The 56,153-nt window shown below is 63.5% G+C and carries 53 protein-coding genes and 2 tRNA genes (1 of these 55 running past the window's edge); 24 read left to right on the forward strand and 31 right to left on the reverse strand.

Features of this window, described 5'->3' with window-relative positions; translation table 11 throughout:
* Positions 1–80, forward strand: the final stretch of a protein-coding gene (locus KEC45_RS13130) for a glycerol kinase (RefSeq protein WP_062178482.1). Its footprint begins 1,393 nt before the window's first position; 80 of the gene's 1,473 nt are visible here — the last part of the coding sequence; the start codon falls outside the window, past its left edge; the stop codon is at positions 78–80.
* 27 nt (positions 81–107) lie between these two features.
* Here the strand turns inward: KEC45_RS13130 and rpmE are convergent, their stop codons facing one another.
* The 12 genes from rpmE to rpsB all read right to left on the reverse strand — a co-directional run bounded on the left by rpmE (position 108) and on the right by rpsB (position 11,488).
* Positions 108–335: a 50S ribosomal protein L31 gene (gene rpmE, locus KEC45_RS13135; RefSeq protein ID WP_062178479.1), complete on the reverse strand. Its 228-nt coding sequence runs from the start codon at positions 333–335 to the stop codon at positions 108–110.
* A 114-nt stretch (positions 336–449) separates the two neighbouring features.
* On the reverse strand, positions 450–929 hold the full coding sequence (gene fabZ, locus KEC45_RS13140; RefSeq protein ID WP_062178476.1) for a 3-hydroxyacyl-ACP dehydratase FabZ: 480 nt from the start codon (positions 927–929) through the stop codon (positions 450–452).
* A gap of 5 nt (positions 930–934) precedes the next feature.
* Complete coding sequence (locus KEC45_RS13145) at positions 935–1,630, reverse strand: OmpH family outer membrane protein (RefSeq protein ID WP_062178473.1); 696 nt, start codon at positions 1,628–1,630, stop codon at positions 935–937.
* On the reverse strand, positions 1,630–4,302 hold the full coding sequence (gene bamA, locus KEC45_RS13150; protein WP_252172037.1) for an outer membrane protein assembly factor BamA: 2,673 nt from the start codon (positions 4,300–4,302) through the stop codon (positions 1,630–1,632). The genes KEC45_RS13145 and bamA overlap by 1 nt, the downstream gene beginning before the upstream one ends.
* A gap of 73 nt (positions 4,303–4,375) precedes the next feature.
* On the reverse strand, positions 4,376–5,509 hold the full coding sequence (gene rseP / locus KEC45_RS13155) for an RIP metalloprotease RseP (protein ID WP_062178468.1): 1,134 nt from the start codon (positions 5,507–5,509) through the stop codon (positions 4,376–4,378).
* Positions 5,502–6,662 (reverse strand): 1-deoxy-D-xylulose-5-phosphate reductoisomerase, encoded by a 1,161-nt coding sequence (locus KEC45_RS13160; protein WP_062183601.1) that lies wholly within the window; start codon positions 6,660–6,662, stop codon positions 5,502–5,504. The genes rseP and KEC45_RS13160 overlap by 8 nt, the downstream gene beginning before the upstream one ends.
* Positions 6,663–6,666: 4 nt before the next feature.
* Positions 6,667–7,344, reverse strand: a complete 678-nt coding sequence (locus KEC45_RS13165; protein WP_062178467.1) for a phosphatidate cytidylyltransferase — start codon at positions 7,342–7,344, stop codon at positions 6,667–6,669.
* Between the two features lie 3 nt (positions 7,345–7,347).
* A complete protein-coding gene (gene uppS / locus KEC45_RS13170; RefSeq protein ID WP_062178464.1) occupies positions 7,348–7,992 on the reverse strand; it encodes a polyprenyl diphosphate synthase in 645 nt (214 codons plus the stop codon).
* 164 nt (positions 7,993–8,156) lie between these two features.
* Positions 8,157–8,711, reverse strand: a complete 555-nt coding sequence (gene frr / locus KEC45_RS13175; protein ID WP_062178461.1) for a ribosome recycling factor — start codon at positions 8,709–8,711, stop codon at positions 8,157–8,159.
* Between the two features lie 51 nt (positions 8,712–8,762).
* Positions 8,763–9,485, reverse strand: coding sequence for a UMP kinase (gene pyrH, locus KEC45_RS13180; RefSeq protein ID WP_062178459.1), 723 nt, complete (start codon positions 9,483–9,485; stop codon positions 8,763–8,765).
* 112 nt (positions 9,486–9,597) lie between these two features.
* The gene (tsf, locus tag KEC45_RS13185) at positions 9,598–10,524 is read right to left on the reverse strand and encodes a translation elongation factor Ts (protein WP_062178456.1); all 927 of its coding nucleotides are present in this window, start codon (positions 10,522–10,524) and stop codon (positions 9,598–9,600) included.
* Positions 10,525–10,654: 130 nt separating this feature from the next.
* Complete coding sequence (gene rpsB, locus KEC45_RS13190; RefSeq protein ID WP_062178453.1) at positions 10,655–11,488, reverse strand: 30S ribosomal protein S2; 834 nt, start codon at positions 11,486–11,488, stop codon at positions 10,655–10,657.
* Between the two features lie 313 nt (positions 11,489–11,801).
* Between rpsB and KEC45_RS13195 the strand changes: the two genes are divergently transcribed.
* Positions 11,802–12,062: a hypothetical protein gene (locus KEC45_RS13195; RefSeq protein WP_062178451.1), complete on the forward strand. Its 261-nt coding sequence runs from the start codon at positions 11,802–11,804 to the stop codon at positions 12,060–12,062.
* On the opposite strand, the gene KEC45_RS13200 is transcribed toward KEC45_RS13195, so the two are convergent.
* Both KEC45_RS13200 and KEC45_RS13205 read right to left on the reverse strand, forming a co-directional pair.
* Positions 12,046–12,798 carry a phosphatidylcholine/phosphatidylserine synthase gene (locus KEC45_RS13200; RefSeq protein WP_238586581.1) on the reverse strand — a complete coding sequence of 251 codons (753 nt, stop codon included), beginning with the start codon at positions 12,796–12,798 and terminating at the stop codon, positions 12,046–12,048. The genes KEC45_RS13195 and KEC45_RS13200 overlap by 17 nt on opposite strands.
* Positions 12,799–12,819: 21 nt before the next feature.
* On the reverse strand, positions 12,820–13,554 hold the full coding sequence (locus tag KEC45_RS13205; RefSeq protein ID WP_062178447.1) for a phosphatidylserine decarboxylase: 735 nt from the start codon (positions 13,552–13,554) through the stop codon (positions 12,820–12,822).
* A 176-nt stretch (positions 13,555–13,730) separates the two neighbouring features.
* Between KEC45_RS13205 and KEC45_RS13210 the strand changes: the two genes are divergently transcribed.
* On the forward strand, positions 13,731–14,945 hold the full coding sequence (locus tag KEC45_RS13210) for an NADP-dependent isocitrate dehydrogenase (RefSeq protein ID WP_062178444.1): 1,215 nt from the start codon (positions 13,731–13,733) through the stop codon (positions 14,943–14,945).
* A gap of 66 nt (positions 14,946–15,011) precedes the next feature.
* Entirely contained in the window at positions 15,012–16,796 is a 1,785-nt protein-coding gene (locus tag KEC45_RS13215) for a cation:proton antiporter (protein ID WP_062178440.1), read from the forward strand.
* Here KEC45_RS13215 and KEC45_RS13220 read toward each other — a convergent pair.
* The gene (locus KEC45_RS13220) at positions 16,793–19,720 is read right to left on the reverse strand and encodes a pitrilysin family protein (protein ID WP_083435689.1); all 2,928 of its coding nucleotides are present in this window, start codon (positions 19,718–19,720) and stop codon (positions 16,793–16,795) included. The genes KEC45_RS13215 and KEC45_RS13220 overlap by 4 nt on opposite strands.
* 87 nt (positions 19,721–19,807) lie before the next feature.
* Between KEC45_RS13220 and KEC45_RS13225 the strand changes: the two genes are divergently transcribed.
* Positions 19,808–20,659: a carbon-nitrogen hydrolase family protein gene (locus tag KEC45_RS13225; RefSeq protein ID WP_062178438.1), complete on the forward strand. Its 852-nt coding sequence runs from the start codon at positions 19,808–19,810 to the stop codon at positions 20,657–20,659.
* A 221-nt stretch (positions 20,660–20,880) separates the two neighbouring features.
* On the opposite strand, the gene KEC45_RS13230 is transcribed toward KEC45_RS13225, so the two are convergent.
* Both KEC45_RS13230 and KEC45_RS13235 read right to left on the reverse strand, forming a co-directional pair.
* Positions 20,881–21,108, reverse strand: coding sequence for a hypothetical protein (locus KEC45_RS13230; RefSeq protein ID WP_192646607.1), 228 nt, complete (start codon positions 21,106–21,108; stop codon positions 20,881–20,883).
* 175 nt (positions 21,109–21,283) lie between these two features.
* Positions 21,284–22,078: an NUDIX domain-containing protein gene (locus KEC45_RS13235; RefSeq protein WP_062178431.1), complete on the reverse strand. Its 795-nt coding sequence runs from the start codon at positions 22,076–22,078 to the stop codon at positions 21,284–21,286.
* A 110-nt stretch (positions 22,079–22,188) separates the two neighbouring features.
* Between KEC45_RS13235 and KEC45_RS13240 the strand changes: the two genes are divergently transcribed.
* Positions 22,189–22,815 (forward strand): DUF4126 domain-containing protein, encoded by a 627-nt coding sequence (locus KEC45_RS13240; protein ID WP_062178428.1) that lies wholly within the window; start codon positions 22,189–22,191, stop codon positions 22,813–22,815.
* Positions 22,816–22,887: 72 nt separating this feature from the next.
* Positions 22,888–25,674, forward strand: a complete 2,787-nt coding sequence (locus KEC45_RS13245; RefSeq protein ID WP_202966783.1) for an autotransporter outer membrane beta-barrel domain-containing protein — start codon at positions 22,888–22,890, stop codon at positions 25,672–25,674.
* Between the two features lie 3 nt (positions 25,675–25,677).
* Here KEC45_RS13245 and KEC45_RS13250 read toward each other — a convergent pair whose 3' ends face one another.
* The 4 genes from KEC45_RS13250 to KEC45_RS13265 all read right to left on the reverse strand — a co-directional run bounded on the left by KEC45_RS13250 (position 25,678) and on the right by KEC45_RS13265 (position 29,164).
* Entirely contained in the window at positions 25,678–26,901 is a 1,224-nt protein-coding gene (locus tag KEC45_RS13250) for an NAD(P)/FAD-dependent oxidoreductase (protein ID WP_062178422.1), read from the reverse strand.
* 100 nt (positions 26,902–27,001) lie between these two features.
* A complete protein-coding gene (locus KEC45_RS13255) occupies positions 27,002–27,712 on the reverse strand; it encodes a glutamine amidotransferase (RefSeq protein WP_252172038.1) in 711 nt (236 codons plus the stop codon).
* Between the two features lie 145 nt (positions 27,713–27,857).
* Positions 27,858–28,112, reverse strand: coding sequence for a hypothetical protein (locus KEC45_RS13260; protein ID WP_062178419.1), 255 nt, complete (start codon positions 28,110–28,112; stop codon positions 27,858–27,860).
* Entirely contained in the window at positions 28,112–29,164 is a 1,053-nt protein-coding gene (locus tag KEC45_RS13265; protein WP_062178416.1) for a Glu/Leu/Phe/Val dehydrogenase dimerization domain-containing protein, read from the reverse strand. The genes KEC45_RS13260 and KEC45_RS13265 overlap by 1 nt, the downstream gene beginning before the upstream one ends.
* 126 nt (positions 29,165–29,290) lie before the next feature.
* On the opposite strand from KEC45_RS13265, the gene KEC45_RS13270 reads away from it, so the two are divergent.
* The 7 genes from KEC45_RS13270 (at position 29,291) to KEC45_RS13300 (ending at position 33,107) form a co-directional block, all read left to right on the forward strand.
* Positions 29,291–29,761, forward strand: a complete 471-nt coding sequence (locus tag KEC45_RS13270) for an Lrp/AsnC family transcriptional regulator (RefSeq protein ID WP_062178413.1) — start codon at positions 29,291–29,293, stop codon at positions 29,759–29,761.
* A 102-nt stretch (positions 29,762–29,863) separates the two neighbouring features.
* A tRNA-Thr gene (locus KEC45_RS13275) sits at positions 29,864–29,939 on the forward strand.
* 262 nt (positions 29,940–30,201) lie between these two features.
* A complete protein-coding gene (locus tag KEC45_RS13280; RefSeq protein WP_252171097.1) occupies positions 30,202–30,615 on the forward strand; it encodes a hypothetical protein in 414 nt (137 codons plus the stop codon).
* Positions 30,564–30,779 (forward strand): tyrosine-type recombinase/integrase, encoded by a 216-nt coding sequence (locus tag KEC45_RS13285; RefSeq protein ID WP_252172039.1) that lies wholly within the window; start codon positions 30,564–30,566, stop codon positions 30,777–30,779. The genes KEC45_RS13280 and KEC45_RS13285 overlap by 52 nt, the downstream gene beginning before the upstream one ends.
* Before the next feature lie 433 nt (positions 30,780–31,212).
* Entirely contained in the window at positions 31,213–31,560 is a 348-nt protein-coding gene (locus tag KEC45_RS13290; protein WP_252171099.1) for a hypothetical protein, read from the forward strand.
* On the forward strand, positions 31,553–32,308 hold the full coding sequence (locus KEC45_RS13295; protein WP_252171101.1) for a class I SAM-dependent methyltransferase: 756 nt from the start codon (positions 31,553–31,555) through the stop codon (positions 32,306–32,308). The genes KEC45_RS13290 and KEC45_RS13295 overlap by 8 nt, the downstream gene beginning before the upstream one ends.
* 70 nt (positions 32,309–32,378) lie before the next feature.
* The gene (locus KEC45_RS13300) at positions 32,379–33,107 is read left to right on the forward strand and encodes an NYN domain-containing protein (RefSeq protein WP_252171102.1); all 729 of its coding nucleotides are present in this window, start codon (positions 32,379–32,381) and stop codon (positions 33,105–33,107) included.
* 407 nt (positions 33,108–33,514) lie between these two features.
* Here the strand turns inward: KEC45_RS13300 and KEC45_RS13305 are convergent, their stop codons facing one another.
* The 9 genes from KEC45_RS13305 to KEC45_RS13345 form a co-directional block, all read right to left on the reverse strand.
* The gene (locus KEC45_RS13305; RefSeq protein ID WP_252171103.1) at positions 33,515–34,333 is read right to left on the reverse strand and encodes a TorF family putative porin; all 819 of its coding nucleotides are present in this window, start codon (positions 34,331–34,333) and stop codon (positions 33,515–33,517) included.
* 131 nt (positions 34,334–34,464) lie between these two features.
* The gene (locus KEC45_RS13310; protein WP_062178365.1) at positions 34,465–34,773 is read right to left on the reverse strand and encodes a hypothetical protein; all 309 of its coding nucleotides are present in this window, start codon (positions 34,771–34,773) and stop codon (positions 34,465–34,467) included.
* 133 nt (positions 34,774–34,906) lie between these two features.
* The gene (locus KEC45_RS13315; RefSeq protein ID WP_193749111.1) at positions 34,907–35,068 is read right to left on the reverse strand and encodes a hypothetical protein; all 162 of its coding nucleotides are present in this window, start codon (positions 35,066–35,068) and stop codon (positions 34,907–34,909) included.
* A 92-nt stretch (positions 35,069–35,160) separates the two neighbouring features.
* Positions 35,161–35,874 (reverse strand): response regulator, encoded by a 714-nt coding sequence (locus KEC45_RS13320; RefSeq protein ID WP_062178362.1) that lies wholly within the window; start codon positions 35,872–35,874, stop codon positions 35,161–35,163.
* The gene (locus KEC45_RS13325) at positions 35,871–38,540 is read right to left on the reverse strand and encodes a sensor histidine kinase KdpD (RefSeq protein ID WP_062178359.1); all 2,670 of its coding nucleotides are present in this window, start codon (positions 38,538–38,540) and stop codon (positions 35,871–35,873) included. The genes KEC45_RS13320 and KEC45_RS13325 overlap by 4 nt, the downstream gene beginning before the upstream one ends.
* Positions 38,537–39,127 (reverse strand): potassium-transporting ATPase subunit KdpC, encoded by a 591-nt coding sequence (gene kdpC, locus KEC45_RS13330; RefSeq protein WP_062178356.1) that lies wholly within the window; start codon positions 39,125–39,127, stop codon positions 38,537–38,539. Before kdpC ends, KEC45_RS13325 begins: the two co-directional genes overlap by 4 nt.
* Positions 39,128–39,137: 10 nt before the next feature.
* Complete coding sequence (gene kdpB / locus KEC45_RS13335; RefSeq protein ID WP_252171105.1) at positions 39,138–41,174, reverse strand: potassium-transporting ATPase subunit KdpB; 2,037 nt, start codon at positions 41,172–41,174, stop codon at positions 39,138–39,140.
* 11 nt (positions 41,175–41,185) lie between these two features.
* Positions 41,186–42,889, reverse strand: coding sequence for a potassium-transporting ATPase subunit KdpA (kdpA, locus tag KEC45_RS13340; protein ID WP_062178349.1), 1,704 nt, complete (start codon positions 42,887–42,889; stop codon positions 41,186–41,188).
* A gap of 12 nt (positions 42,890–42,901) precedes the next feature.
* Positions 42,902–42,991, reverse strand: a complete 90-nt coding sequence (locus KEC45_RS13345) for a potassium-transporting ATPase subunit F (RefSeq protein ID WP_054588683.1) — start codon at positions 42,989–42,991, stop codon at positions 42,902–42,904.
* Positions 42,992–43,434: 443 nt separating this feature from the next.
* Here KEC45_RS13345 and KEC45_RS13350 point away from each other — a divergent pair, with 443 nt between their 5' ends.
* Genes KEC45_RS13350 through lysA form a run of 4 tightly spaced genes read left to right on the forward strand, consistent with a single transcriptional unit; the run spans position 43,435 to position 45,792 of the window.
* The gene (locus KEC45_RS13350) at positions 43,435–43,701 is read left to right on the forward strand and encodes a hypothetical protein (RefSeq protein ID WP_062178346.1); all 267 of its coding nucleotides are present in this window, start codon (positions 43,435–43,437) and stop codon (positions 43,699–43,701) included.
* An 11-nt stretch (positions 43,702–43,712) separates the two neighbouring features.
* Entirely contained in the window at positions 43,713–44,228 is a 516-nt protein-coding gene (locus KEC45_RS13355) for an SAM-dependent methyltransferase (protein ID WP_152682301.1), read from the forward strand.
* The gene (locus tag KEC45_RS13360; RefSeq protein WP_062178340.1) at positions 44,225–44,488 is read left to right on the forward strand and encodes a hypothetical protein; all 264 of its coding nucleotides are present in this window, start codon (positions 44,225–44,227) and stop codon (positions 44,486–44,488) included. The genes KEC45_RS13355 and KEC45_RS13360 overlap by 4 nt, the downstream gene beginning before the upstream one ends.
* Positions 44,489–44,511: 23 nt before the next feature.
* Positions 44,512–45,792 (forward strand): diaminopimelate decarboxylase, encoded by a 1,281-nt coding sequence (gene lysA / locus KEC45_RS13365; protein ID WP_062178337.1) that lies wholly within the window; start codon positions 44,512–44,514, stop codon positions 45,790–45,792.
* 229 nt (positions 45,793–46,021) lie between these two features.
* On the opposite strand, the gene KEC45_RS13370 is transcribed toward lysA, so the two are convergent.
* Positions 46,022–46,108, reverse strand: a tRNA-Leu gene (locus KEC45_RS13370).
* Between the two features lie 201 nt (positions 46,109–46,309).
* Here KEC45_RS13370 and KEC45_RS13375 point away from each other — a divergent pair.
* From KEC45_RS13375 to KEC45_RS13400, 6 genes are all read left to right on the forward strand, one after another.
* Positions 46,310–47,248 (forward strand): complex I NDUFA9 subunit family protein, encoded by a 939-nt coding sequence (locus KEC45_RS13375; RefSeq protein WP_062178334.1) that lies wholly within the window; start codon positions 46,310–46,312, stop codon positions 47,246–47,248.
* Complete coding sequence (locus KEC45_RS13380) at positions 47,248–48,048, forward strand: undecaprenyl-diphosphate phosphatase (RefSeq protein WP_062178331.1); 801 nt, start codon at positions 47,248–47,250, stop codon at positions 48,046–48,048. Before KEC45_RS13375 ends, KEC45_RS13380 begins: the two co-directional genes overlap by 1 nt.
* Positions 48,049–48,207: 159 nt before the next feature.
* A complete protein-coding gene (locus KEC45_RS13385) occupies positions 48,208–49,650 on the forward strand; it encodes an NAD(P)-dependent oxidoreductase (protein WP_062178328.1) in 1,443 nt (480 codons plus the stop codon).
* Positions 49,647–50,858, forward strand: coding sequence for a DUF2059 domain-containing protein (locus tag KEC45_RS13390; protein WP_238586577.1), 1,212 nt, complete (start codon positions 49,647–49,649; stop codon positions 50,856–50,858). The genes KEC45_RS13385 and KEC45_RS13390 overlap by 4 nt, the downstream gene beginning before the upstream one ends.
* Before the next feature lie 18 nt (positions 50,859–50,876).
* Positions 50,877–55,409, forward strand: a complete 4,533-nt coding sequence (gltB, locus tag KEC45_RS13395; protein ID WP_062178325.1) for a glutamate synthase large subunit — start codon at positions 50,877–50,879, stop codon at positions 55,407–55,409.
* A 201-nt stretch (positions 55,410–55,610) separates the two neighbouring features.
* Complete coding sequence (locus tag KEC45_RS13400; protein WP_062178323.1) at positions 55,611–56,036, forward strand: hypothetical protein; 426 nt, start codon at positions 55,611–55,613, stop codon at positions 56,034–56,036.
* Positions 56,037–56,153 lie beyond the last annotated feature (117 nt).

Raw genomic sequence — 56,153 nt, forward strand, 5'->3', positions numbered from 1 at the left:
TTACACCGGCGATCGAGGCCCAGAAACGCAAAACGCGCCTTGCCGGCTGGCAAAGCGCGCTTGCAAAAGTCCTGGGCTGACCCCCGCAATCGCGGAGGTTCGCACCATCAACGCTTGAGCGACAGACCGCCGAAACGCTTGTTGAACTTCGCGACCTGACCACCCGCATCGAGCAGACGTCCGGTGCCGCCGGTCCACGCCGGGTGCGCGGTGGGGTCGATTTCGAGCGTCATCGTGTCGCCCTCTTTGCCCCAGGTCGAGCGCGTCTGATATTCGGTGCCATCGGTCATCTTGACCGTGATCATGTGATAGTCGGGATGCGTATCTTTTTTCATGTCTCAAGCTCCTGTGCCGCTGGTTTCCGACCAGCCGCGTGAGTCGTTGCTTCCCCGTCCGGGGCCGCGAAGCGGCGTCCCCTAACGGCGAAAGCCTAAATTTGCAAGGGTTGGTTAGTTGCTCGGCGGATCGGCGATCATTGCGGTGAATTGGCATTCCGCAGCGAGTGCGCCGTTCAGCATCGCGTTGCCCTCGAACTTGCAGATATTCCGCTTTGCCTGGAGGATGGTGACGTGCAGGTCGAGCAGAACGCCGGGTTCCACGGGCTTGCGGAACTTCACCCCGTCGATACCCATGAAATAGACCAGCTTGCCCGAACCGCCAAGGCCGAGAGACTCAACCGCAAGGATGCCGCCCGCCTGCGCCAGCGCCTCGACGATGAGGACGCCGGGCATGATCGGCCGGCCGGGGAAATGGCCCTGGAAAAAGGGCTCGTTCATCGTCACCGCCTTGACCGCGTGGATCGAGGTGTCCTTCACCATCGATTCCACCCGGTCGACGAGCAGCATCGGATAACGATGCGGCAGCAGCGTCAGGATCCGGCGGATATCCACCGGACCCATTGCGCCGTCCGAAATTTCCCCGTCAGCCATCGATCTTAGCGGGTCGTCGGAGCGGTGCCCGTCGGCGCCGGAGCCGGCGTCGCGGGACGCGTGCCCTGGGCGGCGCGTGCCTGATCCATCAACTGCTGGTTGCGCTGCTGAACCAGCTGGCCGGGCTGATAGCCGGCCGGAACCGCAGTCGACACGGTCGGCAGGATGCGGTTGAGTTCGGCAACCACAGCGTCGGTGATGTCGACATTGTTTTCGCGCGCAATCACCGCTTCGGGATTGATCAGCAGGTCGACCTTTTTCGCGGTCATCGCCGCCTTGATCGCTTCGTTCATGCGAACGCTGATCTGATCCTCGACATAAGAAATGGCGAGGTCGACGGGCGCGCCGATCTGGCTGAGTTCAGTCTGCGCGGCCTGACGCTTGTCCTGAATGGCCTTACCTGCCGCCTGCGCCGCGGCCTGGTTAACCGGGGTTTTCTTCGCCTCTTCGTTATATTTGGCGATCAGGACGTTGATTTCAGCCTGCAGCGTCTGGCTGCGCGACTGCTGCTGGTCGATCTGCGCCTTGTACGTCGTTTCGATCTGCGTCGAGGCAGCCTGGAAAGCGTTCGAACGCGCGGCGGCGATGCGGACGTCGGCGACGGCGACGCCCTTTGCCTGCGCGATGGCGGGGGCCGACAGGATGGGCGAAACCGACAGCGTGGCCATCGCCAGCGCCGACGCGACAAGAATTTTCTTCATTAGAATTGGGTTCCTACATTGAATGAGAAGCGTTTGGTATCATCGCCCTCTTCTTTGCGAAGGGCGTAAGCGAAATCGATCCGGAACGGACCAAACGGAGAATTCCAGTTGACGCCGGCACCGATCGACACGCGCGGCATCCAAGTGTCGCCGAAGAAGCGTTCCTCGAACGGCGCGAGGTTAGACGTGAAGCCGTTCGCGGTGGCGCAAGTCGTATACTGACCCGACGGCGTACCGTCGCCATTCGGAGTATTGGTCGCGAAAACCTGCTGGCCGGTGTCGGGGTTACGGCACAGATTTTTTGTGAGCCCGTCGGCGGAGTCGAAGAAGTTTGCCAGCGTCGTCAACGCTGGCTTGCGTACGCTGAACACCGAACCGACATCGAGGAAGATCGACGGCCGCAGCCCCAGTTCCTTCGCGCCGGTCCCCAGCGGAATATCGAGTTCGAGCCGGCCCTGATAATAAGCGCGCCCACCGAGCGCGTCGTCGATCTGCCCCCGATCGCCATTGGCGTCCGTGACGACAATGGGGTTGGCAGGATCGCTATTGTTGACCGAATAACGAATGACGCGCGGACCGACGCCGCGAATGTCGAAGCCGCGCATCTGCGGTTCGCCGAGGAAGAAGCGATCGGTCAGGCGGACCTTGTCGCTCGTCGGCGTCGGACGGCTACCGAACGGATAGATATAGCCGCCTTCAGCCGAGAGATTGAGAATGAAGCGGCTGCCGAGATTGAAGTGCTTCGAACCCGAGAGGCGGGTGCGGACATATTTTACGCTGCCGCCGAGGCCCGCGAAATCCTGGCTGAGCGACAGCGACTGGCCGCGCGTCGGGCGCAGGCGGTTATCGCGGTCGTCATAGGCAAGCGTGTAGCCAAGCAGCGACGTCGTGCGGTTGCCGATCGCATCGCAAAGATAGCGGCCGGCCACGAGCGGATCGCACTCGTTGCCGAAATAATAGATCCCTTTGTCGAGCGTCACATCGTCGAAGTTGATGCTGTACCGCGCGAAGAATGACATGAACTCGGTCAGCGGCACGCCGGCGTTGATCTGCGCCCCGGTCGTAACCTGCTGGAAGGTCGTCCGGCGGTCATTGTTGATGAAGTTGAACGAGTTCAAATCGCGGCGATAGATGCTGCCACCCACCGAGATGTTGCGGTCGAACAGATAGGGCTCGGTGAAACCGAGTTCGATCGACTTTGAATAGCTCGAATAGTTGACCGACGCCTGGAGCTGCTGGCCGAGGCCGCGGAAGTTGCGCTGGCGGATCGACGCCTGGAGCAGGAAATTCTCGATCGACGAGAAACCGGCCGACAGCGACAGTTCGCCCGTCGGCTTTTCCTCGACATTGGTTTCGAGAATGATGCGGTCGGGCGTGGTGCCTTCCTTGCGCTCGATTTCCAGATTTTCCTGGAAATAGCCAAGGCTGTTGATGCGGCTTTCGGTGCGTTTGATGCCGAAGCTGTTGAACGCGTCGCCTTCGTTCAGACGGAATTCGCGGCGCACGACCTTGTCGTGGGTCAGCGTGTTGCCGTTGACGTCGATACGCTCGACGTAGGTACGCGGGCTTTCAGCGACGTTGAAAGTGATCGCCATCGTCCGCGTTTCGGGATCGCGGCGGAATTCGGGATTGATATCGGCAAAGGCATAGCCGAACAGGCCTGCGGTTTCGCTGAGGCTTTCGACCGTGTCCTCGACCAGCTTTGCATCATACCAGTCGCCGGTGTGCATCGGCAGCAGCTTTTTCAGCATTTCGGGCTGGAAGTCGCGGATTTCGCTCTTCACATCGACGTCGCTGAATTTGTAGCGCTCGCCTTCCTCGACCACATAGGTGATGATGAAGTCCTGCTTGTTGCTCGTCAGCTCCGCAACCGCCGAAATCACGCGGAAATCAGCGTAACCGTTGGAAAGGTAAAAGAGGCGCAGCTTTTGCTGGTCATAGGCCAGGCGATCGGGGTCGTAGCTGGTGTTCGACGACAGGATCGTCATCAGGCTCGACTGCTTCGTCGCCATCTCGCCCTTAAGCTCACCATCGCTGAACTTCTCGTTGCCGATGATGTTGATCTGGCGGACCTTCGATTTCGGTCCTTCGTTGATTTCGAAGACGACATCGACGCGGTTCTGGTCGAGCGAGACCATCTTGGGCTCGACCGTCGCGGCAAAGCGGCCCTGACGCTTGTAGAGTTCGATGATGCGCGCGACGTCCGCGCGGACTTTCGAACGCGTGAATATCTGGCGCGGCGCGAGCTTGATCTCGGGGCGGATCTTGTCTTCCTTCAGGCGCTTGTTGCCTTCAAGGATGACGCGGTTGATGACCGGATTTTCGGTAACCTGAATCTGCAGCGCGCCGGCGTTGTCGGTGATCTGGAAATCCTTGAACAACTCGGTCGCGGCAAGGTCCTTCAGCGCCTGGTCGAGCACCGAGCGGTCATATTGCTGACCGACGCGCAAACGCAGGTACGACAGGATCGTCTGCGCCTCGAGCCGCTGATTACCGACGACCGTGATCGACTTGACCGTCGTCGCAGCCGGAGCTGCTTCGGGTGCCGGAGCCGGTACGGTCGGCGGCGCGACTTCCTGCGCCATCACCGGCGTCGCCAGCATCGTACCTGCCATGAGGAGGGCCGACAGCTGTGTCCGCGCCGAGAGTTTGTGTGAAGCCACGCTGTTCATCCCGAAAAAATAACTCAAAAGCGACAAACCCGCCTGACCGCGGGTTCGCGCGCCACTCCCTGCCCCAGACTCGCTAGCCAATCAAGCGCGCGATCCCGTCCCACAAGCCCAATGAGCCCAAATCATTGAAAGTCACGACCAGCATCAGCGTAACGACCGCCGCAAAGCCGAATCGAAACGCCCATTCCTGGACCTGCGGCGGCGCTGGGCGCCGGCGGACCGCTTCATAGGCGAAGAAGAGCAAATGACCACCATCAAGCATGGGCAATGGCAAGAGATTGATGAACCCCAGATTGATGGAAATCAGGGCGATGAAGAATATCAGCGACGCGAGACCGAGCGTCGCAGCCTGCCCGGAAATCTCGGCAATCTTGACCGGTCCGTTCATGTCCTTGATCGACCGGCGCCCGGTCAGGAACTGGCCGAGCACCTCGCCCGTCTGCCGGACGATCTGCCAGGTCTGATGGAGCCCGACCGCGGGCGCCTCGATCAGCGAAACCGGCTGCAATTCCTGCGCGGGAGGCGCGAGGCCGAGGATCGCGCGCTCATATTCCTTGCCGAACGGGTCCTTATCCTTGACCAGTCGCGGGGTCAGTTCGACCGAACGCTCGCTTCCGCTACGCAGAATACGCACCTGCAACGCCTCGCCGGGGCGATGCGCAACCGCCATCGGGATGTCGCCAAAGGTCTCGATCGAACGGCCCTCGATCGACACGATCCGGTCGCCGATGCGCAGTCCCGCGGCATCCGCCGCCGATCCCGCCTCGATCCCGCCCGCGACGGGCGGGGTCACCGGCTTGCCGCCCATCCACGCGAACCCCGCGAGGATCAGGATCGCAAAGAGGAAATTGGTCACCGGGCCCGCCGCAACGATCAGCGAGCGCTTCCACACCGGCTGCGCGGGGAACGTGTGCGACTTTTCCTCGGTGGGTAAGGATTGCCAGTTCGCGTCGGGCTGGCTGACCGCGTCGCGGTCGCCCGCGAACTGGACATAGCCGCCGAGCGGCAGCCAGCCGATTTTCCATTCGGTGCCGCGCTTGTCGGTCCAGCCAAGAATCTTGCGTCCGAAACCGATCGAAAAGGCATCCGCCTTCACCCCACACCAGCGGCCGACAATATAATGCCCATATTCGTGCACGAACACGAGCGGCCCGAGTACGAGCAGGAAAGCGAGAACCGTGAAGGCGAAACCCGGGGTCTCAAGCATGTTCTAATTGGTCCACAAATTGTTGGGCAGCCGCCCGGGATGCCGCATCGACGCTGAATATGTCCTGAAGCGACGTGGGCACGGCGGGCGCTTCGGCGTCGATCACGCGGCGCACTGTGTCGACGATTGCGGGGAAGGAAATGCGTCCCGCGAGGAAAGCGGCGACCGCCACCTCGTTGGCGGCGTTGAGCTGTGCCGGACGTGCCCCGCCCTCCGCAATCGCGGCGCGGCAGAGCGCGGTCGCGGGAAAGCGAACTTCGTCGGGCGCCTCGAAATCGAGCCGTGCGATACTCGCAAGGTCCAGCGGCGCACATGGGGTAGCCATGCGTTGCGGCCAGGCAAGCGCGCTGCTGATCGGGATCCGCATGTCGGGCGAGCCGAGCTGCGCGAGCGTGGAGCAGTCGATATATTCGACGAGGCTGTGGATTACCGATTGGGGGTGGACGAGTATCTCGATCCGATCGAGCCCCACCGGGAACAGATGATGCGCCTCGATCAGTTCCAGGCCCTTGTTCATCATGGTGGCCGAATCGACGCTGATCTTGGCGCCCATCGACCAATTGGGGTGCGCAACGGCCTGTGCCGGGGTCACGCGCGCCATGTCTTCGGCACTCATCGTCCGAAAGGGGCCACCGCTTGCGGTCAGGATGATACGCCGCACCTGATCGATGCGCCCGCCCGCAAGGCACTGGAAGATCGCATTATGCTCGCTGTCGACGGGCAGGATCGTTGCGCCCGACTTGCGTGCCGCCGCAGTCATCAATTCGCCCGACGAAACGAGCGCTTCCTTGTTGGCAAGCGCGACATCGGTTCCGGCTTCAAGCGCGGCCATGGTCGGCGCGAGCCCGGCAGTTCCCACAATCGCGGCCATTACGAGGTCGGTCGGGCGCTGCGCCGCTTCAACGAGCGCTTCGGCGCCAGCAGCGATTTCGATGCCCGTACCGGCGAGTGCATCGCGGAGTTCGCCATAACGGTCTTCGTCGGCGATCACCGCGATGTCGGGGCGGAACTCCTTTGCAAGCTTGGCCAGTTCCGCGACGTCGCTATGGGCTGTCAGCACCCCCATCTGCCAAGCCTCGCCATCGCGCCGCACAAGATCGAGGGTCGATTGCCCGACCGATCCCGTCGCGCCGAACAGCGAAAGGCGGCGCATCATATCAGGCCGCCGCCCGCACGGCGATCTGGCCCGCGAAAGCGAGCAGTCCGAGCAGAAGCGCAACCGGCAGCACGCCATCGACGCGGTCGAAGAGGCCGCCATGCCCGGGGATCAGCCTACCCGAATCCTTGACGCCCGCGCGGCGCTTCATCCAGCTTTCGCCAAGGTCGCCGAGTTGCGCGAGCAGTCCCATGAACAGGCCGATCCACAGCGGAACGCCGATGATGCCAGCACGGTCGCCGATCGTTGCGCTGGCAATGAGCGCCGCGACCATGCCGCCGATCAGCCCCGACCAGGTCTTCGACGGGCTGATTTTCGGCGCTAGGCGTGCGCCGCCAAAGGAGCGACCGGCGAAATAGGCGCCGATATCGGTTGCCCACACCATGCCGAACACCCAGAGCGCGGCCGTCATGCCGAGCGCATCGCGAATGAACCATAGTCCCGCCATGGCGCCGAGGACGAGGAGAGGACCGAGGATATTGAATCCGATCCTGGCACCCCCGCCAAGCGTCATCGCCTTTACGAGTTGGAACCATTCGACGAGGACGAGCGCGCCGCCGACGAGCAGCAGCAAGCCGAATGCGAGGCCGCCGAACCAGAGCGCGGCGCCCGCGATCACGAACAGGACGAGCGCCGATCCGATCCGTACCCAAAGATCCGATTTAACCGCTGCCGCCATGCCCTAAAGTCCCCCGTAACGGCGGTCGCGCCGCGCAAATTGGTCGAGCGCTGCCTTGAGATCGGCCGGTTTGAAGTCCGGCCACAAGGTATCGGTGAAATAGAGTTCTGCATAGGCCGACTGCCAGAGCAGGAAATTCGAGAGCCGCACCTCGCCCGACGTTCGGATGAGCAGGTCGAGCGGCGGCATGTCGGCTGTATCGAGATGCGCGGCAATCGCTTCCTCGGTGATCGCGCCTTCCGCGGCGGCGGCCGTGGCGGCGCGGACCAGTTCGTCCTGTGCGCCATAGTTGAGCGCAACGGCGAGCGTCGTGCGCTTGTTGCCCGCCGTGCGTTCGAGCGCATTCTCGATCAGTTTGACGACATCGGGCGCAAGCGCGCGCCAGTTGCCGATCACCTTCAGCTTCACGTCGTTCGCGGCGAATTCGTCGAGGTCGGACAGGATGAAGCGCTTCATCAGCCCCATCAGGTCGCTGACCTCTTCCTCGGGCCGCTTCCAGTTCTCCGACGAGAAGGCGTACAGCGTCATCGCCTCGATGCCGAGGTCGCCCGCCGCGCGGACGATCGTGCGCACCGCCTCGACCCCGGCCTTGTGCCCGGCGACGCGCGGCAGAAAGCGCTTCTTGGCCCAGCGGCCATTGCCGTCCATGATGATAGCGACATGGCGTGCGCCGTGATCGGGAACAGTCACAGGCAGAACCTAAAAGCCCGCTCGCCCTGAGCTTGTCGAAGGACCGTTCTTTCTTTCAGAAGAAAAGGACGGGGCTTCGACAGGCTCAGCCCGAACAGAAGAGAGGTAAGCGCGGATAAGCACTAGCCCAGGATTTCCTTTTCCTTGGCGGTCGCGGCAGCGTCGATTTCGGCGATCGTCGCGTCGGTCAGCTTCTGGACCTCGGTCTCCGAACGCTTGCGATCGTCCTCGCTGATTTCCTTCTTATTCTCGTCGGCTTTCAGATTGTCCATGCCATCGCGGCGAACGTTGCGGACCGCGACGCGCGCCTTTTCGGCGTATTGGCCCGCGAGCTTGGACAGTTCCTTGCGGCGTTCCTGCGTCATTTCGGGGATCGGCAGGCGCAGCACCTGACCGTCGACGATCGGATTGAGGCCAAGCCCCGCCGAGCGGATCGCTTTGTCGACCGGGCCGACGTTCGACTTGTCCCACACCTGCACCGACAACATGCGCGGTTCGGGCGCGCTGACCGAGGCGACCTGGTTCAGCGGCATGTGGCTGCCATAGACCTCGACCGTCACCGGATCGAGCAGCGCGGTGTGCGCGCGGCCGGTACGCAGGCCCGAAAGGTCGCTCTTCAGCGATTCGACCGCGCCGTGCATGCGGCGTTCGAGGTCGGCCTTGTCATATTTCGCCATCTGTCTTTCCTCTCTTGATTTGGTCAGGCCGCGTCGCCGGGCGTAATTTCGTTAATCGGCATCGCCGACGACGGTCGAAACACCCTCGCCCGCCAGCACGCGTGCCAGATTGCCTGGCTCGCGAATATTGAACACCACGATCGGGATATGATTGTCGCGGCAGAGCGCCACCGCGCTCGCGTCCATCACCTTCAGATTGTCGGCGAGTACGCGGTCATAGCTCAGCGTGTCGTATCGGACCGCGCTCGCATCCTTCTTGGGATCGGCGTTGTAAACGCCGTCGACGCTGGTGCCCTTGAGCAGCGCATCGCACTTCATTTCGGCGGCACGGAGCGCGGCACCGCTGTCGGTCGTAAAATAGGGAGCGCCGACGCCGGCGGCGAAAATCACTACGCGGCCCTTTTCCATATGACGCTCGGCGCGGCGGCGGATCACCGGCTCGCACACCTTGTCCATCTCGATCGCCGACTGGACGCGCGTTTCGACGCCGAGCTGCTCGAGCGCATTCTGCATCGCGAGCGCATTCATCACGGTCGCCAGCATGCCCATATAGTCGGCCTGCGCGCGGTCCATGCCCTTCGCGGCGCCCGCCATGCCGCGGAAGATATTGCCGCCGCCGATGACGAGGCAGATTTCGAGGCCGCGATCCTTGGCTTCCTTAACCTCGGCCGCCATGCTCGCGACGGTTTCGGGGTCGATGCCGAAGGGACTGGAGCCCATCAGCGCCTCGCCCGACAATTTCAGCAGGATGCGTTTCATGCCGGGCAATGCCATGGGGGAACCTCTTGCAAACTCAATATATGCGAATGGCGCGCACCCTAGAGCGGGCACGCGCCATTGCCAAGCGGACTACCGCGACGAACGCAGCAATCCGGATCTTCTTTTATCAGACGCCAGCGACGGCCGCGACTTCCGCCGCGAAATCGCTTTCTTCCTTCTCGATGCCTTCACCGAGCTGGAAGCGGACGAAGCTCTTGAGCGTGATCGTCGCGCCGACATCCTTGCCGGCTGCGGCAACGACTTCGGCGACCGGCGTCTTGCCGTCCATCACGAAGAGCTGCGACAGGAGCGCGTTTTCCTTGCGGAACTTCGCGATCGCACCGTCGACCATCTTCGACACGATTTCGGCGGGCTTGCCCGACTGAGCAGCCTTTTCTTCGGCGATCGCGCGTTCGCGGGCAACCATGTCGGCGTCAAGATCATCGCCGTTCAGCGCCAGCGGGTTCGCAGCAGCGACGTGCATCGCGAGCTGCTTGCCGAGCGGTTCGAGAACGTCGGCGCCAGCGGTCGATTCGAGCGCGACGAGCACGCCGATCTTGCCCATGCCGGGCGCGGCGGCGTTGTGGACATAGCCCGTGACGACGCCCGAGTTCACCGAGACGATCACCGAACGGCGCAGCGACTGGTTTTCACCGATCGTCGCGATGTTGCTGGTCAGCTTTTCCGCGACCGTGCCGCCCGACGGGTAAGCAGCAGCGCCGAGCGCTTCGATGTCCGAGATGTTGCCGGCGAGCGCGACCTGCGTCACGTCGCGGACGAATTCCTGGAACTGCTCGTTCTTGCCGACGAAGTCGGTTTCGCTGTTCACTTCGACCATCGCACCGCGGGTGCCGTCGGTGGCGACGCCAACGAGGCCTTCGGCGGCAACGCGGCCAGCCTTTTTGGCGGCGGCGGCGAGGCCCTTTGTACGGAGCCAGTCGATCGACGCTTCGATGTCACCGTTGTTTTCGGCGAGCGCCTTTTTGCAGTCCATCATGCCTGCGCCCGTGCGGTCGCGCAGTTCCTTGACGAGAGCGGCCGTAATTTCAGCCATGGGATAATCCTTTCAAAAGGGGCGAGCCCATCTGGCCCGCGAGACGCCCGCGCGCATGGCGGGGCGATAAGTCAAAGGGATGACAGGGACAGCGTGGGCGTTACCCGCACTGTCCCGTCATACCCGAGCGTTATGCGTCGCTCTGACGTTCGGTTTCGGCAGCAGCTTCGGCCGGGACCTGTTCGTCCTCGGTCACCGGAGCGGCGGCTTCTTCGGCCAGAACGGGCTCAGCGGTCGGCTCGACAGCGGCGCCAAGATCTTCGCCGCGGTTTGCACGGGCCTGCTGACCACCACGCGTCGCTGCCTGGGCAACGGCATCGCAATAGAGGCGGATGGCGCGCGCGGCGTCATCGTTCGCGGGAACCGGGAACGCGATGCCGTCGGGCGAGACGTTCGAATCGAGGATCGCGACGACGGGGATGCCAAGAACGTTGGCTTCCTTGATCGCCAGCTCTTCCTTGTTCGCGTCGATCACGAACATCACGTCGGGAATGCCGCCCATGTCGCGGATGCCGCCCAGGCTCAGTTCGAGCTTGTCGCGTTCGCGCGTCTTGTTGAGCACTTCCTTCTTGGTGAGGCCCGAGGTGTCGCCCGAAAGCTGCTCTTCGAGCGTCTTGAGGCGCTTGATCGAACCCGAGATCGTCTTCCAGTTGGTGAGCATGCCGCCCAGCCAGCGGTGGTTGACGAAGTGCTGACCCGAAGCGCGGGCCGCATCGGCGATCGCACCCTGCGCCTGGCGCTTGGTGCCGACGAACAGCACCTTGCCGCCAGCGGCCGAGGTCGAGGCGATGAAGTCGAGGGCGCGCGCGAAGAGCGGCACGGTCTGCGACAGGTCAAGAATGTGGATGCCGTTGCGCGCGCCGAAGATGTACGGCTTCATGCGCGGATTCCAACGGTGGGTCTGGTGGCCGAAGTGGGCGCCAGCTTCGATAAGATTCTGCATCGTGACGACAGGTGCCGCCATAGTCTTTCTCCTTCCGGTTGGTCCTCTGGAAAGCAAGAACCGAAGATCCGCAAGCGGACGATCCGGCACCGGTTTATGTGCGCCTTCCATGTGGAATGGGCGGGCCGTTAGCCGCCTTGGCCGTCAAAAGCAAGGGGCGCGCGCCCCTTTTCGCGTTCAACCGATGGCACACGCCGGACTCGGTTCGGCGACAAAGCGACTCCGTTCGTCGCAAAATGCTTGAGAACAAAACGAGAACATGGAACGAAAAGCCCCACGAAACCGTCGCTGGTTAACAAAAGGTTTCGCACATAGAAGCCGAAAGGACAAGATCATGGTTCAGGTCGCAGCCGCTCTCCTCTTCGCCCTCGCCGCCGGCCTCGGCGTGACGGTGATCCTGGCCATGCTCAAGAATAACGAGAATGCGATTCTCTCGGCGCTGATCGGCGAAGGCGCCTTCCCTGCCGAAATGGCACCGCAGTCGGGTCCGCTACCGCAAAAGATCACGCTGCGCCGCTCGCCGGCGCGCCGCGATGCTCCGCGTCCGGTACGCGCAGCCACCCGCATGCAGCCGGCGCTCAGCCGCGCCGCTTGACCTTCGCATAGCTTGCGATGCCGAAAGGCAGCATCGTCAGATAAAGCGCGCAAACCGCAAGCAATGTGTGCCAGGGCGCCGTGACAAGCGCTGCGCCGAGCAGGCCGACGCCAGCCAGCGCGAACAGGCGCCACGATCGGCGAAGCCGGATCGATGACCAGCTATAGGTCGGAATCGCCGAAATCATCAGCATCGCGATGGCAAGCGCCCAGGGCATCACGACATACCATTCACGGAACAGGTCGTTGCCCGTCACCAACCACAGATAGACGGGGACGAACGACAGCCCCGCCCCAGCGGGCGCCGGGATGCCGGTCATGAAGCCCGCCGATTTGTGCGGCTGGAAATCGGCATCCATACGCGAATTGAAGCGCGCGAGACGCAGCGCGCAGCAAACCGCGAGCGCCAGCGCGGCGGTCCAGCCGAATTTGGGAGCATTGGCAAGCGACCAGAGGAACAGGATCATCGCCGGGGCAACACCGAACGCGATCACGTCGGACAGCGAATCGAGTTCGGCGCCGAACTTGCTTTGCGCACGGAGCAGCCGCGCGATGCGCCCGTCCATGCCGTCGAGCACGCCGGCAACGATGATCATCGTCACCGCCGCAGTCCATTCGCCTCCGATCGCAAAGCGTACCCCGGTAAGCCCCGAACAGAGCGCAAGGATCGTGATCGCATTGGGCGCGAAGGCGCGCAGACTGAGCCCGGCGATACGACGCCCCGCGGCGTCAGGCACGATATGATCCTCGTCCGCCACTTATTGCCCGATGCCGTCGATCGTCGCGGCGGTGCCGATGCGCGCGACGACGGTCTCGCCGGCAAGCGTGCGCTGACCGAGCAGCACCTGCGGCGTCGTCCCCGCGGGCAGATAAACGTCGACGCGGCTGCCAAAACGGATCAGGCCAACGCGCTGCCCCGTCGTCAGTTCGTTGCCCATCGTCACGAACGGCATGATGCGCCGCGCGACGAGGCCCGCGATCTGGGTAAAGCCGATGCGCACGCCGTCGGCGCGTTCGACGACGAAATGCTGGCGTTCATTCTCTTCGCTCGCCTTGTCAAGGTCGGCGTTCACGAACTTGCCCGGAATATAGACGAGCTTCCGTAGCGTTCCGGCTACGGGCGTTCGGTTGATGTGGACGTCGAAGACGCTCATGAAAATCGACACGCGCAGCATCGGCGCGGCGCCGAGGCCGTCGGGCCCGGAAATTTCGGGCGGTGGCGGGACTTCGGCAATCTGGGTGACGAGCCCGTCGGCGGGCGCGATGATCACATCGCTGCCGACCGGGGTGACGCGCACCGGATCGCGGAAGAAGGCGCCGACCCAGATCGTCACGCCGAGCATCAGCCAGCCGAGGATTTCCCACCCGAGCAGCCAGAAGCAAAGCGTCACGATTCCAGCGATTAACAGGAACTTGCGCCCTTCGGGATGGACCGAGGGCCAGTGCCATTTGATACCGCCGCCGGGGCGGTTCGAGGATATGATATTCGACATGCCCAGTCTTCTAGGGTCCCACTTCTATACTGACAATGGATAAGGCACGGGCTTTGTTGCCGGCTAGGGTCAGGACCCCAGGTACGACGCAGGTCGCGACGGGGCGGTTGATCAATCGCGCCGCTTTGCCTAAGGCCCGCAGCAACTCCGACTCCCCAAGGAAAAAGGCTGAAAGCATGGGCAAGATCAAGGTAGCCAACCCGGTCGTCGAACTCGACGGCGACGAAATGACCCGGATCATCTGGCAGTGGATCCGCGAGCGACTGATCCTCCCCTATCTCGACGTCGACCTTCATTATTACGACCTCGGCATCGAGGAACGCGACCGCACCGACGACAAGATCACCGTCGAAGCCGCGAACGCGATCAAGAAATATGGCGTCGGCGTGAAGTGCGCGACGATCACCCCCGACGAAGCACGTGTCGAGGAATTCGGCCTCAAGAAGATGTGGAAGTCGCCGAACGGCACGATCCGCAACATCCTGGGCGGCGTGGTGTTCCGCGAACCGATCGTGATGAAGAATGTTCCCCGCCTCGTCCCGGGCTGGACCGACCCGATCGTCGTCGGCCGCCACGCTTTCGGCGACCAGTATAAGGCAACCGATTTCCGCGTTCCCGGCCCCGGCAAGCTCCGCCTGGTTTTCGAAGGCGAAGACGGCACGCTGATCGACGAGGAAGTGTTCCAATTCCCTTCGTCGGGCGTCGCGATGGGGATGTACAATCTCGACGATTCGATCCGCGACTTCGCGCGCGCCAGCCTGAATTATGGCCTAGCCCGCCAGTGGCCGGTGTATCTGTCGACGAAGAACACGATCCTGAAAGCCTATGATGGCCGCTTCAAGGACCTGTTCGAAGAAGTGTTCCAGGCCGAATTCAAGGCGAAGTTCGACGAACTGGGCATCGTGTACGAACACCGCCTGATCGACGACATGGTCGCATCGGCGCTCAAGTGGAGCGGCAAGTTCGTCTGGGCCTGCAAGAATTACGACGGCGACGTCCAGTCGGACACCGTCGCGCAGGGCTTCGGCTCGCTCGGCCTGATGACCAGCGTGCTGATGACCCCCGACGGCCAGACCGTGGAATCGGAAGCTGCGCACGGCACCGTCACCCGCCACTATCGCATGCACCAGCAGGGCAAGGCGACGTCGACCAACCCGATCGCGTCGATCTTTGCGTGGACCGGCGGGCTCAAGCACCGCGGTAAGCTGGACGACAATGCCGCGCTCGTGAAGTTCGCCGACGACCTCGAAAAGGTCTGCGTCGCAACCGTCGAAAGCGGCAAGATGACCAAGGACCTCGCGCTGCTGATCGGTCCCGACCAGAACTGGTTGACCACCGAAGGTTTCTTCGAGGCGATCGTGGAAAACCTCGAAGCCAAAATGGGCAGCTGATAACAACCAAAAAGGTTGGGTTAGACGTCTAGCCAATCGGGGCCGGCCTGCATAAGGTCGGCCCTTATGGTATCGGAAACAGAAACCTCTGCCATCGGCAACGCGCTGGTGGTCCTCGGCGCCGCGGGCATCGTGATCCCGGCCTTCGCGCGCTTTCGATTGCCGCCCGTCATCGGTTTCATTCTGGTCGGGTTGCTCGTCGGGCCGTCGGGGCTCGGCGCGCTCGCCGCCGATTATCCCTGGCTCAAGCACATCACGATCGCTTCGACCGAAGATATCGCGCTGTTCGGCGAGTTCGGGATCATCCTGCTTCTCTTCTCGATCGGGCTCGAACTATCGTTCCGGCGCCTCTGGCAATTGCGCAAGCTTGTGTTCGGGATTGGCGCGGCAGAGCTGTTGCTGGCGGGCGGGATCCTTGGCACCGCGTTGCTCTTCGCCGGCAATCTTTCGGTCGCCGCCGCTTATGGGCTCGGCATCGCGCTGGCATTGTCATCGACGGCGCTGGTGTTACCGATAGCGGGCACCAAATCCGCCGTCGGCCGCGCGTCCTTTTCGATGCTGCTGTTCGAGGATCTGGCGCTCGTCCCGATCATCTTTGTCCTCGCCGCCCTGTCGCCGGCCGCGTCGGGCGACAGCGCCGAGCTTTTGCTGACCACGCTCTGGCAAGGGGCGCTCGTCGTGGCAGCGCTCGCGATCGGCGGCTGGTTCCTGCTGCCGAAAATCTTCGCACAAGCTGCGCGCGCCAAGGATCCCGAGTTGTTCCTTGCGGCCAGCCTGCTCGTCGTCATCGTCGCCGCACTGGCGACCGCCGCGGTCGGCCTGTCCCCGATCGTCGGCGCGCTGCTCGCGGGCCTGATGATCGCCGAGACCGAATATCATGGCGAAGTCGAGGCGATCACCGCGCCGTTCAAGGGGCTCGCGCTCGGGGTGTTCCTGATCAGCGTGGGCATGGGGCTCAACCTCAAGACGATCGCCGAGCAATGGTCCGCGCTGGCGATTGCGGTCGTCGGCGTCGTCCTCGTCAAGGCGTTCGTGACCGCCGCGTTGCTGCGTTTTTCGGGCGCCGCGCGGCGCGGGACCGCCGCCGAGGTCGGGCTGCTCATGGCCAGCCCGTCGGAAACAACCCTGATCGTGCTGACGACGGCATTGCAGGCACAGCTCATCAGCCGCAGTACTGCCGAATTCTGGCAGCTCGTCACCGCGATCGGGCTGACGATCACACCGTTGCTCGCGCGCATCGGCCATGACATCGCGCGGCGGATCGAAATGCGCACCGGCGACGCGCAGGCCGAGGAAACGCCCGAAGGCCGCACCGTCATCGTCGGTTTCGGCCGCGTCGGCCATACCGTCGCCGAGTTGCTGCGCGAACATGGCCGGCCCTATGTGGCGGTCGATGCGGATATCGATACTGTCGCAGCCGCGCGGCGCGACGGCTTCAGCGTCCGCTTCGCCGACGTTGCGCGGCCGGGTAGCCTCGACAAGCTGGACATCGAACATGCGCAGGCGATCGTGCTGACGATGGACGATCCGGTCCAGCAGCTACGTATGACGCGCCAGCTTCGCCAGAAATACCCCGACCTGCCCATCATCAGCCGCGCGCGCGACGCGGACCATGCCGGCGCGCTCTATCAGGCGGGGGCGAGCGATGCCGTGCCCGAAACGCTCGAAAGCTCGCTGCAACTTGCCGAAGCGGTGCTGATCGACCTCGGCGTCGCGATGGGGCCGGTGATCGCGTCGATCCATGACGTCCGCGCCAAGATGCGCCACGACATCATGGCGAAAGGCAAGCTGGAGCAGGAGCCGCGTATCCGACGGACACGGCGGCCGCCTGCAGGCGGCGAAACCGCCTAGCGCCCGCCCGCCGCCGGTGCCGCGCCGAGCGCTGCCGCATCGGCCAGCGTCATCCCCTTCGGCAGGATCGCCAGCGACCATTGGCGCGCAGGGTTCAGATATTGCTGGGCCAGCCGCTGCACGTCGGCTGCGGAAACCGCCGAAATATCGTCCTGCATCGACAGCGCGGCCGCAGTAACACGCGGGTCGCGCGTCGCGCCTTCGAGCAGGAACATCCAATAGACATTGCCCGTCGATGCGCGCGCCACCTGTTCGCGGATCGGCCCGGCATTGCGCGAAAGTTCGTCGGCGGTGACCGGTTTGGCCACGAGATCGGCAGCGATATCCTTTGCGATGCCATAGAAGCGATCGAGGTCCTTCGGCGCGAGCAGGCTGCCGACGAGCAGATAGCCCCCGGTATCGAAGCCCGTCGGCCAATGGCTGTCGACCACGGGGCCGTAGCTTGCCCCCTGTTCGGCGCGGAGGCGGTCGAAGAGGCGGTCGTTGAAAATCGCCGCCAGCACTTCGAGCCCGCGCGCATCGCGCGGATTGGCAAGGCCGCCGCTGGTCGGCCATGCTGTCATCGCCGCTGCCTGCCCCTGTTCGCCGCGATGATAGGCAACCTCGGGAACGGCGACATGTTTGGCGAAGTCGACGCGCTGCCCAGCAGGCGGCGCCAGCGTCTGACGCGGCGCCAGCGCGCCGAGCGTTTCAGCGAGGATCTTCTTGTAATCGACGGTTTCGAGGTCGCCGAAAATCTGTATCTCGATCGGTCCGCTGGCGAGCCGCGGTTCCCAAAAGGCGCGGAAGGCCGCTGGGGTCAGCGCCTCGATCTGCGCTTTGTCGGGCGCCGCCCAGCGCGCATCATTGTTCGTCAGCCAGCCCCGCAAATTTCGGTCGAGCACCGCGTTGGGCGTCGCGTCGTTGAGGTCATAGCCGGTGAGGAAGCCGATGCGCAGCCGTTCGATCGGCTGCGGATCCCAACGTGGCTGCGCCAGCTTACCGGCGATCAGCCGCATCTGGTCGGCAAGGTCGGCGGGATTGCTTTCAGCCGACAGTTCGAACGCATCGTCGTCGATCGCAAAGTTCATCTGGATCTGTCGGCCATTGGTCAACTGGTCGATCTCGTTCTGACCCCAGGGGCCGATCCCGCTTGCGACCAGCGCATAATCGCCGGTCCAGAGGAGGTTGGGTGCGTCGGCAGCGACGCTGCGGTTGCCGGTACCAAAGCGCACATTGACGCGAACCTTGCCCGGTTCGACCTTGTTATTCGACACCAAAGCCGTCACGCCATTGGCGAATTCGAGCCGTTCGGCGCGCAGACCGAGAAGGCTGCTGGTCGACGAGATCGCGCCCGCAGGACCGAATGAGGGAAGCTGCTTAAAATCGGCCTTCACGGTCGCCAACCGGTCGTCGCGCGCGGTGACGGGCGCCTTCAGCGCCGCAAGGACAGCGGCATCGCCGCCCGCCGCGGTTGGCGTGGTCAGTACGACGCGGGTGACCGGCGCGGCAAAAATCGCCTTGCTGATATCGAGCATCACCTTCGGCGTTGCCGAGGCGCGGATCGCCTTGAACATGTCGACCTGTCCCTGCGGGCTGGTCACCGTTTCGTTGATATCGACCGCGCGCACCATGTCGTCGGCAAGCCGCGCGCCGGGCTCGTTGCGCGCATTCTCCAGCTCCTTGACCAGAAACGCCTGAATCTCGTTTGCTTCGCGGTCGATATCGGCCTGCGAGGGCGGATTCTTCACGGCGTCGGCGATGACCCCACGCACATCGGCAAGCGCGGCCTTCCAGTCGCTGAGCGGGACGATCGAGGCCATCGTTACATCGGCGCTGCGGCTGACATATTGCTGCTCGACCGTCGCGACCAGATAACTGCCGCCGCTGCGCGCCCGGTTTTCAAGCCGCCGGTTGACGAGCGCCTGCGCGATAAATTCGAGATAGAGCCGCCGCGTATTTTCGACCGTATCGACGCGTTTTTTCCAGGGGCGCACCATCGCCAGCGTGAGCGCGAGCGGCTGGTTGGCCTCGACGATCTCGCGGGCTGCGGGCTCCTTTGGATCGGGTTTGCCGAAATCGGGGGCGGCGGGGTTCGGACCGTCGGCTTTCCAATCGCCGTAATATTTCGCGACTAATCCCGCGAGGACCGCCGGATCGGCATCCCCGACGATGACCACGACCGCCCGGTCGGGGCGATACCAGCGATTGTGGAAGGCGGCGACCGAGGTCGCGCTCGCCTTGCCCAGCGAAGCCGTCGTGCCGATGGGCGAGCGGTCGCCGAGCAATTGCCCCGCGAACAGATGCGCGTTGGTGGCGTCGGCGATCCGTTTTTGCGGCCCATCCGATTCGCGTAGTTCGGACATTACGACGCCGCGCTCGGCAGCGACGGCGAGTTCGGAGATGCGCGGCTCACGCACCATGCCCGATAGCAATTTCATGCTTTCGTCGAGATTGGCCGGCGTTACGCTAGGCAAGTCAAGCTGATACACCGTCTGCGTCGGCGTCGTCTGAGCGTTCGAATCGCTACCGAAGGTGACGCCGAACCGCTGCCAGATACGCTTGGCTTCACCGTCGGGAATATGCTCCGATCCGCGGAAGGTCAGATGCTCGAGCAGATGCGCATAGCCGCGTTCGTCCTCGGTTTCGAACATCGAGCCGACGTCCATGCGGACACGGATCGAGACCTGCCCGGGCGGGACTCCATTGTTGCGCACCGCATAGCGTACGCCGTTGGGAAGCATGCCGAACTGCCAGGCAGTATCGCGCGGTATGTCGCTGCCGACATAGAGCCAGTCGCTGTTCTTCGCCTGATTTTGCGCGGCCGTCGTCGAAGCGCTACCCTGCGCGCCCGCAGCGAGCGGCGTCAGAAGCAGTGCGGCGGCACCGGCGAGAAGGAGAGAACGGGCGAAACGAAGCGGCTGGCGCGCGGGAGAATAAGACATTGGCCCATCTTATCGCCTTCGAACCTTGCTGGCCACTGAACTGTCACCTGGCTTGTCCTGAGACTGCGACACGCCTAGCCAGACAGGATGAACGAACAAGCTGCCCCGCTCGCCGCGCTGATCCAGATGACAAGCGGCATCGACCCCGACGACAATCTCGCGGTGATCGATCGCGCAATGGGCGAAGCCGCGGCGCGGGGCGCGGCGATGGCCTTTCTGCCCGAAATGTCGCTGCTGCTCGACCGCGACCGTGCGCGGTCAGGCGTGCATATAGCGCGCGAGGCCGACAGCCCCTGGCCCGCCGCCTTGCAGGCAATGGCGCAAAGGCACGCGATATGGCTGCATACGGGATCGATTCCCCTGCTCGCCGACATGGACGAACGACGCGTCAACCGCAGCCATGTCATCGCCGCCGACGGCAGCATCCGCGCGCGCTACGACAAAATTCACATGTTCGATGTCACGCTGCCTTCGGGCGAGAACTGGCAAGAATCGGCAGCCTATGAAGGCGGCAGCACCGTCGTCGTCGTTGAAACCCCGCTCGGACAGTTGGGACTCAGCGTCTGTTACGACCTGCGGTTCCCCGAACTTTATCGCGCGCTTGTCGACCGTGGCGCCACCATTATCGTGATCCCCGCCGCCTTTACCGTATCGACCGGCGAGGCACATTGGCATGTACTTATGCGTGCAAGAGCGATCGAAACCGCCTGCCACGTGCTGGCGGCGGCCCAGAACGGCTCGCATGCCGACGGGCGGGAGACTTTTGGTCACAGCATCGCTGTCGACCCATGGGGTGCCGTCCTCGCCGACGCGGGGACCGGAATCAGCGACAAGGGCTATACGCTGACCTTGGCGCCAGTGGACCCAAATGCCGGCATCAGGGCCCGGCAGGCCATACCGCTTGCGCGGTCACGGGCAAATCGGAACATCAGCCTCTGATCGCCATGCCGTGATCGGCATAACCCGATTGGCGGGGCCTGATTGGCGGGGCCTGATTGGTATCGCCAACGACCCGACGACTTCGGCAAAAATCCGACCCGAACGAACATCCGACCCGAACGAACATCCGACCCGAACGAACATCCGACCCGAACGAACAAAGGGCCCCGAGCGAAGCTCGGAGCCCTTTGCGAAACTCTGGCTAGCCAGATCAGCCGATATTACGGGCTGGTCGGCGAATCGTCGTCGTTGTCCGACGCGATGATGATGCCACCAACGACGGCAACGAGAGCGAGGACTGCGATGATCCAGCTCGTGCTGCCTTCGAGTTCGCTCTGACCGTCAACGGCCGAAGCTGCGCGTGCTGCGGGAGCAGCCGACGCGGCAACCGGTGCCGCAATCATCGAGGTAGCTGCGAGAGAGATCGCGGCTTTCTTAAGCAGGTTCATCTTATTCTCCGTCCACTGGATTACTCTTGTCGAATCACACCGGAGAGAGTTCCCCGATCTGCTTCTGCAGGGCCCTCTTAGGCACCGCACTCTGCAATTGCAACGACGTTTTGCCCTACCCCAGCAAATGTTAGTAAATAATAAATATGGAAAAAGTTGTTGCGAACTACCCGATTTACCCGCGCCGCACGCGGTCGAAGGATTCGCTCGTGACGGGATAGCCAAGATGGTCCGGAATGCAGAGGAGGGTGCGCCCGTCGCGTTCCTCGATCCATGGCGTGATAAGTTCCACCGGAAACTGGCAGGAATGCGCCGAAAATCCGGAAAAATCCCTAGCCAGAGCGAGCCGTTCAAGATTGCGGCGGGTCGGGAAGATCACTGACACGTCGCCGCGATCGGCCATCGCCAGCGTATCCTTCGCGCTCGCCCAGAAGATATGACTATGCTCGGCCTCTTCGACCGTCAGTTCATGATTGTGTTGCGGCGCTGCAACAGCGAAGAAGCGAGTGTCGAAGGTCCGCGCCTCTTTGAAATTGGGGCACCACCGCGCAAAAGGCACAAAGGATTCCAATGCGATTCGGTCACCCCGAGCCGCCAATATGTCCGAAAGCAGCGTTCCGGCGAGCAGCGCCTGCCTCACCTCCGCCACATCCTCCTCGGCCAGCCCCGGCCAACCGACCGCAAGCCCCGTTTCCTCCAGCGTCTCGCGCAGCGCCGCGACCCGCGCTGCACCGTCGGCCTCGTCGAGGCCCAGCCCATAGAGACGCGCTACCCGATAATCGTCGGGGTCGACGCGGCCGCCGGGGAACACGACCGCTCCGGCCGCAAAGGCCATCGTGGTCGACCGCTTTACCATCAATATCTCGTCGGGACCCCCGCCTTCAGCCGGCCGCATGATGACCAGCGTCGCCGCCGGAATGGCGCCATCGGGCAAGGTTTCAGGCAGCGGGTTCGGGGGCGTATCGATCATGCAGCAAGCGATAACCGCGCCGAACCCCCTTGTCATCCCGGCATTGCGGGCACGCGCCGACGGGTGCAAGATGACGCACGACCAGCGGATCCGGGACGGGGAGCAGGACATTGGGCATCGTCGAGATTTTGGGCGTCGCGGGGAGTCTGAGCCTCCTTGCCGGCTGGCGGCTCTACCTCACCATATTGGCGACCGGGATCGCGATGCATTTCGGCTGGCTGCCGCTACCCGAGCATCTCGCCGCCTTACAGGTGCTCGCCAATCCGTGGGTCCTCGGCGTCGCCGCGATCGGCACCATCGCCGAATTCCTCGCCGACAAGATCGCGTGGGTCGATTCCGTCTGGGATACGATCCACAGCATCATCCGCCCACTTGGCGGTGCGCTTCTCGCGCTGGCGCTCGTCGATTCATCGGATCCCGCATGGCAAGTCGTTGCCTTCCTGCTCGGCGGCGGCGGTGCCTTGTTGAGCCACGGGGCAAAGGCGACGACGCGCGCTGTCGTAAACGTGAGCCCCGAACCGTTCAGCAACGCCGCGGTTTCGACCGGCGAAGATGTCGCAACGGGCGGCCTGCTGGCGCTCGCGATTGCCTATCCGCCGCTAGCCATCGTTATCGCCATCCTGCTCGCGGTGGCCGCTGTCATCGTCATCATCGCGCTGCGCCGACTGCTGCGTAACATCAAGGCAACGCTCAAGCGCGCATTGGGCGACGATCCGTCGATTACTTTCGATGCTTAACAATTTGGCAACATTCACTTTATAGTTTTCCGGGAAAGGGGGCTGTCGACCTGAAAGGGATGTTCTGTGCCCTTGAAAATTACCTCGAATCCCGTTCTTTTGTCGTCGGTCGCGTTCCTCGCGCTCGGACAAGCCGCCCCCGCCCGTGCCCAGTGCGTGTTCACACCTACCGCAGGCAACGACAGCCATATCTGTAGCAGCGGGACGTCGCCCGGCGGGCTGACCGATACCGGCGGAAACAACCAACTCACTCTCCCGGCCGCGGGGACCGGTACGGTCGCCGGCAATATCGTCTTTGGCGGCGGGGCCGATGCGATCGAGATAGCCTCGGGCCGCATCGAAGGCGCAGTCGATCAGGGCAATGGAGACGACCGTTTCCGGATCAGCGGCGGGACGGTCACCGGACAGGTCCAGCAAGGCGAAGGCATCGACGATTTCGTCATGACGGGCGGCGAGATCAACACGCTCAACCAGGGCGGGTCGATGGACACATTCCTGATGACCGGCGGGCGCATCGTCGACGCGTTCGACGATGGGGATACGGCGCGAATGACAGGAGGCCGAATCGGGCGCGTCAACATGAAGCTCGCCGACAATCTGTTCGACATGTCCGGCGGGATTATCGACCGCAATCTGGTCGCGGGTTTCGGGAATGACACGATCATCCTGTCGGGCGGAACGATCGGCGGTAATATCAGCGTGTCGGGCGGGACGGACAACGTGACGATCACCGGCGGATCGGTCGGCGGCGACGTGCTGTTGAGCGTCGGCGCCGACCGCTTCGTCTGGGATGGCGGCGGCGTGGTCCACGGGACGATCGACCTCGGCGGCGACAATGATAGCGCACTGCTCGCCGACCTGACAGCCGGGCATCTAGGCCGGTCGCCGCGGATCACCGGCGGCGAAGGCAGCGACACGCTCGTCTTCGACAATGTCACTACGGGCGGGATCGCACGTTTCGACGGTTGGGAAGTCATCCGCGCGACCGACGACAGCGAACTGACCTTCGACGGGTTTCTGACTCTCGGCGATGCAGGGACGGGCACGGGCCGTTTAGAGATCGACGCATCGAGCACGATTTTCGGCGGCGGCCTTCGCGGCGGCGTTGCTCCCTTCACCGCGGGCCAACACGCGACCCTCGTCAACGCGGGGCGGATCGACCTAACGAACGGCGGCAATGCGCCGGGAGACAGCTTCACCGTCCGCGGCGATTATGTCGGCGATCATGGACTGCTGCTCATCGACACCGCGCTCGGAAGCGATAGCTCGGTCTCCGACAAGCTGGTGATCGACGGCGGCAATGCGTCCGGAACCACTGGCGTCACGGTGCTTAACGTGGGCGGCAGTGGCGCCGCGACGATGCAGAACGGCATTCTGGTCGTTGAGGCGATCAACGGTGCGACGACCGCGAGCGGCGCCTTTGCACTCAATCGCCGCGTTGCGGTCGGCGCTTATGAATATTTCCTGTTCCGCGGCGGCACCACCGCCGGAACGGGTCAGAATTGGTATCTACGATCGACCTTACCGCCCCCGCCGGCGCCAGCAGCACCGCCGCCGCCCGAACCTGCGCCCGCGCCTCCGGTGCTGACCCCGCCGCCGCCCGTCCCGGCCCCCGAGCCAGCGCCGCCCGAACCGCCGGCACCGCCACCGCCCCCGGTACCCGACCCTCCCCCGCCGCCGCCCGAAGCGACGCCGGGCAACCCCGATCCGGTCGATCCCGCGCCGCCGGTGATCGGCACCGACCCACCGCCGGCACCCACGCCCGAACCACCCCATGCGCCCGAGCCAGCGGCGCCGGCGCCGCCCCCTGAGCCGCCGACCGAACCGGCCCCGCTTCCCCCGCCCACCCCCGATCCGGCGGCCGAACCACCGACGCCGGGGGCGACGCCTGCCGTTGCCGAGGCCGGCGATGTCATACCGCTGTTCCGGCCCGAGGTTGCCGCCTTTGTTGCGGCCGTTCCCGTCGCGCATCATCTGGTGTCGGCAACACTCGGCACCTTCCATGAACGCCGCGGCGAGCAGGCGTTGCTGCGCGGCGGCGGGGTGCTACCCGCGACATGGGGCCGCGTCTTTGCCGAGAACAGCAAGCTAAAATGGGCTGGTGACGTCGCGCCTTCGCTCGACGGCGACCTCTCAGGCTTCCAGATCGGGCAGGATTTTGCAGGCTGGGGCGAGGATGGCGGAACGAACATCCGCCTCGGCGCTTTCGTCGGCCGCTCATCAACCGACGGCACCGTCCGTGGCGATGCGCTTGGCTGGAACGACCTCACCGTCGGCCAGATCGACGTCAAAGCCACCAGCCTGGCCGGCTACGCGACACTGGTCGGCGAAAGCGGCTGGTATCTCGATTTGGTGGCGATGCACAGTTGGTTCGATGGCAAAGCAGCCGCCAGTTCCGGCATGGCCATCGACGTCGATGGCCGCGGCTGGACCGCATCGCTCGAAGCCGGATATCCGATCGCTCTCTCGGCCCACTGGACGATCGAGCCGCAGGCGCAGATTCTGTGGCAGCAGATCAAGCTGGACGATCGCGCCGACGAATTTTCCGCGATCGATTTCGCGACGGGCGACGTGCTGACCGGGCGCGCCGGTTTACGGCTGCAGGGAGAATATGGGGGCTTGCAGCCGTATCTGCACGCCAGCCTGTGGCACGGCTTTTCGGGCGACCAGTCGACGCGCTTCGGCACCGATCCGATCCGCACCGACCTTGGGCGGACAGAGGCCGAGGTTGGGGCCGGCCTGATCGCGCAACTTGGCCAGCGCATCGCGGTGCATGTGAAGGGCGATTACGCCTTCGATGCCGACGGCCCGCGAAGCCGGCGCTATGGCGGCACGGTCGGTGTGACGATCCGCTGGTAGCGATCAGGCGGGAAGCAGCGTCTTCAGCGGCGTTTCGGTATCGGCAAGCTGCTCGGCCGTCGCACGAAGACCCGCCGTGACGATCATGCGGCCCTGCACATAGTCCTTCGTCGCGTTGACGCAGTCGAGCGCGATGACCTTCCCGGCCTTGAGGTAGACGACCGAGAAGCTGCGCGTCGCCGGATCGCCGCGCAGCACCGCCTGATCGTGCCCGGTCGACAGGCCGGCGGTCTGGAGCTTCAGGTCATACTGGTTCGACCAGAACCAGGGGATCGCATGATAGGGCGCCTCGTCACCGACGATGCCCTTGGCGACGACATTCGCCTGGTCATTGGCATTCTGCACCGATTCTAACCGGATTTCAGCGCCCTCAGCAAATTCGTTCACATGCGATGCGCAGTCGCCGATCGCATAGACGTCGGGCAGGCTCGTCTTGCACAGGCGGTCGACGCGCACGCCGTTAGCGCAATCGGCGCCCGCCGCGATCAGCGGCTCGACCGCAGGCACGATGCCGATGCCGACGATGACGAGATCGGCGGGAATGACCTCGCCGTCCGAGAGACGGACGCCCGTCACATGATCGTCGCCCTCGATCGCATCGACGCAGACGCCTAGATGCAGCTCGACGCCATGATCGCGGTGCTCCTTCTCGTAAAAGCGCGACAGCTCTTCACCCGCGACACGCGCGAGCACGCGGTTCTGCGCCTCGAGAAGCACGACCTTCTTGCCCGCCTTGTTGAGCACCGCGGCAGCCTCGAGCCCGATATAGCCGCCACCGATCACGACGATCTGTCCGGCGGTTTCGGATGCGGCTTTCATCGCGTCGGCGTCGGCGCGCGTACGCACGCCCTGGACGCCGGGAAGGTCACCGCCGGGGATCGGCAGCATGCGCGGATGCCCACCCGTGGCCCAGACGAGCTTGCCATAGCCGATCGTCTCGCCGCCGTCGGTCGTGACGGTGTGCGCCGCCGGATCGACGCCCGCGACGCGCTTGCCAAGCAGCATCGTCACCTGGCGTTCGTCCCAATATTTGGCGGGACGCAGTTGGATGCGTTCGAATTCCTTTTCGCCGGCGAAATATTCTTTCGACAGGGGTGGACGTTCATATGGGAGTTCGGGCTCCTCGCCGATGATCGCGATGCTGCCCTCAAACTTTTGCGTGCGCAGCATCACCGCCACCTGCGCGCCGCCATGGCCCGCGCCCACAATCACCACGTCGAACTGCATCGCCTTCGTCTCCTGCCGCCGCCCGTGGGGCGCCACTTGCACGCGGGTGCGCGCGAGGCAAGCGGGTGCTTGATTGCGATCGCGAAAGAAAAGCTGCGGATCAGGACAGGCCAGCGAGCCATTCGGCGATCATTGCGCGGCCTGCATCGACCGCGCCAGGGCCGAACCGGCTATGCTGATCGCGCATTCCCTCGACGCTCGCACCCGTTTCGACGATCGCGTCGGGCCATTGCCGCAGCCATTCCTCGAAACGCGGATCGAACCCCATTTCCCCGTGAAATTGCAGCGCCAGAATATTGTTGCCGCGGCGAAATGCCTGATGCGGATAAGCGGCGGTCGACGCCAGCAGTTCGACATCGGCGGGCAGATCAAAAGTGTCGCCGTGCCAGTGGAGGACGGGCACCTCGGCCAAATGGCGCAAAGGTGAAGACAGGTCGACGAAGCTGAGCGAGTGGAAGCCGACCTCCTTCGCCGGTCCCGGATAGACATTTGCGCCCATCGCCGCCGCGATCATTTGCGCGCCGAAACATACGCCAAGCGTCGGCCGGCCGGCATCGATCCGCCGGGCGAGGCGGCGGAGCTGGCATGCGATCCACGGATGCGTATCGCCCTCATACACACCCATCGGGCCGCCCATCATGATGAGCAGATCGGGCTCGGTCAGATCGACCGCGCCAAAGCCGGCATCACTCACGTCGATCCGGTCGAGCGCATATCCCGCGGCCTCGATCGGCGCGCGATATCCCGCAATTCCCTCGTGGGGAACATGGCGGATGATAAGGCCATTTTTTCGTATCGGCTGAACGGTCATTTCGGACGATGAATCGAGTGGTTGCTGCGCTGTTTCGAACGGCAGCAGTCTAGCCAAACAATCAGTCCGATGTCACTCTACCAAAGCAGTAGAGATACTGTTGCGGCCCGTAGCTGAGCTTGGCTCCGTTCGCTACGGGCCGCCATCAGGCGGCCGCCACCAACTCCGCCCCAAGATCGTCAAGTTCGGACCCGATCACCGCGACCACCTGGCCAAGCTTCGCGGCAATGATCGACGCCTGCAACGGCGCGAGCCCCACAACCGTGACCTCGATCCGCATATGCGTCGGCAAAACCTGCATCGTCATCGCGCAGGGTGTGATCGACCGCTGCGCGAAATAATTGGCGACGCGCGGAAGCGATTGCGGGTCGAGGATCGCATCGACGTGGAAGCGATGCATCAGGCCGCCTCGCGCTGCGCGCCCGCGATCACCTCTTCGGCCATCTCGTCGGCGACCAGCGCGGGCGAGCGGCCTTCGCGCGCCGCGCGTTCGAGCAGCGCACCAACGCGCGGTGCGATCTGTGCGACGCGCAGTTCCACGTCCCGTTCATCCTCGCCAAGATATTCGGCCGACACATTGATGATCCCGCCCGCGTTGACGACATAGTCGGGCGCATAGACGATCCCGCGATCAAGCAGCAGCGCCGCGACATCGGGCGTCGCAAGCTGGTTGTTCGCGGCGCCGCAAACGAGCTTTGCCTTGAGCTTGCCGGCCGTCTCGCGATCGAGCGCGCCGCCGAGCGCGCAGGGCGCGAAGATGTCGGCATCGACCGCGGCGATGTCCGCCACATCGACCACCTCGGCACCATGGACTGCCTGCAACCGGTCGCGGCGCGCCGGATTTACGTCGGCGATAATCAGCCGAGCGCCTGCATCGGCGAGGCGGCGGCAGAGGTCGGCACCGACATTGCCGGTGCCCTGCACTGCAACGGTCAGTCCCGCGAGATCGCGGCCCAGTGCGAACTCGGCGGCCACCTGCATCGATTCGAACACTCCTCTCGCAGTCCACGGCGACGGATCGCCGCCCGCACGCCCGGCGACCGCGGGCAGTCCCGCGACATGGCGCGAGACCGACGCGACTTCCTGCATATCCTCGACCGAAGTGCCGACATCCTCGGCGGTGACATATGTGCCGCCCATATTTTCGACCGCGCGGCCGAAGGCGCGGAACAAGGCGACGCGATCGAACTCGCCTTCGGGACGCCGCAGGACTGCCTTCGCTCCGCCGAGCGGCAACCCGGCGAGAGCATTTTTGTAACTCATGCCCTCGGCGAGCCGTACGGCATCGCCCAGCGCCTGTTTCATGTCGGGGTAGGACCACAGGCGGCAGCCCCCTGCCCCCGGACCCAATGCGGTCGAGTGAATCGCAATGAACCCGTCGAGCCCCGCTTCGAGATCATAGAGGCGCACGCATTCGAGCGGCGGCGCCAAACGGGCAAGACGGACAACCATGTAAAAACCCTCCTTTGATTGAAGGCGAGTTGTCGCATTTTCGCCTTGGACAATCTTGCTCGATTATCGGCCGCCGACGCTCATTTTTGCATATCGTGATCCAAAAATTGACGATATGAGGTCAAAATGACCGATCTTGATCCATTTGAGATAAAGATTCTCCGCGAATTGCAGCGCGACGCGAATCAAACGACGGCCGAGATCGCCGAACGCGTCGGCCTGTCGGTCTCGCCATGCTGGCGCCGCATCGACCGGCTTGAGCGCGAGGGCTTCATCAGGAAGCGTGTCGCGATCATCGACCGGCGCAAGGTCGGCCTCAACGCGCATGTTTTCGCGCAGGTGAAGCTCAACGCGCATGGCCGCGCCAACCTCGACGAGTTCAGCGCGGCGCTCCGTGGGTTCCCCGAGGTGCTCGACGCCTATGTGCTGATGGGGACGACCGATTTCATGCTGCGCATCGTCGCAAGGGACATCGACGCCTATGAACGGTTTTTCTTCGATCAGTTGAGCAAATTGCCGGGGGTGCAGGAAATCAACTCGACGGTGGCGCTATCCGAAATCAAGGCGACGACCGAACTGCCGCTGGGTCAGGATTAGGCTTTGGCCCGCCCCCGCAGCGTCGGTGTCGAAAAGGAACGCCGAATCCTGCGCAAGGATGCTTGTGTTCGTCCCAAGGCGCTGCTAGTGGCGCCCCTCGTTGCCGCTTTAGCTCAGTTGGTAGAGCACATCATTCGTAATGATGGGGTCACAGGTTCGAGTCCTGTAAGCGGCACCACCACCTTCAGCAGGGAAATCCGAGACATGCGGCCAAAGCGGCTTTCGCGTGGAAGGTTCTTTGGGTCCTGTTTGGGTGGTTTTGGGCGGGAAATTGCCGCATCCCACGTTATGCGGATTTCAAAAGCTCGAATTTGTCCAAGCGGTTTTTGACTTCTCCGAATTGAGCCTATCTCTCGGCGGTCGGATCGTGCAAAATAACTCGCCACGAGGTCGACCAAAAGGGCCCTTCCTTAGCTCGTGGATCGGCAGGTGTTTCAAGTATGGCTAGAAATGATGTCAATGAGGGCCTCGGATTCATAAGGTTTGTCTTGGTTTGGTCAAGCCTGAGCCCGGTATTCCTGTTGTGGGCCATAAGGGGAGTTGAGGCTATCCCGGATCGCTTCTGGATTCCCGCTTGCTTGACGCTCTTTGTGCTTCCAACTGCGATCATCTATCTGTATTTTCGGCGTGCCAAGAGGTCTGATAACGTCAAGACGATCGATATCGACGAATCTCACGATCAACGAGAGCATTTGCTAACGTACCTTTTTGCAATGCTTATCCCTCTTTTTGACGTAAATCTTGGGGGCATTCGCGACATCCTGGCCGTAGCGTTTGCCTTACGGCAAGGGACGCTGCAGGACTGGCCGATTTCCATCTCCATGATCTTCGGCATTCGGCGGCATCTTTCATGATCAACGCGGGGATTGATCTTTACGCGGTCGGACGAATTCTCGGCCATGCCGATCATCAGTCGACGATGCGCTATAGCCATTTGGCCAACGAGACGTTGATGGCGGCCGTCGAAGCGGGAGCGGCCAAGATGTTAGGGGCGCAGGTTCAGCTTCCCCAAATCTAACCGAACTACCACCTTGCCGGGTCTGAGCTTCATCGCTTGGACCCGGCCGAGCTTGCTCGGTCATTGGAGGAGTGGACCACTCGAACGCATCGACAGCCAGCCTTGTGAACCAACCCTCAAAATCGTGGACAGAAACGTCAACATGTTCCTAGATGGAAGGACTAGCAAGGGGGTGGGCGTGAGATACTTTAGAACCTTCATTCCAAATGTGGCGTCCTATGCTTCTATCATTGGCTTATACTTGGCGGCATTCCCGTGGGACAAAGACCGGCCGGATTGGCATTGGGTTCTGTTGGCTTTGGTCGCAATTCTAGGCATTTATACGTCGTGGATAGAGTTCATAACAGCGAAACGGGAATCGCATGTGACGTTCCGCCAACCTCAGGCAGTCAGTCGCTATATGAGCGACTGAGTCTCACGACCCGGTCGGACGGTGATTTTCAGCCGAGATTTGAGCTGGGGGACAGAATTCAACTCCAAGCCTGCCTTATTGAAAAAGGCTAAATCGAAAGAGCTAACAATCTATCTTGAGAAAATAACGGAATTTTCGTCTGAACTTGAGAAAGAAGGGGCAGAAATATTATTGTATGACGGTGTTTGCCCTGAACCTATGTCTCGCTTCACTATCGTGGGTTATGGCAAGGAAGGTGCCCGCATAGCCGTGGCGGCTCCTAAGGGAGGACAGCACACTATCTACGAATTCGACTTCGGCGAGCATCCGATATTTTCAATCGCACAGGATTTGCTGCGCACCATTTCGAAGGCCAAGGCAGATGCGTAAACGCGAGTCCAAGCCCCTATTTGAACTAGTCGAAGAATGGGACGCAATAGCACCCGTTCGTATCGAACAAATAATTTCTGGAAGAGATATTACATTTCCCAATATTCTTCTGCCGGGAGTTCTTTCTCTTTTGAAAGATGAGAATCATAATAGCGTCTTGGATGCAGGATGCGGCGTAGGAGTTTTAACTACTCACTTATCTGGAATTTTTAAAAAGGTTGTTGGAGTTGATCCAAGTCCAGAAAGCATTAGAATAGCAAATGAAAATTTCAGATATGATGCAAATTTCCTTGTCAGTACGATGGAGGATTTCTCAAAATTTTCCAAGTTTAATTTTAACGTAATTACCGCAAATATGGTTCTTATGGACGTTCTCAATTTAGATTCATTTTTGGAGGGCGTAGCTAGGCGACTGAGAAAGGGAGGAGCGTTCATATTTACGATGACCCACCCCTGTTTTTGGCCGGAATACTATGGCTACCGGAATGAGAGCTGGTTTCGATACAATGATGACGCCATCGTTGAGAGCCCGTTCCGAATTTCTTATCAGCAAGACTGCCGCCTCGTGAGCACTCACGTCCATAGGCCTCTCGAAAGGTACATCGACGCCTTCAGCCGGCATGGCCTACTGTTAGAAGAGATGCGCGAGCCGTTTCCTGACGCGGCCCTTGAGGCTTCGTATCCATCACGATGGGAATTTCCGCGCTACATTATAGGGCGTTGTAGGCTACCGCGCCGGTTTGCCTGACGCCTGCATCGCGGCGCAAGTACCCCTGCTGTTTTAACCTTTGTTCACCGCCGTGTGTCATGCCCACGCCGTGACTACAGCCACCGAACACCTCGCCAAACTGGCCGTGCTCATCGATGCCGAGAATGCTTCCTCAAAGATAGCGAGCGGCTTGTTCAAAGAGATCGCCACGATCGGTGAGGCGAGCGTCCGCCGCATCTATGGGGACTTTTCGGGCACGCGTCTGAAGGGGTGGTCTGATGTACTCGCAGATCACGCAATAATGCCACATCAGAATTTTGCTAATATCGCCGGGAAGAATGCATCTGACATCGCTCTGGTAATTGACGCCATGGACCTGCTGCATTCCGGCCGGTTCGACGGCTTTTGCCTCGTTTCGTCAGACAGCGACTTCACCCGGCTTGCCGCCCGCATTCGCGAACAAGGCGTCGCCGTGTACGGCTTCGGCGAACAGAAGACGCCCCAGAGCTTCCGCCATGCCTGCAAGCGTTTTATCTATACGGAAAACCTTACAATCGCCGATGGCGAGAATGCGGAAGTTACCACTGACCCGGTAGCTGCTCCGGTCGTTAAGCTCTCACCGAAGAAAGCCGTGCCCATAATCACAGCCGCGCTGAACCAACTGGACGACCTAGATGGTTGGTACCCGCTCGGCGCGGTGGGAAAGCAGCTTCTCGCAGAAATGCCTGACTTTGACCCACGCAGCTACGGTTGCCCAAAGCTCAGCCAGCTTGTGGAAAAGGCGGGAGGCTTCGAACTCCGACGCGATAGTCTGCTGGTCTATATTCGCCCAAAGTGATTTCCGACATTCGATGCTCCGGGCTAGGTGCCGCTATTTCGATATCCTTCAAACGGGTAGTGGTCGGGTGGTATTGCCGAACGTGATCGAACGAAAATACTTTCGATAGGAAAACGCGAAATCCGGAACTCCCTTGAGTTTAGGAAGCGATTGGGTGGGGGCCAAGTTGGGGGCCTTTTCCGGCCGAAAGCTTAGGACTTCCTCACTTTTTCTTGCACTGTGAAAGGTCTTCGTAATGATGGGGTCAGGTGTTCGAGTCACCTAAGCGGCACCATTTTTCTCCAAAATCGCTATAGCTAACGGCGGGGTTCGGACGCGCGCTTTCGGCTCGACCGGAACGTGGTCGCAGCGCGCCAGAGGCGTATCGGCCGGTCCGGACAGCCTTGGCTACCCGGACCGGTTCGCGGTCAGAAGGATGCGGTCAGGCTCGCCACGACTGCGGCATCCGCGATCGATCCGCTTCCATCGCCGCCCGTGCTGAAATTGGGCTGGAGCCGGGCCGCTTCTGCGTTGCCGATGTCGGTGTCGACATAGGAAATATTCAGCGTCAGGTTGCGCCAGGTCGCATCCATACCCAGCGACCAGTCCCAATAACGCCCCGTCGGCGCAACGCTTGTGCCATTGGGGCCCAGTCCCGGATTGCCGTCCGAATAGCCGATATGCGCCTTCGCCGTCAGCGGCGTGCCGCCGATCGCCAGTGCGCCGTCGCCCCATAGATAGAGGTTGTCCTCGCTCTGCCCGCGGCTGTTCGGCGCGGCCGATATGTTGGCGAGCGCATATTGTTTGGGCGCATAAGCGACCCCTGCGGTCAGCGTTGCCGGGCCGGTCGTGCCGGTCAGCTTGACATAGGGTTCGGCGAAATCCGATTCATCGGCGCCGCCCGGATACATGTACCAGATAAGGCCGAGGTCGAGCGTCGCATTGTCCGCGACGGGAAGCTTGTAGCCGCCGATGAGGTCGAGCTCCATATTGGCGCCGCCGAAGGTCCCCCAGCCCGCAAGGTTCGACCCCCACACCCCGGCATAGAGGCCGCTTTCGTGGCTCAGCGTCAGCCCGCCCTGTACGGCCATCCCCTTGTCGGATTGCGACACGCCGCGAAAACGATAATCCGACGCAATCGTCGCCGAGCCCGAAATAGTGACGGCCGGCTTTTGTTCTTCCTGTGCGAAAGCGGCGACAGGCATCAGCGCTGCCGCGAGAACGGCTGCGGATATATAGCTTTTCATATTGTCCTCATGGGTTCGCCCGGCCGGAATGGCGAAGGGCTCGTGAGGCCGTCCGACTAGAGCAGGCGCGCGTTGGAAATCGAGAGGAGCGAAGCGCCGATCGCATAGTGTTTTCACTATGCGGAGCGGGTTTACCGACGGCTGTTTTCGGTATGTGCCGATGCTTCGAAACCGCGTGCCGGCAAACGCCGCCAACGCTCGGACACCTCAACGCTTTCCCAAAGCCCGGGACCGACGAAGAGTAGCGCGCTTCCCGCGCTGCCGCAAAGGAACACGATCGCCGCGAGCAGCAGCATCAGCGACGACATGTGCTCGCGGCCCGGCATCGCGAGCGCGATGTGATGGAGCCGTACCGCACCCGACCAGCCGACGGCGATCAACGCGATCCCGCTCGTCCGCAGGCCGATGTTGGCGGCAGGGCTTTGATGCCATTGTTTCATAGAGACCTCCGAAGGAGGCCATTCACCTACGCATGACCGCGTAGGAATTCGAGAGCGGGAAACGGCCTGGCGCATTGAGATTGCATATGACCGGGCGAAAAACGCTGCGTTTGAACCGGCATCGCAGGTCGGATCAGATCTTGCTCGCCACGTCTGCCAGGAAAGCAAAGAGCGCGATGATGGCGCACATATAGATGGTCAGGAACAGCGGGCCTTGCGCGCCCAGCCAGTCGACGATGCGATGCTGCGCGCGCGAGGATCGGGTGGCGCGGGGTTCGATTTCATGTCCGGTCATGCACCTCATCTAGTGGCATGCACCGTTTGAATTCGAGAGCGACCGGCGGCATTCTCCATAGCATTTGCATATGATCGGGCCGCCCGGGCTGCTCAGTTCACCCGCTCATTGTCCTCCGCCCCGACGCGCAGCCGATAGCCGATGCCGAGTTCGTTGCAGATGATCTGCGGTTGCTGCGGATCGGTTTCGAGCTTCTGGCGCAGCGTGCGGATGAGGACGCGCAGATATTCGACATGATGTTCATGCTCATGCGGCCACACTTCATTCATGATCTGGTTGTGCGTGATCACGCGACCCGGGAAGCGCGCGAGTTGCGCGAGCACGGCATATTCCTTGGGCGTCAGATGCACTTCCCTGCCGCCCTTGGTGACCGTGCGCGCGATCAGGTCCATCGTCACGTCGCCGACCGTGAGGGCGAGATTGCCGCCGTCGCGCGTCAGCCGATTGCGCAGCGCGACGCGCACGCGCGCGAGCAGTTCGTCGGTGTCGAAGGGCTTGGTCAGATAATCGTCGGCGCCGAGGTCGAGCGCCGTGACCTTTTCCTCGGTCGCGTCGCGCGCGGACACGACGATCAGCGTCGTCCCCGATTGCTGCTTGAACAGCGGCACCAGTTCGAGCCCGTCGCGGTCGGGGAGCCCCAAATCTAGCAACGTTATGTCGGGGCGTTCCTCGCGCAGCCGCTCGGTCGCCTCGCGCGCATTCTCCGCCTCTACGATCGCATAGTCGGCGCGTTCCAGGGCCGCGCGGATCAGGCGGCGGATATGGAGTTCGTCATCGACGATGAGAACCTTGTGACGCACTTTCATGGGATGTCCTTGTCGGTGAGATGGGTAATGATCAGCGCTTCGGGGATACGGATGGTGAAACAGGCGCCGTGTGGCTCCTTGTTGTTGCTCGCTTCGACCGACAGCCCCATCGCCTCGGCAAACCCCTTGACGATTGCAAGACCGAGCCCGGTGCCATGCTTCACCCGGTCGCTTCCCTCCAGACGCGTGAAGGTTTCGAACACGCGCTTTTCGTTGCCCGGGGCGATGCCGGGCCCCTGATCGATCACCGACAGCAGGATCGCGTCGGCGGTGCGGCTTGCGCGGATCGTGATCGGCGTATCGGGATCGGCATAGCGCCCCGCATTGTCGAGCAGATTGATAAGACAATGGTGAAGAAGCACAGGATCGACGCGCACGAAGGGAATGTTGGAGGCGATGTCGATCCTGACCTCATGCCCCGCCAGCGATGCGCGCGTGTCATGCGCCGCGCTCGCCGCGGCATCGAACAATTCGGTGGCCTCGGCCTTCATCGGCAGCGCCCCAGCCTCTACGCGCACCATGTCGAGCAGATTCGAGACGAAACGGTTGAGCCGAAGCGCCTCGGTCTCGACCGTCTCGGCAAGCTCGGCCGAGGGATGGCGCCGCATCTCCTGCGCTGCCGACAGGATCGTCGTCAGCGGGGTGCGCAGGTCGTGGCTGACCGACGAGAGCAGGGCTGAGCGCAGCCGGTCGCGCTCGTCGACCTGCCGCGCACGCAGCGACGCTTCTTCGAGTTCCATCCGGTCGAGCGCGATCGACGCCTGATCGAGCAAGCTCATCAGGAGCGGCACCTGGTCCGAACGCACCGGCTCGCGCGCATCGTCGCGCGTCAGTCCGAGCACGCCGAGCACCCCGCGCGTCGTGCGCAGCGGATGGAACAACCAGTCCGAAGCGGTCAGCGTCGATGAACCGCGTCCGGCCGGCTGCTCATTGTCCATCGCCCACTGGGCGGCGGCGCGCTCGATCTGTTCGAGCTTGTCCTCTGGCGGGACGGCCGCGCGCAGCATCGGTCCGTCAGCCGATGGGAGCAGCAGCACCGTGCGGACGTCGAGCAGTCGGCCGACCTCGGCGCAGATCGCCTGCATCAGCGTATCCTGATCGGGCGCCGCGGTGAGCTGCCGCGAGAAGCTGGCCAGCGCGGCATTCTGGCGCGCGCTCGACTGAGCCAGGTCGGCCTGCGCACGCACGCGCGCGGCAAATTGGCTGGTCACCACCGCGACGCCGAGCAGCACGAGGATGCTCACGACATTTTCGGGATTGTTGACCGTCAGCGTTCCCGTGGGCGGCAGGAAAAAGAAATTATAGGCGAGGCTCGATGCGAGTCCCGCGAACAGTCCCGCGCGCAGGCCGAACGTTGCCGCGGCGAACATGACGGGCACTAGATAGAGCAGCGAGATATTGCCGAGATCGATGACCTCGATGAGCAGGCGCCCGAGCGCGGTCATCACCGCGACCATCGCCAGCGACCAGATATAATCGGTGGGTTTGCCCCAGCGTCCGGCAACGACAATCGTGCCCCGCTGAACGGTCTTGGCATCGGGCTCGCCGGGCAGGACATGAACCGCGACATCGTCGATCGTCCGCACCAGTTGATCGACGACCGAACCGTGGCGCATCTCGAACCACCAGGGCCGCGCCGATTTGCCGATCACGATCTGCGTCGCCCGTGCGTCGCCGGCAAACGCCCTCAGCCCCTCCACCACACTGGCGGCGGGGACGGTCGCGGTCGACGCGCCGAGGCGTGATGCTAGCGCGAGCGTGTCGGCGAGCTGGCGGCGGTCGTCGTCCGACATCTGCCGGCTGCGCCGCGTCTCGATATAGACGGCGGTCCACGGGGCCTTCAGCGCGTCGGCCAGACGCTTGCCCGCGCGGACAAGTTCGGCCGACACCGGCAGCTCGCTGACCGCGACCACAATCCGCTCGCCGACCGCGAAACTGCCCGCAAGAGCATGACTGCGCACATGGTCGAGCATTTGCGCGTCGACCGCCTGCGCCGCGCGCCGCAGCGCCAGTTCGCGCAGCGCCGTAAGGTTCGACTTCGAAAAGAAATGGGTTAGCGCCCGCGTCGCTTCCTGCGGGATATAGACCTTGCCGTCGCGCAGTCGTTCGATCAGCTCGTCGGGGGGGATGTCGACGACCTCGATCTCGGCATTTTCGAGGATCGAGTCCGGCACCGTCTCGCGCACGCGCACGCGGGTGAAGGACGCCACGACGTCGTTGAGGCTCTCGACATGCTGGATATTGATCGTCGAATAGACGTCGATTCCGGCATCCAGCAATTCCTCGACATCCTGATAGCGTTTGGGATGACGGCTGCCGGGTGCATTGGTGTGCGCAAGCTCGTCGACGAGTACCAACTGCGGCCGCCGTTCGAGGATCGCGTCGATATCCATTTCGCCAAGGCTATGGCCCTGGTGGTCGACATCGCGGCGCGGGATGATCTCGTGACCATGGACCAACGCCTCGGTCTCGCGCCGGCCGTGCGTCTCGACCACTCCGATCACGACATCGACCCCGGCCTCGCGCCGTTGCCGTCCGTCGGTGAGCATTTCCCACGTCTTGCCGACGCCCGGCGCGGCGCCGAGAAACACCTTTAAACGGCCACGGCCTTCCTGCGCCGCCTGGCGCAGGAAGGCCTCGGGTGATGGTCGATCCTTGTCTGTCACGCGGCCGGTTTAACCCCAAAAGCATCGAGCCGTCGATTGAGCTTGAACACATTGACGCGCGGCTCGCCAAGGAAGCCGAGAAGCGGCGTTTCCACGCTCTGATCGACGAGCCCCCGAACCGCCGCCGGAGCGAGCCCGCGAGCCTTCGCGACGCGATCGACCTGATAGAAGGCAGCCTCTGGCGTGATATCGGGGTCCAACCCCGATCCCGATGTGGTCACCATGTCGGTGGGGACCGCCTTGCCAGGTTCCCCCGCCTTCATCTTCGCGACATCGCCTTTCACCCGGTCGGCAAGCACCTGCGAGGTCGGCCCGAGGTTCGATCCTGACGAGGCGAGCCCATCATAACCGTCGCCCGCCGCCGACGGGCGTGTGTTGAAATAGCGTTCGGAGGCGAAGGCCTGACCGACGACGGTCGAACCGACGACCTTGCCATTGTCGCGGACGAGGCTGCCGTTCGCCTGGTTCGGGAACAGCGCTTGCCCGATGCCGGTAAGCGCGAGCGGGTAAGCAAGCCCCAGAAGCAGCGCGAAGAGCAGCGTCATGACAAGCGCTGGGCGCAGCGAGGTGATGAGATCCTTGTTCATATATATGTCCTCAGACCAGACCGAGGCCGCCAACGGCCAGGTCGATGAGTTTGATACCGACAAACGGCGCGACAAGACCGCCAAGGCCATAGACGGCAAGGTTGCGTGCCAGCAGCGGCCCCGCGCCCATCGGACGATAAGTGACGCCCTTCAGTGCGAGCGGCACGAGCAGCGGGATGATCAGCGCATTGAAGATGATCGCCGACAGGATCGCGCTCTCGGGGCTGGTCAGACCCATGACGTTGAGCACGCCCAATCCGGGATACAGCACGATGAACATCGCCGGGATGATCGCGAAATATTTGGCGACGTCGTTCGCGACCGAAAAGGTCGTCAGCGCGCCGCGGGTCATCAGCAACTGCTTGCCGAGCCCGACAACCTCGATCAGCTTCGTCGGATCGCTGTCGAGGTCGACCATATTGCCCGCTTCGCGCGCCGCCTGCGTCCCCGTGTTCATCGCGACCCCGACGTCGGCCTGCGCCAGCGCCGGCGCGTCGTTGGTGCCGTCGCCGCACATCGCGACAAGTCGCCCGCCCTGCTGTTCCTTGCGGATCAGTTCGAGCTTGTCCTCGGGCGTCGCCTGCGCAAGAAAATCGTCGACCCCGGCCTCAGCGGCAATCGCGGCGGCGGTGAGCGGGTTGTCGCCGGTGATCATCACCGTGCGGATGCCCATCGCGCGCAACTCGCCGAAGCGCTCGCGGATGCCCGCCTTGACGATGTCCTTGAGGAAGATTGCGCCGAGCAGTTGGCCGTCCTTCGCGACCGCGAGCGGTGTGGCGCCTGCGCGCGCGATCTCGTCGGTGATACGGCGCAGTTCGGTTGCGGCGGCGGTTGCCCCCGCGCCGGGATTGGCCCTCAGGACCGAATCCACCGCGCCCTTCTGGATCACGCTGTCGCCGAGCTTGATGCCCGAGATGCGCGTCTGCGCGGTGAACGGGATGATCTCCGCACCCGCCGGCAATTCGCTCATCATCTGGCCGAACTTTTCACGCGCGAGCGCGACGATCGAGCGGCCTTCGGGCGTCTCATCGGCCAGGCTCGCAAGCAGCGCGGCCTCCGACAATACGGCCATCGATTGCCCGCCAACGGGGCGAAACTCGGTTGCCTGACGGTCGCCGATCGTGATCGTGCCGGTTTTGTCGAGCAGCAGCACGTCGACGTCACCCGCCGCCTCGACTGCACGGCCCGACTTCGCGAGCACGTTGAAACGGACGAGGCGGTCCATGCCGGCAATGCCGATGGCGGAGAGCAAGGCCGCGATCGTCGTCGGGATCAGCGTGATGAGCAGTGCCGCCAGGATCGCGACGGGAATGCTGCCGCCCGCATAATTTGCAAAGCTGGGGATCGTCCCGACCGCGATTAGGAAGATGATCGTCAGACCAACGAGCAGCAGCGTCAGCGCGATCTCGTTGGGCGTCTTCTGCCGCTCGGCGCCTTCGACGAGCGCGATCATCCGGTCGAGGAAGCCCTGCCCCGGATTGACGGTTACCTGAACGCGAATTTCGTCCGAAATCACGCGCGTCCCTGCCGTGACCGCCGACCGGTCGCCGCCTGCCTCGCGGATCACGGGCGCGCTTTCGCCCGTGATCGCCGCCTCGTTCACCGATGCAACGCCCGCGACGACTTCGCCGTCGGACGGAATCAGGTCGCCGGTTTCGACAAGCACGACGTCGCCGACGCGGAGCGCACTTGCCGGTACGCTTTCCCAAGCCTTGCCGTCGCCCTTGAGCCGCTTCGCGGTCAATTCGGCCTTGGTCGCGCGAAGCGAAGCCGCCTGCGCCTTGCCGCGCCCTTCGGCGAGCGCCTCGGCAAAGGTGCCGAAGAGCACCGTCAGCCAAAGCCAGATGACGAGCTGCAGCTTGAAGCCGGTCGCAAGGCTGTCGTGACCAACGACGAGCAACACAGTCAGCAGCGCCGCGACCACGGCCGTCGTGAACATCACCGGATTGCGGATCAGTTCCTTCGGATTGAGTTTGCGGAAAGCGTCGCCGATCGCCGGAACGATCAGGTCAGCCGTGAAGAGAGACTTGGTTTCAGACCGAGCCATTTGATGATTCCTTAGAAAAGCTGGCCATTGATCATCGCGAGATGATCGGCGATCGGGCCAAGCGCTAGGCTGGGTAGGAAAGTCAGGCCGCCGACGATAAGCACGATGCCGACAAGCAGGCCCGTCCATAGCGGCCCGGTGGTCGGGAAGCTGCCCGCCGTCGCCGGCGTATATTTCTTTGCCGCCAGGCCGCCCGCGATCGCCAGCATGGGCACGATGATGAAGAAGCGGCCGATCCACATCGCGGCACCCAGCATGCCATTATAAAAGGGTGTGTTGGCGGTAAGACCCGCAAAGGCCGAACCGTTGTTCGCGACCGCGCTGGTGAAGGCGTAGAGAATTTCGGAGAAGCCGTGCGGCCCCTTGTTGAGCGGCCCGGCAAGTCCTGCCTCGGTCACCGAAGCGATAGCCGTAAAGCCGAGGATGACGAGCGGCAGGACCGCGATCGCCAGCACCGCCAGCTTGACCTCGCGCGCCTCGATCTTCTTGCCGACATATTCGGGGGTGCGACCGACCATCAATCCGGCGACGAAGATCGCGAGGATCGCAAAAAGCAGGAAGCCATAGATACCCGCACCGACGCCGCCGATGACGACTTCGCCGAGCTGCATGTTGAACAGCGGAATCAGGCCGCCAAGCGCGGTGAAGCTGTCGTGCATACCGTTGACCGCGCCGCACGAGGCGGCCGTCGTAACCACGGCGAACAGTGCGGTCTGCGCGATACCGAAGCGCACCTCCTTGCCTTCCATATTACCGCCCATGGCGCCAAGCTGGTGCAGCACGGGATTGCCCACGGCTTCCTGCCAATAAGTGATCGCGGTGCCCGCAACGAACAGCGTCATCATCGCGGCAAGGATGGCCCAGCCCTGGCGCGGGTTGCCGACCGCCTTGCCAAAGGTCCAGGTCAGGCCCACGCCGATCGCGAAGATCGAAAGCATCTGGACGAAGTTGGTGAGCGCGGTCGGATTTTCGAACGGATGCGCCGAGTTGGCGTTGAAAAAGCCGCCGCCGTTGGTGCCGAGCATCTTGATCGCTTCCTGCGAAGCGACCGGACCCAGTGCAAGGGTCTGTTTGACACCCTCCAGCGTCGTGACATCGACCGACCCCGCCAGCGTCTGCGGGACGCCGCTCGCGATATAGAAGATCGCGATGACGACGCAGAGCGGCAGCAGCAGGTACAGTGTCACCCGCGTCATATCGGCCCAGAAATTGCCGATCGTCTTCATCTCGCGCCGCGCGAAACCCCGGAACAGAGCGAACGCAAGCGCAATGCCCGTCGCCGCCGAAAGGAAATTGTGGATCGTCAGGCCGAGCATCTGGCTGAGGTTCGACATCGTCGACTCGCCGCCATAGCTTTGCCAGTTGGTGTTCGCCGTGAAGCTGATCGCGGTGTTGAACGCGAGATCCGCGCTCGTGCCGTCATAGCCAAGCGGATTGAGCGGCAGCACGCCCTGCAGGCGCAGGATCGCATAGGTGAAGAGCGCGAGCACCGCATTGAAGATCAGCATATGCACCGCGTAGCGGCGCCAGCCCTGCTCTTCGGCGGGGTCGATGCCCGACAGGCGGTAAAAGCCCGTTTCGACGGGCCCGAGCACCCGATGAAGCGGCGTGCGGCGCCCCTCATAGAGCGCGAAGAGCCATTGCCCCATCGGCTTTGCAAGCAACAGCAGGATACCGATGAACGCGGCGATCAGAAGCCATCCCTGAAATGTCATGGCATGCCTCCTTTAGAAGCGTTCGGGCCGCGCGAGCACGGCGACGAGATAGAAAAGAAGGCCGAGCGCGGTGAGACCGGCGAGCCAAAGGTCGAGTGTCATGACATCATTCCTTATGCGTCGTCGCAAAGGCGCGCGTAGCCGAGGCTGGCGGCTAGCAAGGCGAAGATGATGCCGACCCAGATGAGATCCTGCATGGTTTTGCTCCAGCAAGGCGCTGGCCACGGGAGGTGGCACGAGTCGTCTGCGGACTTCCAAATAGGTGAGCCCAGCGTTTGAATTCGAGAGAATGAAAACGCCTCCCGCATAGTATTCTCATATGATTTTGCCGATTTCGCCGGCCCGCCGCGCGGCGACCGCAGTTCACCGCGCGAAAGACATTTCCATCGCGGCCGCACGCCCAAGCCAGCGCCTCGCGGAAATAATGAAAATACAATGGCTAACGCCCCCGCTCGATCTCGAATCCCTATGCGCGGCCCAATAGGTTGCGGGCATCGGACCCCGATTTCCGGGCTCCGGTTTGAGTAGCCAAGGAGCATCTCACCATGATTTCTGCGATTTCCGCGGAGCCCGACCCAGCGAGCCTGACGATCATCGTCGGCCGCGACGCCTTCGGTCACTGGCTGGTTCAGGGCTGTAAAGGACAGCTTGAGGGCCGCTTCATCTCGCGCGATGCGGCCTGGGCCTTCGCTCGTTCCGAATGCCGCGGCGTTCCGGGCGCCAGGGCCATCGCGGCCCCGCAACCGCTGACCCCAACCGTTTCCTTCGCCCCGTTGCGGGCGGACGAGACGGCGATCGCGCACGCGGCATGAGGAGGATGACCATGCATCATTCTCCGATGACCCCCGCCGGCATATTGTGGATGTCTCCCGCCGCGGCCGTGCGGTCGGCCGCGACGCAGGGTGCGCGCAGCCATGCTGAAAAGGACCGTCGCTGGCCCGCCATGTTGCGCAAGCTCAGGGGCCTGCGCAAGCGCGGGCGGCGCAGCATCCGCATCGTCGATGCCGATTGCGGCGCGGGCGAATTGCTCATGCACGCCGTCCGCCGCGCCCGCGAACTCGGCTTCGTCGCGATCGAGGGCCGCGGGATCGACAGCGATCCGCGGCTCATCGCGAGCGCGCGGCAGGCCGCCGCCCGGCAGGCAGACCCCGCCATCGGCCTCATTTTCGAGGAGGCCGATATGAAGCGCGCGATGCGCGAGGAAGCGGAATTCCCCGCCGACCTGCTGCTCTGCCCATCATCTGGCGAGAATGAGCGCGAGCTTGCCGAGCTGGCGAAGGCGGCGGGCGAAACGGTCCTTTGGGACCGTCATGCCGCGCGCCGGGAGGAAAACGCATGACCCGGCGCGACCTTTTCTGGCGCGCAGCAGGGGCGACACTCATCGCTGCCGGGGCACTCGCGACCCGCGCCGCCGCGTCGGCCGCCGCAGGCAGCGCCGACATCGCCGGCCTCCTCGGCGTGCTGCTGGCAGCCTGGGGCCTGCTGCTCCTGATCGGCGGAAAAAGGGTCGCACTCGCGCTGCGCGTCGAGCGAAGCCGACACCGCGAACTGCCCGGCGCGATACGAAGCGCACGGCAAGCCCGGCGCCGCGCCCCCTGACCCTTCATGCTAGGATATCATTGATGAACAGCTTTCCCACGCGTGGCGGCGAGATACACGCCGAGGCAGTGTCGCTCGAGACAATCGCCGCGACCGTCGGCACGCCCGCCTATGTCTATTCCGCCGAGGCGCTTCGGCGCTCGGCACAGCGCTTCCGCGCAGCGCTCGCGGGGGTGCCGCGCAAGCAGCTTATGTTCGCGGTAAAGGCCAATCCCTCGCTCGCCGTGCTCCGCATCCTCGCCGATCAGAATTATGGTGCCGACATCGTTTCCGGCGGCGAGCTCGATTGCGCGCTGGCCGCCGGGATCACCGCGAACCACATCGTCTTCTCGGGCGTCGGCAAGACGGCGCCCGAACTCATCGCCGGGCTCGATGCCGGTATCGGCCGCTTCAACCTCGAACTCGAGCGCGAGGGGCAGTTGCTCTCGGCGCTCGCAGCTCAGCGCGGCAAACGCGCGCCCACCCTGCTCCGCATCAACCCCGACGTCGACGCGAGCACGCACGCAAAGATCACGACGGGCCGCTGCGACAGCAAGTTCGGCGTCGCCATCAACGAAGCCTCCGCGATGTACGACCGGCTTGCGGCGCTTCCGGGCCTAGATCTTCACGGGCTTGCCGTTCACATCGGAAGCCAGATCACCGACCTTGCGCCGCTGGAGGCCGCCTATCGCAAGATCGGTGAGTTGATCCGCGCGCTGCGGGCAAAGGGCCACCGCGTCTATCATGTCGATCTCGGTGGCGGGCTCGGCGTATCATACCGGCCCGATCAGACGGAGGCGGACGTCGAAGCTTATGGCGCGATGGTCGCGGCGGTCACGCGCGATTGGGACGCGACCCTCCTCTTCGAACCCGGCCGCCTTATCGCCGCGCAGGCCGGCATCCTCCTTACACGTGTCTTGTGGGTAAAGCCGGGGTCGGAGCATCCATTCGTGGTGGTCGACGCCGCAATGAACGACCTCGCCCGTCCCGCGCTATATGACGCATGGCATGAATTTGCCGCCGTCCGGCCCACGGGTGACCGCTTCGTCGCCCATATCGTCGGCCCGATCTGCGAGACCGGCGACACTTTTGCAAAGGCGCGGGCGATCGACCGGGTCGGCGAAGGCGACCTCGCGCTCTTCCGATCGGCCGGGGCGTATGGCGCGGCGATGGCATCGACTTATAATTGCCGGGCGCTCGTCCCCGAGGTGCTGGTCGACGGCAACCGCCATGCAGTCATTGCCGAACGCACGCCGGCGCATGCGGTACGAAAGCAGCACTTGGCGCCGTGGATGCAGGGCGCCCCGTCGATCCGCGCCGCCTGACGTGCTGCAAAAAGGGCCGGCGCGTTCCGCGCGGCGGCCCTTTCGCTCGATTCTGTGCTCGATGTTGCACGACGACATCGCGCGGTAGAAAGAGAGCCTGGCCCGTATAGCGACGCCGTTCGCTGCCCAAAGAAATTTCAATGATCGCGGCGACCCTTGCGGCGATTCGCGGCACGCCGATCTTCGCATTTTTCGGGGAACCTTGCCGACCACCCCTGAGGGGGAGAAATGGTGCCCAGAAGAGGACTCGAACCTCCACGACCTTGCGATCGCCAGCACCTGAAGCTGGTGCGTCTACCAATTCCGCCATCTGGGCACGGGGTAGGAGCGGGCGCTTAGCGGGGCGTCTGGCGACTTGTCAACCGCATCGCACGGGCCAGGGTGCATTTTATCGCAAAGCCGCCGGTTTTACGTCGCAAAGCCGCCTTCGCCCCTTGCTCCCCTTCCCGCTTCGCGGCATGGGGAAGGCCGTCGGCGCGACCTGCGCCATCCAGAGAATCGATACAGGCGGACGCAAATGCAGAAACTCGACGGGCAATTGATCACGGTGCTGGGCGGCGGTGGCTTCCTCGGCCGCTATGTCGTGCAGCGGCTCCTTGCGCGCGGCGCCCGCGTCCGTATCGCACAACGGACCCCGCGCGCCGCGACCTTCCTGAAACCGCTCGGCGGCCTCGGTCAGACGCAGTTCGTCGCCGTCGACGTCCGCGACGCGGCAAGCGTCGCGCGTGCCGTGCAAGGCAGCGATGCGGTCATCAACCTCGTCGGCGCATTCGGCGACATGCAGGCAGTCCAGGCCGACGGCGCTGGCCATGTTGCCGCGGCTGCCAAGGCGGCGGGTGTCGGCGCGCTGGTTCATGTGTCGGCGATCGGCGCCGATCCTGAAAGCGCATCGGCCTATGGCCGCAGCAAGGGCGCTGGCGAGGCCGCGGTCCGCGCCGCTTTTGCTGACGCCGCGATCCTGCGCCCCTCGATCCTGTTCGGCCGCGAAGATCATTTCATCAACCGCTTCGCCACGATGATGCGTATGACGCCGGTCGTCCCGGTGATCGCCCCGAATGCGAAGTTCCAGCCCGTCTATGTCGGCGACGTCGCCGATGCAGTCGTCGCGGCGCTCAGCAATAACGCTTCCGGCAAGATTTTCGAGCTCGGCGGGCCGCAGGTGCTGACGATGGGCGAACTGCTGCGCTGGATCGCCGACGCGACCGGCCGTTCGCCGCTGTTCGTCGATGTTCCCGATTTTGTCGCCTCGGCGCTCGCGACGGGCTTCGGCTGGGCACCCGGCGCGCCGATCACCAAGGATCAGTGGCTGATGCTCCAGCATGACAATGTCGTCGCGAGCGGCGCCGCCGGCCTCGCCGAGCTTGGCGTCACACCGACCTCGCTCGCCTCGGTCGCCGACGGCTGGCTCGTCCAATATCGCCGTAACGGCCGCTTCGCCGAGCTTGCTTCGCGATAATGTCTATCTGGCTGACCGCAATCATCCTCGGCATCGTCGAGGGTCTGACCGAGTTTTTGCCCGTCTCCTCGACAGGGCATCTCATCCTCGCAACCGAATTGCTCGGCTATGATGCCGCGCGATGGGCGATCTTCAACATCGCGATCCAGCCCGGCGCCATCCTTGCGATCGTCGTCCTGTACCGGAAGCTGTTCTGGGACATGTTCACCGGCTTCTTCCGCCGCGATCCGGTCGCCATCGCTTTCGTGCGCAATCTGCTGCTCGCATTTTTCCCGGCAGTCGTCCTTGGTCTCGCCTTTGGCGACTATATCGAGCTGCTGCTCGAAAATGCGGTCGTCGTCGCATGGGCGCTGATCATCGGCGGCTTTGCGATCCTGCTTGTCGAACGCTTCGCCAAGACGAAGGATGTCGGGGGCGTCGCCAATGTGTCGACGCGACAATCGATCCTCGTCGGGCTGGTCCAGTGCATCGCGATGATCCCCGGCGTCAGCCGGTCGGGCGCGACGATCCTCGGCGCGATGTCGTTCGGTGTCGACCGCAAGACCGCGGCCGAGTTCAGCTTCTTCCTCGCCCTCCCCACGCTGACCGGCGCGACGGTGCTTCAGCTTTTCAAGCATCGCGACGCGATCACGTCGAACGATCTCGGCCTGATCGCGGTCGGCTCGCTCGTCTCCTTCGTCGTCGCCTGGGCGGTGATCAAGGCGTTCCTGGCGGTCGTCACGCGCTATGGCTTTGCGCCTTTCGCCTGGTATCGAATCATCGCAGGCGTCGCCGCGCTGATCTGGCTCGGCATGAGATAGGTCCGAAACGGTATTAATTGGCGAAAGATAATTGCGCAAACCCATTTTGAGGTAAATTCACCCTCCAATTTAGGTTATCAATACTGTCCTAACTCGATATTCGCCCGTGACAGGGCTTTTCCAGCCATGCATTTCGCCTTCCAACGAAGGGGATACTGCATGGCTTCCGATCGCATGCTCCAGTTTGTGGAGCGTGAACAATCCTATCCGGACAAGCGCTCCGCCGAAGAGCGCGCACGCGATTTTCGCGAGATCGCCGAGCGCTATGCCGCGCCCGATGCAGACGCGCAGGCTGCGCGCTGTTCGCAGTGCGGCGTGCCTTATTGCTCGGTGCACTGCCCGCTCCACAATCATATTCCCGACTGGCTGCGCCTGACGGCCGAGGGGCGCCTTCGCGAAGCCTATGAGCTCAGCAACGCGACTTCGACGATGCCAGAGATCTGCGGCCGCATCTGTCCGCAGGACCGCCTGTGCGAAGGCAATTGCGTGATCGAATTTTCGGGCCATGGCGCGGTGACGATCGGCAGCGTCGAAAAATATATCACCGACACCGCATGGGCCGAAGGCTGGGTCGAGCCGCTGCATCCCGGCGCCGCAACCGGCCAGTCGGTCGGCATCATCGGCGCCGGCCCCGCAGGGCTGACCGCGGCTGAATATCTGCGTGCCGCGGGGCATGAAGTGCATGTCTATGACCGGCACGACCGAGCGGGCGGCCTCCTCACTTATGGCATCCCCGGCTTCAAGCTGGAGAAGGATGTCGTGATGCGCCGCGTCGATCGGCTGGTCGAGGGCGGTATCCAGTTTCACCTCGGCTTCGCGGTTGGCGAGGATGCGACGCTCGACGCGCTGCGCCAGAAGCATGATGCGATCCTGATCGCGACGGGCGTCTACAAGGCGCGTGAGATCAACGTGCCGGGCAACACGGCCGGCGGTGTGATCGCCGCGCTCGATTATCTGATCGCGTCGAACCGCAAGAGCTTTGGCGACACCGTGCCTGCTTTCGACGACGGCAGCCTCGACGCAAAGGGCAAGCATGTCGTTGTCATCGGCGGCGGCGACACCGCGATGGACTGCGTCCGTACCGCCGTCCGTCAGGGCGCGAAGTCGGTGAAATGCCTCTATCGCCGCGACCGCGAGAATATGCCGGGGTCGCAGCGCGAGGTCGCCAATGCCGAGGAGGAAGGCGTCGAGTTCGTGTGGCTGTCAGCGCCCGAAAGCTTCACCGCCGACAAGCATGTGAAGGAAGTCGCGGTTGCGGGGATGCGCCTCGGCGCGCCCGACGCGAGCGGCCGCCGCAGCCCCGAGGTCGACCCCGGCCGCAAGTTCGACGTGCCCGCCGATATGGTGATCAAGGCGCTGGGCTTCGATCCCGAAGAACTGCCGCACCTGTTCGGCTCGCCCGATCTCAGCGTTACCCGCTGGGGTACTTTGCGCGTCGATCACCAGACGATGATGACCAGCCTGCCCGGCGTTTTTGCCGCGGGAGACATTGTGCGCGGCGCCAGCCTGGTCGTCTGGGGCATCCGCGACGGGCGCGATGTGAGCGATCAGATGGCAAAGTGGTTGAAAGCCAAGGCCAAAAGCGAAAAGAAGGCAGCATGACCAACAGGGAAGGAAGTTTCATGATGCCGTCGTTCCAATCGATTCTGCTTGCCGGTGCCGCCGCGATGCTGCCGCTGGGCGCATCCGCCCACGCCGCACCGAAGAAAGATGCGAAGGAAGCGCCGGTCGCCGAGGTCGTACTGGCCGAGCCGGCGCAGGTCGAGGAAGAGACCAGCGAGCCCTTCGACAGCGAAGCCTATGCCGAAGAGGCGAAGGCCAAGATGCAGAAGGAAATGGACGAGGCGATCGCGCTCGTCGAAAAAATCTTCGACACGAGCAGCCTGCCGCCGATCGACCCGGCGCGCCTGACGCTCGCGCAGCAGACCACCGCCGCGCTGATCCCGACGGGCAGCATCGAGAAGATGGTCGACAACCTCTACGGCAAGATGTTCAAGACGCTGATGGGCGAATTCGGCGGCCAGTCGGACCTGATGCTGTCGATCAAGACCGGCGTCGAAAGCGAGCAGATCGCGAAGCTCGACGAGCCGACCAAGGTCAAGGTCGCCGACATGTTCGACCCGCATCGCAAGGAGCGTGAAGACCAGATCACAAAGGTGATCAAGCCGCTCATCAGCGAAGCGCTCGCCGACATGGAACCGCCGATGCGGAACGGTCTTGCCAAAGCCTATGCACGCAAGTTCACCGGCGCGCAGCTCACCGACATCAACGGCTTTCTCGCGACGCCGACGGGCAAGCTTTACGCAAGCGAATGGATGGCGCTTCAGGCCGACCCCGAAGTGATGCTTGCGGTGATCAAGGCGGTGCCGCCGCTGATCAACAAATTCATCGACCGCGCCCCCGAGATCGAAAAGGATTTCAAGGAGCTGCCGAAGGAAAAGCAGCTTTCGGACTTCAGCGACAAGGAGCTCTCATCGCTTGCCAAGCTGATGAAGGTCGACGTGAAGGTGCTGAAGGAACAGCGCGACATGTGGAAGACCGACGCGGTGGAAGCCACCGACGCAGTCGCAGTCGACGCCGCTGACGACTATGCCGTCGACGCCGCTGCCGATGCCGCGACCGCGGCGGCAGACGCAGCCGACTATGCGGCCGATGCCGTCGCCGATCCCGCCTATGACCGCAGCAACTGGTCGGCCGCCGACCTGAAGCGCGTCGAGGACCTTGAGACCGCGTACGAAAACGCTTCGCTCGCCGCGCAGCAGGCCGCTGAAGAAGCTGCCGAAAACGCGCGCAAGAAGCTGCCCGACTAAACACCCGTCAGGACGAAGATGATGACCCACTACCCCACCCCCGATCACGCGCGGCTCGAAGCCGAAGGCATGTATCGCCCCGACATGGAATCCGATGCCTGCGGCGTCGGAATGGTCGCGGCGACCGACGGCAAGCCGTCGCGCCGCGTCGTCGAGGCGGCGATCGAAGCCCTGCGTGCCGTGTGGCACCGCGGCGCGGTCGACGCCGACGGCAAGACCGGGGATGGGGCGGGCATTCATGTCGACCTGCCCGTCCGCTTCTTCGACGATGCGATCGCGGCATCGGGGCACAAGGTGCGGCCGAACCGCCTCGCCGTCGGCATGGTCTTCCTGCCGCGCACCGATCTGGGCGCGCAGGAGGAATGCCGCACGATCGTCGAGGCCGAGATCATCGACGCGGGCTTCACCATCTATGGCTGGCGCCAGGTACCCGTCGACGTGTCGGTGATCGGCGACAAGGCACAGCGCACGCGCCCCGAGATCGAGCAGATCATGATCGCCGGGCCGCTGCCCGACGAGCAATCGATCGCCGAGTTCGAAAAGCAGCTCTATCTCGTCCGCCGCCGGATCGAGAAAAAGGTCATCGCGGCGCAGATCGCCGACTTTTATATCTGCAGCCTGTCGGCACGCTCGATCATCTATAAGGGCCTGTTCCTCGCCGAAAGCCTCGCGGACTTCTATCCAGACCTCACGAACAAGCTGTTCGAAAGCCGGGTCGCGATCTTTCACCAGCGCTATTCGACCAACACCTTCCCGCAATGGTGGCTGGCGCAGCCGTTCCGCTGCCTCGCGCACAATGGCGAAATCAATACGATCCGCGGCAACAAGAATTGGATGAAGAGCCACGAGATCAAGATGGCGAGCCTCGCTTTCGGCGAGCATAGCGAAGATATCAAGCCCGTGATCCCGGCGGGCGCGTCGGACACCGCCGCGCTCGACGCGGTGTTCGAGGCGCTGTGCCGCGCCGGCCGCGACGCGCCGACCGCAAAGCTGATCCTCGTTCCCGAGGCGTGGACGACCGAATGCGACGTCCCCGACAACCACCGCGCGATGTACTCCTACCTCGCCAGCGTCATGGAGCCGTGGGACGGCCCCGCGGCGCTCGCGATGACCGATGGCCGCTGGGCGGTCGCGGGCATGGACCGCAACGCGCTGCGCCCGCTCCGCTACACGCTGACCGCCGACAACCTGCTCGTCGTCGGCTCGGAAAGCGGGATGGTGCTGCTGCCCGAGGCGAGCATCCGCAAGAAGGGCCGCCTGGGCCCGGGTCAGATGATCGCGGTCGATCTCGACGACGGCACGCTCTACGAAGATCTCGCGATCAAGGACAAGATCGCAGACGCCGCCGACTATGCCTCGCGGGTCAAGGGCTTCCGCACGATGGCCGACCTCCCCAAGGGCGGCAAGTCGAGCCTGCCGACCTTCGAACGCAGCGAATTGCTGCGCCGCCAGGTCGCCGCGGGCCTCACCATGGAAGATATGGAACTGATCCTGTCGCCAATGGTCGAGGATGCGAAGGAAGCGATCGGGTCGATGGGCGACGACACGCCGCTCGCGGTCATCTCCGACAAGCCGCGCCACGTCGCGCAATTCTTCCGCCAGAATTTCAGCCAGGTCACCAACCCGCCGATCGACAGCTTGCGCGAACGGCATGTGATGAGCCTGAAGACGCGCTTTGCCAACCTCGCGAACATCCTCGACGAAAAGGGGCAGAGCGACCACGTTCTCGTGATCGACAGCCCCGTACTCGTCGGCGACGACTGGGATCGCCTGCGCGCCTATTTCGGCGATGCTGTCGCCGACATCGACTGCACTTTCGCTGCGGGTGGCGACGCCTCGACGTTGCGCGAAGCGATTGCGCGCGTTCGCCGCGAGGCCGAAGACGCCGTGCGGGCCGGACGCTCCGAACTCTTCCTCACCGACCAGTCGATCGGCGAAGGCCGCGTCGGGGTCGCGATGGTGCTCGCCGCCGCGGCCGTCCACACGCATCTCGTGCGCAAGGGCCTGCGCAGCTACGCCTCGATCAACGTCCGCTCGGCCGAAGTGCTCGACACGCATGCCTTTGCGGTGCTCGTTGGCGTCGGTGCGACGACCGTCCACGCCTATCTGGCCGAAGCCGCGATCGCCGACCGCTGGGCGCGCGGTCTGTTCGGCGGCGAACTGAGCCTGGACGATTGCCGCCTGCGCTTCCGCAAGGCGATCGACGACGGCCTGCTCAAGATCCTCGCCAAGATGGGGATCGCGGTGATCTCCTCCTATCGCGGCGGCTATAATTTCGAGGCGGTCGGGCTCAGCCGCGCGCTCGTCAACGACCTGTTCCCCGGAATGCCTGCCAAGATTTCCGGCGAAGGCTATCAGTCGCTCTTCATCAACGCGACCGACAAGCATACCGCCGCGTTCGACAGCCGCGTCACCACCCTGCCGATCGGCGGTTTCTATCGTCAGCGCGCGGGCGGCGAAGCACATGCCTATTCGGCGCAACTGATGCACCTGCTGCAGACCGCGGTCGCGACCGACAGCTATTCGACCTATCTGCAATTTGCGCGCGGGGTCGCCGACCTGCCGCCGATCTATCTGCGCGATCTGATGGAGTTCAACTATCCGGCGCAGGGCGTCCTGCTCGACAGCGTCGAGGCGATCACCGAAATCCGCAAGCGCTTCGTCACCCCGGGCATGTCCCTCGGTGCGCTGTCGCCCGAGGCGCATGAGACGCTGGCGATCGCAATGAACCGCATCGGCGCGAAAGCGGTGTCGGGCGAAGGCGGCGAAGCCAGCGAACGCTATCGCCCCTATGCCAATGGCGACAACGCCAACAGCAACATCAAACAGATCGCCAGCGGCCGTTTCGGCGTCACCGCCGAATATCTCGGCGCGTGCGACGAGATCGAAATCAAGGTCGCGCAGGGAGCCAAGCCCGGCGAAGGCGGCCAGCTTCCGGGCTTCAAGGTGACCGAATTCATCGCGCGTCTGCGCCATGCGACGCCCGGCGTGACGCTCATCTCGCCGCCGCCGCATCACGACATCTATTCGATCGAGGATCTGGCGCAGCTCATCTATGACCTGAAGCAGATCAACCCGAAGGCGCGCGTCTGCGTGAAGCTCGTCAGTTCGGCGGGCATCGGCACCGTTGCGGCGGGCGTCGCCAAGGCGCACGCCGACGTCATCCTTGTCGCGGGCAACACCGGCGGCACTGGCGCGAGCCCCCAGACCAGCGTCAAATATGCCGGGACGCCGTGGGAAATGGGGCTTTCCGAAGTCAATCAGGTGCTGACGCTCAACGGCCTGCGCCATCGCATCCGCCTGCGCACCGACGGCGGCCTCAAGACCGGGCGCGACATCGTGATCGCCGCCATCTTGGGCGCCGAGGAATATGGCATCGGGACGCTCAGCCTCGTCGCGATGGGCTGCATCATGGTGCGCCAGTGCCACTCGAACACCTGCCCCGTCGGCGTCTGTACGCAGGATGAAAAGCTGCGCCAGAAGTTCACCGGCAGCCCCGAGAAGGTCATCAACCTGATGACCTTCATCGCCGAGGAAGTGCGCGAAATCCTCGCCAAGCTCGGCTGCCGCAGCCTCGACGAAGTGATCGGCCGCACCGAATTGCTGCGTCAGGTCAGCCGCGGCGCCGAACATCTCGACGACCTGGACCTCAACCCGATCCTTGCGAAGGTCGATGCACCCGACGATCAGCGTCGCTCGCAGGGGCCGAGCTTCCGCAACCCGGTGCCCGACAGCCTCGACGCGCAGATCCTCAATGACGCGAAGCCCTTGTTTGAACGCGGCGAGCGCATGCAGCTCACGTACAATGTCCGCAACACGCACCGCGCCGTCGGTACGCGCCTCTCGGCCGAAGTCACTGCGCGCTTTGGCATGAAAGGCCTCGCCGACGACCATGTGCAGGTCCGTCTGCGCGGGACCGCGGGCCAGTCGCTCGGCGCCTTCCTGTGTCAGGGCATCACGCTCGAGGTATTCGGCGACGCCAACGACTATGTCGGCAAGGGCCTGTCAGGCGGCCGCATCGTCGTGCGCCCGACCGTCTCCAGCCCGCTGGTCAGCCAGCACAACAGCATCATCGGCAACACCGTCCTTTACGGCGCGACCGCGGGCACATTGCTCGCGGCGGGTCAGGCGGGCGAGCGTTTCGCGGTCCGCAACTCGGGCGCACGCGTCGTCGTCGAGGGCTGCGGCGCGAACGGCTGCGAATATATGACCGGCGGCACCGCGGTGATCCTGGGCCCCGTCGGCTCGAATTTCGGTGCCGGCATGACCGGCGGCATGGCGTTCATCCTCGACACCGACGATCAGTTCGAGGGCCACGCCAACGGCGAATCGATCGTCTGGCAGCGGCTGGCGAGCAGCCACTGGGAAAATACTCTCAAGGAGCTGGTCGAGGAACATGCCAAGGCGACGGGAAGCAAATGGTCGGCCGAAGTGCTGGCCGATTGGGACCGCTGGCGCGAGCGCTTCTGGCAGGTGTGCCCGAAGGAAATGCTCAGCCGTCTCGCACATCCCCTCAGCGATGCTGAAGCCGAAGTGGTCGCAGCCGAGTAATGTACGTCGCCCCCGCGAAGGCGGGGGCCGCTATCGGCCTTGCGCTACCTTTCCGGCCGCCCCCGCCTTCGCGAGGGCGGCGGCTAGTCGCGTCATCGTATCAGCCTGCCGCAATCATCGAACGCGTTCACCGCAGCGAAAGCGTCCTTCCTTTAACAAAGCCACTTTGCTGACCCCCTCGTCCCTCGAAAGGATCGAGCCATGACCCGCCTCGCCCTCATAGCCCTCCCCCTGCTCGCGCTCGCCGCGCCGCTGCCTGCTGCTGCGAACGACATGCGGGGCGCTGTTGCGACGCTCAACGATCCGGTCGCGCAGGACCGCATGGCCGATACGATCACGGCCATGGTGGGCGCTCTGATGCAGATGCAGGTCGGCCCGCTCGCCAAGGCGGTGGCGCAGATCGATCCCGAATCCGACGCCGCCTATATCCCGCCCGATGCCACGCTTGGCGAAGTGACCGGCCGCGATCCCGAATATGCCGAGCGCATGGGCGCCGACGTCCGCGCGAGCACGCGCATGGCAGGCCACGCCGCGTCGGCGCTCGCGGCCTATGCCCCGGTCCTCAAGGACATGGCGCGCGACCTTGCCGCGCAGTGGGAAAGAGAGCGCGAGGCATCGCGCCGCTAGCGTGTGATGACATCGAATGGACTCGTCATTGCGAGCGACGAAGCCGCGCGGCAATCCAGGACGTGCGCAAACCGCTCTGGATTGGTTGACCTTCGGTCGCCTGCGGCCCGCTCCGCT

Source organism: Sphingopyxis sp. USTB-05 (assembly GCF_023822045.1).
In the GTDB taxonomy this organism is placed as follows: Bacteria; Pseudomonadota; Alphaproteobacteria; order Sphingomonadales; family Sphingomonadaceae; genus Sphingopyxis.

What these genes read in the sequence shown, in the direction of transcription:
- KEC45_RS13235 (WP_062178431.1), bottom strand. Translation starts at nt 22,078, where the DNA reads ATGATCGATACGCCCCCGAACCCGCTGCCTGAAACCTTGCCCGATGGC.
- KEC45_RS13220 (WP_083435689.1), bottom strand. Translation starts at nt 19,720, where the DNA reads ATGTCTTATTCTCCCGCGCGCCAGCCGCTTCGTTTCGCCCGTTCTCTC.
- KEC45_RS13350 (WP_062178346.1), top strand. Translation starts at nt 43,435, where the DNA reads ATGATTTCTGCGATTTCCGCGGAGCCCGACCCAGCGAGCCTGACGATC.
- KEC45_RS13225 (WP_062178438.1), top strand. Translation starts at nt 19,808, where the DNA reads ATGAACGAACAAGCTGCCCCGCTCGCCGCGCTGATCCAGATGACAAGC.
- rseP (WP_062178468.1), bottom strand. Translation starts at nt 5,509, where the DNA reads ATGCTTGAGACCCCGGGTTTCGCCTTCACGGTTCTCGCTTTCCTGCTC.
- kdpC (WP_062178356.1), bottom strand. Translation starts at nt 39,127, where the DNA reads ATGAACAAGGATCTCATCACCTCGCTGCGCCCAGCGCTTGTCATGACG.
- KEC45_RS13380 (WP_062178331.1), top strand. Translation starts at nt 47,248, where the DNA reads ATGTCTATCTGGCTGACCGCAATCATCCTCGGCATCGTCGAGGGTCTG.
- gltB (WP_062178325.1), top strand. Translation starts at nt 50,877, where the DNA reads ATGATGACCCACTACCCCACCCCCGATCACGCGCGGCTCGAAGCCGAA.
- kdpA (WP_062178349.1), bottom strand. Translation starts at nt 42,889, where the DNA reads ATGACATTTCAGGGATGGCTTCTGATCGCCGCGTTCATCGGTATCCTG.
- lysA (WP_062178337.1), top strand. Translation starts at nt 44,512, where the DNA reads ATGAACAGCTTTCCCACGCGTGGCGGCGAGATACACGCCGAGGCAGTG.
- KEC45_RS13360 (WP_062178340.1), top strand. Translation starts at nt 44,225, where the DNA reads ATGACCCGGCGCGACCTTTTCTGGCGCGCAGCAGGGGCGACACTCATC.
- KEC45_RS13165 (WP_062178467.1), bottom strand. Translation starts at nt 7,344, where the DNA reads ATGGCGGCAGCGGTTAAATCGGATCTTTGGGTACGGATCGGATCGGCG.
- KEC45_RS13320 (WP_062178362.1), bottom strand. Translation starts at nt 35,874, where the DNA reads ATGAAAGTGCGTCACAAGGTTCTCATCGTCGATGACGAACTCCATATC.
- KEC45_RS13310 (WP_062178365.1), bottom strand. Translation starts at nt 34,773, where the DNA reads ATGAAACAATGGCATCAAAGCCCTGCCGCCAACATCGGCCTGCGGACG.
- KEC45_RS13230 (WP_192646607.1), bottom strand. Translation starts at nt 21,108, where the DNA reads ATGAACCTGCTTAAGAAAGCCGCGATCTCTCTCGCAGCTACCTCGATG.
- KEC45_RS13255 (WP_252172038.1), bottom strand. Translation starts at nt 27,712, where the DNA reads ATGACCGTTCAGCCGATACGAAAAAATGGCCTTATCATCCGCCATGTT.
- fabZ (WP_062178476.1), bottom strand. Translation starts at nt 929, where the DNA reads ATGGCTGACGGGGAAATTTCGGACGGCGCAATGGGTCCGGTGGATATC.
- KEC45_RS13375 (WP_062178334.1), top strand. Translation starts at nt 46,310, where the DNA reads ATGCAGAAACTCGACGGGCAATTGATCACGGTGCTGGGCGGCGGTGGC.
- KEC45_RS13280 (WP_252171097.1), top strand. Translation starts at nt 30,202, where the DNA reads ATGGCTAGAAATGATGTCAATGAGGGCCTCGGATTCATAAGGTTTGTC.
- frr (WP_062178461.1), bottom strand. Translation starts at nt 8,711, where the DNA reads ATGGCGAAATATGACAAGGCCGACCTCGAACGCCGCATGCACGGCGCG.
- KEC45_RS13270 (WP_062178413.1), top strand. Translation starts at nt 29,291, where the DNA reads ATGACCGATCTTGATCCATTTGAGATAAAGATTCTCCGCGAATTGCAG.
- KEC45_RS13145 (WP_062178473.1), bottom strand. Translation starts at nt 1,630, where the DNA reads ATGAAGAAAATTCTTGTCGCGTCGGCGCTGGCGATGGCCACGCTGTCG.
- rpsB (WP_062178453.1), bottom strand. Translation starts at nt 11,488, where the DNA reads ATGGCGGCACCTGTCGTCACGATGCAGAATCTTATCGAAGCTGGCGCC.
- pyrH (WP_062178459.1), bottom strand. Translation starts at nt 9,485, where the DNA reads ATGGCATTGCCCGGCATGAAACGCATCCTGCTGAAATTGTCGGGCGAG.
- KEC45_RS13295 (WP_252171101.1), top strand. Translation starts at nt 31,553, where the DNA reads ATGCGTAAACGCGAGTCCAAGCCCCTATTTGAACTAGTCGAAGAATGG.
- KEC45_RS13250 (WP_062178422.1), bottom strand. Translation starts at nt 26,901, where the DNA reads ATGCAGTTCGACGTGGTGATTGTGGGCGCGGGCCATGGCGGCGCGCAG.
- KEC45_RS13210 (WP_062178444.1), top strand. Translation starts at nt 13,731, where the DNA reads ATGGGCAAGATCAAGGTAGCCAACCCGGTCGTCGAACTCGACGGCGAC.
- uppS (WP_062178464.1), bottom strand. Translation starts at nt 7,992, where the DNA reads ATGGACGGCAATGGCCGCTGGGCCAAGAAGCGCTTTCTGCCGCGCGTC.
- KEC45_RS13215 (WP_062178440.1), top strand. Translation starts at nt 15,012, where the DNA reads ATGGTATCGGAAACAGAAACCTCTGCCATCGGCAACGCGCTGGTGGTC.
- tsf (WP_062178456.1), bottom strand. Translation starts at nt 10,524, where the DNA reads ATGGCTGAAATTACGGCCGCTCTCGTCAAGGAACTGCGCGACCGCACG.
- KEC45_RS13195 (WP_062178451.1), top strand. Translation starts at nt 11,802, where the DNA reads ATGGTTCAGGTCGCAGCCGCTCTCCTCTTCGCCCTCGCCGCCGGCCTC.
- kdpB (WP_252171105.1), bottom strand. Translation starts at nt 41,174, where the DNA reads ATGGCTCGGTCTGAAACCAAGTCTCTCTTCACGGCTGACCTGATCGTT.
- KEC45_RS13400 (WP_062178323.1), top strand. Translation starts at nt 55,611, where the DNA reads ATGACCCGCCTCGCCCTCATAGCCCTCCCCCTGCTCGCGCTCGCCGCG.
- KEC45_RS13260 (WP_062178419.1), bottom strand. Translation starts at nt 28,112, where the DNA reads ATGCATCGCTTCCACGTCGATGCGATCCTCGACCCGCAATCGCTTCCG.
- bamA (WP_252172037.1), bottom strand. Translation starts at nt 4,302, where the DNA reads ATGAACAGCGTGGCTTCACACAAACTCTCGGCGCGGACACAGCTGTCG.
- KEC45_RS13315 (WP_193749111.1), bottom strand. Translation starts at nt 35,068, where the DNA reads ATGACCGGACATGAAATCGAACCCCGCGCCACCCGATCCTCGCGCGCG.
- KEC45_RS13345 (WP_054588683.1), bottom strand. Translation starts at nt 42,991, where the DNA reads ATGACACTCGACCTTTGGCTCGCCGGTCTCACCGCGCTCGGCCTTCTT.
- KEC45_RS13385 (WP_062178328.1), top strand. Translation starts at nt 48,208, where the DNA reads ATGGCTTCCGATCGCATGCTCCAGTTTGTGGAGCGTGAACAATCCTAT.
- KEC45_RS13205 (WP_062178447.1), bottom strand. Translation starts at nt 13,554, where the DNA reads ATGTCGAATATCATATCCTCGAACCGCCCCGGCGGCGGTATCAAATGG.
- KEC45_RS13390 (WP_238586577.1), top strand. Translation starts at nt 49,647, where the DNA reads ATGACCAACAGGGAAGGAAGTTTCATGATGCCGTCGTTCCAATCGATT.
- KEC45_RS13160 (WP_062183601.1), bottom strand. Translation starts at nt 6,662, where the DNA reads ATGCGCCGCCTTTCGCTGTTCGGCGCGACGGGATCGGTCGGGCAATCG.
- KEC45_RS13265 (WP_062178416.1), bottom strand. Translation starts at nt 29,164, where the DNA reads ATGGTTGTCCGTCTTGCCCGTTTGGCGCCGCCGCTCGAATGCGTGCGC.
- KEC45_RS13355 (WP_152682301.1), top strand. Translation starts at nt 43,713, where the DNA reads ATGCATCATTCTCCGATGACCCCCGCCGGCATATTGTGGATGTCTCCC.
- KEC45_RS13305 (WP_252171103.1), bottom strand. Translation starts at nt 34,333, where the DNA reads ATGAAAAGCTATATATCCGCAGCCGTTCTCGCGGCAGCGCTGATGCCT.
- rpmE (WP_062178479.1), bottom strand. Translation starts at nt 335, where the DNA reads ATGAAAAAAGATACGCATCCCGACTATCACATGATCACGGTCAAGATG.